Genomic DNA, 56,678 nt, shown 5'->3' with positions numbered 1-56,678 from the left:
ATCGTGCCCGCGGCGCTCGTCTTCACCGTCCTGCTCACGATCCCCCTGCTCACCGGCTTCTTCTACACCTTCACGAACTTCCAGGGATACGGCGACTGGCACTTCGTCGGGCTGACCAACTACAAGAACCTCTTCCAGGACGACATCATCTGGGGCTCGTACCTGTTCACCTTCAAGTACGCGATCGTCGCCTCGGTCCTCACCAACATCATCGCGCTGGGCCTGGCCCTCCTGCTCAACACGCGGCTCAAGGCCCAGAGCCTCTTCCGCGGCGTGTTCTTCGTGCCCTACGTCCTGCCGGTCCTCGTCGTCTCCTACATCTTCAGCTACCTGTTCACGAACAACCTGCCCCAGATCGGGCAGGCGCTGGGCTGGGAGTGGCTGAGCACGTCACTGCTGGCCAACGAGAGCCTCGCATGGCTCGCCATCGTCGTTGTCGGCGTGTGGCAGTCGGTCGCCTACAGCACGATCATCTACCTCGCCGGGCTCCAGACCGTGCCGGAGGAGATCTACGAGGCCTCCGCCCTGGACGGCGCCGGACCCGTGCGCCGCTTGACGTCGATGACGCTGCCGCTCATCATCCCCTACCTCGGCATCAACATGGTCCTGTCCTTCAAGGGCTTCCTCGGGGTCTTCGACCAGATCGTCGCCCTCACCAGCGGCGGCCCCGGCACCGCGACCCAGTCCATCTCCTACCTCATCTTCAAGAACGGCTTCCAGGGCGGCGAGTACGCCTACCAGACGGCGAACGGCATCATCTACTTCCTCATCGTGGTGATTCTGTCCTTCGCCCAGCTGCGCTTCACGCAGAGCCAGGAAAGGGTCTGATCCGCCATGACGATTACCACCTCCGCCCGCCAGGCCGCCTCCCAGATCGGCGCCGGCCCGGCCGCCGCCTACAAGGTCCGCCGCCGCGGCGCCTTCAGGGGCGCCAACTGGTGGACCACGCTGCTCGTCGTCGTCCTCAGCCTCACGATCCTCGTGCCCCTGTACTTCACGGTCGTCACGGCCTTCAAGACACCGGCCGAGCTCGCAGCCTCCGGCTGGGCGCTTCCCGAGCGCTGGAGCATCGACAACTTCGCCGAGGCCTGGGAGATGACCTCCTACCCCCGGCGCGTGCTGACCTCCACGATCATCACCCTCGGCGCCACGGTCTTCACGATCCTGTCGAACTCGATGGTCGCCTACGCGCTCGGGCGCAACATGCACCGGCGCTGGGTCAGGATCATGTACTACTACCTCGTGGCGGCCCTGTTCGTGCCGTTCCCGATCATCATGCTGCCGGTGGTCAGGGAGACCGCCATGCTGCGCCTGGACAACGAGGCCGGCCTCATCCTGCTGTACGTCGTCTACGGCATGGCCTTCAACATCCTCATGTACACCTCGTTCATCAAGTCGATCCCCGAGGAGCTGGAGGAGGCCGCCGCGATCGACGGCGCCTCGCGCTGGGGCATCTTCTGGCGGATCATCTTCCCGCTGCTGTCCCCGATGAACGCCACGGTCGGCATCCTCACCTGCCTGTGGGCCTGGAACGACTTCCTCCTGCCCCTGGTCATCCTCACCGACCAGTCCAAGGCGACGCTGCCGCTGGCCCAGTACGTCTTCCAGGGCCAGTTCAACACGAACTACCCGGTGTCCTTCGCCTCCTACCTCATGGCGATCGCCCCCATGTTCGTCGTCTACGTCCTCGCCCAGCGCTGGGTCATCTCCGGCGTCGTGCGCGGCGCGCAGAAGTGAGCCCGCGCCCGCGGTAACGCGACCCCCTCCCGCCCGACCACCGCCGGCTCGGCGCGCGCCGCGACACCGGCGTCGACCGCCCCGGACCGCCTCGAGGAGAGCCATGAGCCACCCCGCCCTCATCACCAGCCCCCGCCACGTAGGCATGGACGCAGACTGGTGGCGCCACGCCGTCGTCTACCAGATCTACCCCCGGTCCTTCCAGGACACCAATGGCGACGGCGTCGGGGACATCCCCGGGATCACCGAGCGCCTGGACTACCTCGACGCCCTGGGAGTCGACGTCGTCTGGCTCAGCCCCGTCTACCGCTCCCCGCAGGACGACAACGGCTACGACATCTCCGACTACCGCGACATCGACCCGGTCTTCGGCGCGCTGGCCGACCTCGACGCGCTCATCGCAGGCCTGCACTCCCGCGGGATGAGGCTCGTCATGGACCTCGTCGTCAACCACACGAGCGACGAGCACCCCTGGTTCGTCGACTCCCGCAGCGCGGTCGGCTCCGTCAAGCGTGACTGGTACATCTGGCGGCCGCCCCGCCAGGTGCCGGGGCTGGAGCCCGGCCAGCCCGGCACCGAGCCCACCAACTGGGGATCCTTCTTCTCGGGGCCCGCCTGGGAGTGGGACGAGCGCACGGGCGAGTTCTACCTGCACCTGTTCTCGCGCAAGCAGCCGGACCTCAATTGGGAGAACCCCGAGGTGCGCCGCGCCGTCCACGACATGATGACCTGGTGGCTCGACCGCGGCGTCGACGGATTTCGGATGGACGTCATCAACCTCATCTCCAAGACCTATCCGCTGGTCGATGGGGCCCAGGGGCCGGGCGACCTGTTCGGGGACGGATTCTACGCCGTCGCCAATGGGCCGAGGATCCACGAGTTCCTCGCCGAGATGAACCGCGAGGTCCTCGCCCCGCGCCCCGGCCACATCATCACCGTGGGGGAGGCCCCCGGGGCGCGCCTGTCCGACGGGCCCCTCTACACGGGCCCCGATCGGGGCGAGCTCGACATGGTGTTCCAGTTCGAGCACGTGGGGCTCGCCGACGGCCCCGGCGGGAAGTTCGACCCCGTCCCCGTGGACCATGTGGCGCTCAAGGCCAACCTCGCCTCCTGGCAGGACGCCCTCGCCCCGCAGGCCGAACCGGATGGCTCGCTGACGGAGCGCGGCTGGAACTCGAACTACTGGGACAACCACGACCAGCCCCGCGCCGTCTCCCGCTTCGGGGACGACCATCACAGCCTGCGGGCGATGAGCGCCAAGACCCTGGCCTCCATCCTGCACATGCACCGCGGCACGCCCTACATCTACCAGGGCGAGGAGCTGGGCATGACGAGCACCGTCTTCCCGGACATCTCCTCCTTCCGCGACCTGGAGTCCCTCAACCACTACCGGGAGCGCGTGGCCGCGGGGGACGACCCCGCCGTCGTCGTCAACAGCCTGCGCCCGAATTCCCGCGACAACGCCCGCACGCCCGTGCAGTGGGAGCCGGGCCCCGGCGCCGGATTCACCACGGGCACGCCATGGATCCCCATCGCCCCCAACGCCGACGAGGTCAACGCCGCCAGCCAGGTGGGGGTCCCGGGCAGCGTCTTCGAGCACCACCGGGCGCTCATCTCCCTGCGGCACGCAGATCCCGCGATGGCGCTGGGAACCTTCCGGCTCTTCGACGCCACCAGCCCCGACACCTGGATCATCCTGCGCTCGTGGAAGGGCGCCGACGGCGCCGAGCGCCAGCTCCTCCTCCTGGCCGCCTACGGGCGCGCGCCCCTGGACCTCACCGAGGGCGGCGCCCTGCGGGCGCGGCTCGCGGCGGAGGGTCTTGACCTGGGGGAGTGGGCCGACGCCGAGCGCGTGCTCCTCGCCTCCCTGCCCGTGGAGCAGGCCGACGCCCTGGGCCTGGGAGCCCCCGACCGCCTGGAGGCATGGGACTCCCTCATCCTGCGCCGTACCCTCTGATGCGGTGCCGCCCACGTAGCATGAGCGCATGAAGACAGCGCGTCTGACCGAACTGCGACTCACCTGCTTCAAGTCCTTCCGGGACGCTGTTGTGCCCCTGGATGGAATGACCGTGCTGACGGGGAAGAACTCCAGCGGCAAGTCGAATGTTCTTGACGCGCTGGACGTCCTGTCGCGCCTGGCCACGCCGGAGCGCCTGCGGGACAGCCTCGATGGCCGCCACCGCGAGGGCGGGCCAGTGCGAGGCGGGTCGGGAGGCCTGGCGCCGCATGGTGAGAGCTCGTTCACCCTCGGGTGCACGGTTCGCGTGAACGGGGCGGCCGGCGCCGTCGACTACCTCTACGACGTCGAGGTCGAGGTGGAGGAAGAGCCAAGAGTCGTGGCCGAGACGATCAACCTCCGGGGCGGCGACCAGCAGGACTCGACCCCGTTGCTCACGGCCCTCTCCGGCGATGATGAGGAGGAGCTGACGGTCGCGATCGGACCTTTGCCGGCTTTCAAGATCCCGAGGTCCTTTACCATGCTGTCCTTCTTCCCACGCGGTGTCGAGACTATTTCTGATGATCCTCGGAGCGCTGAAGCTGTTGACATCGTTCTTCGGACGCTGCGGAACGCGGTGATCCTGAACGCGGATGTGAGCAGCATGAAGGACTATGTCTCGCAGGGGCGCAGGGAGATCGAGCCGGACATGGCCAACCTGTCGGCCCTCGTGCGTCTCATGAAATCTGAGCTCCCATCGCTGTTCGGCAGGCTTGAGGCGCTTTCCCGGGAAGTCGCGGGCTGTCCTATTGAGGCGCTTGACTTCATCACCGCGGATGACGGTCGGGAAGTCATGCTCGCGCTCAGGGAGTCGGGGACCGCTCGCACAGGTTCCAGGTCGATGAGCGATGGGCTCTTGAGATTCATCGCCATCGCCACCGCGCTCCTCCTCTTCCCGCAGAGCGCTCAGGAAGAGCCTGACGACGACGGGCGGACCCCCGCGGCCCGCGTCGTTGCCATCGAGGAGGTCGAGAACGGCCTGCACCCCTCTCACGCGGCCCGTTTGCTCGAGCTTGTCGAGGAAGCGGGCGCGCAGGCGGGGATCTCCGTCATCATCACCACCCACTCGCCCGCCCTCCTCGACGCTATTGGGGGACGCCATGCCGAAGATGTGCTCGTCTGCCATGACGGGCAGGTGACGCGACTGCCCGACCTTCCCGGCTACGACCGCGCCATGGCGCGGGGAACTCTCGGACGCGTGGTGTCCCAGGGGCTGCTCACCGGTCCTTCCGAGGATGACGGGGCCGACTACTCGGACTTCTTGCGACTCGTTGGAGCCATGTGATGGGGCGGAGAATCTGGTTCATCGACACATCCGTCCTCGACCACATCCTCAAGGTGCCGGGCTGATCGGGACAGGAAGAGCGGGACGATGTCCTTAGCACCCTCAAGGCGAGGACGGAGGACGGGCACCTCTTCCTTCTTCCCATCACTGCTGTCGTTGAGACGGGCAATCACATTTGCCAGGCCGGCGGCGACCGGCGAGCGGCCGCGAAACGACTCGCGGGCGTCCTCGAGATGGTCGTCGAGGGGAGGGCCCCATGGGTGCTCGACGAGGTCCAGTGGGACGGCGCCTTTCTCAAGGCCTTCCTGAAGGGCGATGGAACAGGGGCGTCATGGATTGACCTCGCGGGGAGCAAGACCGTGGGAGGTGGTGATCTCAGCATCCTCGTGGAGCGCCAGCGGTACTGCGAACGGAACGGCAAGTCCATCTGCGAGGTCGGTATTTGGACGTTGGACAAGGGGCTCGCCGCGTTCTCCTGAGCGCTGCCGCCCCCGCCTCGCCAGGGCTCGCCCTGTCCCCGGATGAGCGATTCCGTGGGGAACGGGCCCGGCCCCGGGCGGCTCAGGAGGGACTTGGCCGCGTGATCCGGCAGGCGGCCCAGCACGCCACGAGGAGCGGTGGCAGGATCCAGGCCGGTCCCCGGGTGATCTCCCAGACGAACACCGCTCCGAAGACGGGCGCGCGCTGCGTGACCGCGAGGGTCACCCCCGCGCCCATGAGGGCCGCCGCCGGGATGCTCGGGGACATCCCCGCCAGGCCCAGCCCGACGGCGACCGCGGCCCCGCCGCTGGCCCCCAGGGCGAAGGACGGCGCCAGCAGCCCTCCGGTGGCGCCGGCCCCGAGCGTCGCCCCGGTGAGGAGCGGCTTGAGGACGACGACGCCGAGAAGCGCCGCGAGCGCGGCCGCCGAGGCGGACGAGTCGAGCGCTCCCTGGAAGGCGTCGCGGCCGTTGCCGGGCAGCTCGGGCAGCCACAGGGAGGTCGCGCCCGTCGCCAGGCCGGCGCCGCCGATCGCCAGGGGAAGGCCCCAGGAATCCGGCAGCCGGTGCGCCTTGCACCACGCCCAGGCGCGCGCCGCCAGCCATCCGAGGAGCGCCGCCACCGGGACCGCCAGCAGGCAGGCCAGGAGGGCCTGCGCGGTGAGCGGGGCGGCGGGCATCGCCAGGCTCGCCCGGCCGCCCGAGCCCCACCAGGAGACCGCCGTCGCCAGAGCGCTCAGCGGCACCGCGAGGAGCACGCCGCGCCGCCGCATCCCGGTCAGCATGACGATCTCGACGGCGTAGGCCGCGCCGCCCAGCGGGGCGTTGTACATGGCCGCCAGCCCCGCCCCCGCCGCGGAGGCGACGAGTACCGGCACCCAGTCCCGGTCGACCCGCAGGATCGTGGCCAGGCGCAGGGCGAGAGCCCCCGCCGCCAGCCGCGGGGCCCCCTCGCGCCCCACCGAGTTCCCCGCGCCGACAGTGAGGACCTGCAGGACGGCGTCGCCGAAGGGGCGCAGCACCCCCATGCGGCGCGAGGGCGAGCCGGGGCCGGGAGCGCCGGAGTCGGCGACCACCTCCTCCACGCTCACCACCCCGCCGGTGGAGCGCTCCCACCACCACAGGGCGCCCGCGAGGGCCCCGCCCAAGGCTGGCGCCGCGATACGGCGCCAAGCGGGCGCGGCCGCCACCCGTTGTGGCAGCGAGCCCTCCTCGACTCCGTAGAACAGCCACTCGAAGCCCTCGAGGAGGTGGGCCATGGCGATGCCGATGAGGCCCGCCGCCACGCCCGACAGCACCAGCGCGCAGAGCAGCCCGGCAGCCGTCGGCAGGGCGGGGCGACGCGCGGGCGCAGGGGGAGGGGTGCGGGCGGGGACCATCGCACCGAGGATAGTTCCAGCCAGCGCGCGGACCGGTGACCGACGGCCCTCAGTCCTCGGCGGTGGCCGCGGCGTCCACGGCCTCGCCGAAGTCCGGGATGCCGGTTACGGGCAGCGGGCCGAGGTCCGAGGAGACGAGGTCCAGGGCCGGGCGCATCCCCAGCCACCACTGGTGGCGGGGACGGCGGTTGGCCATGTCCAGGTCATCCTCCATGCGCTCCAGGCGGTGATGGGTGATGCGCCCACCGGTCAGGCCCACGTAGCTGGAGTGGTCCGTGCCCTTCTCGAGCTGGTCGGCGAGCAGGCCCAGGGCGTGCGCGACGAGCTTGGTGGCCATGAGGCGGTCGAAGGCCGTCGGGTCCCCGCCCTGCTGGAGGTGGCCGATGACGGCCTTGCGCACGTCGTACAGGCCCACGCCCTCGGCGGTGAAGATCTTGGCCAGCACATCCGTGGTGTAGCACTCGCTGGCCCGCTCATTGCGGATGAGCAGGTGGAGCTTCCGGCCGTTCTTGAAGGCCTCCACCATCCGCCTGGAGTCCTCCGCCAGGCGCGCCAGCCCGATGCCGACCTCGTGGAGGTAGACGCCCTCGGCGCCCGTGGCCAGGCCGCTCATGAAGGACAGGTACCCGCACTTGCGGCCCATCACCTCCGCCACGAAGCAGCGGTGCGAGGCCGCCGCCGATTGCTTGATCGAGTCCAGGGCGCTGATCGTCGCGTTGAGCGCCGTGTCCGTGCCGATCGACAGCTCGGAGCCTGGCAGGTTGTTGTCGATCGACGCCGGGACGCACAGGATGGGGATCTGGAACGCGGGGTAGCGGCCCTTCTCCGTGACCAGGCGGTGCGCGGCCAGGTAGGCGTTGTAGCCGCCGATGACGAGCAGGGCGTCGATCTCATGCCTCTCGATGGCCCGGCCCAGGGCGTAGAGCTGCTCGACCTCGGGGACCTCCCGGCGCGTGCCGAGCTCGGCCCCGCCGTCGCCGACCCAGCCCTCGACGTCGTCCCAGCTGAGCTCGCGCACCTCGCCGTCCAGCAGGCCCGGGAAACCGCCCGCCACGCCCAGCATGGTGAAGCCGTGGTCCAGGCCGAGGCGGACCGCGGCGCGGGCCGCCGTGTTCATCCCCGGAGCGAGCCCGCCAGCATGGATGATGGCCACCCTCCTGCTGGGGGCGGCCCCGGCGGCGGTGGGCTCGGGGGGAGTGGACATCGTCTCGAAGATCCGCAGCATCTCGCCGAAGCTGCGCCCCCGGGCGGCCACGGCGCCCTCCCAGTCCCCGGCCGCCACCAGGTCCTTGACCGCGCGCGTCGCCTCGACCTGCTCCATCATCGGGACCGAGCGGATGCGGTTATGCCGCTCGACGACGATCACCGGCACCGTCTCCGGGGAGGCCTGAAGGACCTCGCGCGCCGCCTGGCATCCCAGCAGGGTGGACATCCAGCGGTCGTAGGCGCTGGGCTTGCCGCCTCGCTGGACGTGCCCGAGGATCGTCACCCGGGTGTCCTCGCCGAGGCGCTCAGACAGGACCCGCTTGACGTCGTCGGCCGTGATCCGATTGCCGGAGCGGTCAGTGGCCCCCTCCGCGACGACGACCATGGACTCGCGCCGCCCGGCCCGCCGGCCCTTGGCGAGCTTGGCGCACATGTCCTCCTCCCAGCCCTCGGCCGGCGGGATCTCGGGGACGAGCACGTAGTCGCAGCCGCCGGCCACCGCCGCCATGAGCGCCAGGTAGCCGCAGTGGCGGCCCATGACCTCCACCACGAAGGTGCGCTGGTGGGAGGCGGCGGTGGAGGAGATGTCGTCGATGGCCTCCAGGATGCGGTGCAGGGCCGAGTCGGTGCCGATCGTCATGTCCGCGCCGACGAGGTCGTTGTCGATCGAGCCGACGATCCCCGCCACCATGAGCGCCGGGTGCGCCTGGGCGGTCTGGGCGGTGATGCGCCCGGTCTTGGCGAGCTCGGCCACCAGTCCCGGCCAGTTCTCCCGGAACTCGTTGGTGCCGGTGAGAGAGCCGTCCCCACCGATGACGATGAGCCGGTCGATGCCGTGCTCCAGGAGGTTGGCGGCGGCGTCGAGCTGCCCGGAGCGCTCGCGGAACTCCGCGGAGCGGGCAGTGCCGATGATCGTCCCGCCCCGGTGGAGGATCGCGCCCACGGAGTCCCACTCCAAGGGGCGGATGCCCTCGCCGCCGGCGACGGCCCCGGCCCATCCCTCCATGACGGCGTAGGGCTGGGCACCCAGGCGCAGCAGCGCGCGCACTGCGGCCCGCACCGCGGCGTTCATGCCCTGGGCGTCGCCCCCCGAGGTGAGCACCCCGACCCTGATCGGCTCCCCAGTGGGGCCGCTGGGCGCCGCGCCATCGGTCGTATCGCAGGCCTGGGAGGCGGCGGCGTCGATCACCGGCTCCTGGGAGGCTGTGGACGGCGGGTGCGGAGCGGTGTTGCCTGCGGCGGTCATGGGACTCCCTCTCATGCGGTACGGCTGCGACCCGGTCGTGTCCGGTCCAGTCCGGTCGGCCCCTATTGTGTCCCGCACGAGGGGCCTGCGTCACACCGATGACGCGGCGTCCCCGTCATCGGGGCGGGTGCCCGCGGGCCCTCCAAGACTCGCGCGCGATTCTCCACCGCGGCGCCCCACTCCGCGATACCCTCGGACCAGAGCCAACGTGGGCCCGGGGCCGGCCGGTGCCTGACGAGAGCCGACACCCGCGCGAAAGGACACCGCCTCATGGACCTCTATGAGTACCAGGCCCGGGACCTCTTCCGCCGCCATGGCGTCCCCGTCCTGCCCGGCATCATCGCCACCACCCCCGAGGAGGCGCGCGCGGCCGCCCAGGACCTCCTCGACGGCGGGGCCGGGCTGCTCGTCGTCAAGGCCCAGGTCAAGACCGGCGGACGCGGCAAGGCCGGTGGTGTCAAGCTCGCCCGCAGCGCCGAGGAGGCCGCTGAGCGCGCCGCCGGCACCCTCGGCATGGACATCAAGGGCCACGCCGTGCGCTCCGTGCTCATCTCCGAGGGGACCGACATCGCCGAGGAGTACTACTTCGCGATCCTCCTGGACCGCGCCGAGCGCGGTTACCTGGCGATGTGCTCGCGCGAGGGCGGCATGGACATCGAGGCTCTCGCCGCCGAGCGCCCCGAGGCCCTGGCCCGCGTCCCCATCGACCCCCTGACCGGCCTGACCGCCGAGGCCGCGCGACGGATCGTGTCTGCCGCGGGCTTCGAGCCCGGGCGGAGAGCCGACGGCGTCGCCGAGGTCATCGAGCGCCTCTGGGAGGCGCTGGTGGCCGAGGACGCCACCCTCGTGGAGGTCAACCCCCTCGTCCTGGCCGACGACGGGCGGATCATCGCCCTGGACGGCAAAGTCACCCTCGACGACAACGCCCGCTTCCGCCACCCCGATCATGAGGGCCTCATCGACGCCTCCTCCATGGACCCCCTTGAGGCGCGCGCGAAGGAGGCCGGCCTGAACTACGTGCGCCTGAGCGGCGAGGTCGGGGTCCTCGGCAACGGCGCGGGCCTGGTCATGTCCACGCTCGACGTCGTCGCCGGGGCGGGGGAGAGGCACGGGGGCATGCGCCCCGCCAATTTCCTCGACCTGGGTGGCGGCTCCTCCGCCAAGGCCATGGCCGACGCGTTGAGCATCGTGGCCTCTGACGCCCAGGTGCGGGCCATTCTCGTCAACGTCTTCGGGGGCATCACGTCCTGCGACACCGTCGCCGAGGGCATCGTGGCCGCCCACGGGGCGCTCACCGGCCCCGCCAAGCCCATCGTGGTGCGCCTGGACGGCAACAGCGCCGAGCTCGGCCGCCGCATCCTCCGGCAGGCGGGGCTGCCCGGCGTCACCATCGTGGAGACCATGGACGGCGCCGCCGACGCTGTCACCGCCATTGCCGAGCAGGCCGCGCACGGCGAGCTGGAGGGGCGGCAGGCCCCTCCCCCCGCCTCCCCTCCCGCCGCCTCGACCCCCCAGGAGGCCTGAGCCATGAGCGTCTTCCTCACCGAGTCCGACCGCGTCATCGTCCAGGGGATGACCGGATCGGAGGGCCGCAAGCACACCCGCCGCATGCTCTGCGCCGGCACGCGGGTCGTCGCCGGGGTCAACCCCCGCAAAGCGGGCACCGCGGTCGCCTTCGACGTCGAGCCCATCGGGCCGGGCGCCGGGGCCGTGCCCACCGGCGCCGTGGAGGTCCCCGTCCACGGCAGCGTCGCCGAGGCCAGGGCCGCCACAGGCGCCGAGGTCTCCGTGGTCTTCGTGCCCCCCGCCTTCGCCAAGGGTGCCGTCATCGAGGCGGTCGACGCCGGGATCCGCCTCATCGTCGTCATTACCGAGGGCATCCCCGTGGCCGACGCGATCGCCTTCCGCGCCCACGCCGCGGCCCACGGGGCGCGCGTCATCGGCCCCAACTGCCCCGGCATCATCTCGCCCGGCCGCTCCAACGCGGGCATCACCCCGCCGGACATCACCGGCCCGGGCCCCATCGGACTGGTCTCCAAGTCCGGGACCCTCACCTACCAGCTCATGCACGAGCTGCGCGACCTCGGCTTCACCACCTGCATCGGCATCGGGGGCGACCCTGTCATCGGCACCACCCACATCGATGCCCTCGCCGCCTTCGAGGCTGACCCCGACACCGAGCTCATCGTCATGATCGGCGAGATCGGGGGCGACGCCGAGGAGCGCGCCGCCGCCTACATCGCCGAGCGCGTCACCAAGCCGGTGGTCGCCTACGTCGCCGGCTTCACCGCCCCCGAGGGCAGGACCATGGGCCACGCGGGCGCCATCGTCTCCGGCTCCGCGGGCACAGCCGCCGCCAAGAAGGAGGCCCTCGAAGCTGTGGGGGTCACCGTGGGCCGCACCCCGAGCCAGACCGCGGAGCTCGCGCGCCGCATCCACCGCGATCTCGCGGGCGCGCGCGCGTGAGCGCGCCCGCCCGCCGCCGGCCGACGCCGCGCCGACGCCCCGCCCCGCCCGACGACTGGCCCTTCGCGCTGCGCGCGGGGATCGAGGCCGTCCTCCTGGCCTGGTTCCTCGTTGTCGGCGCGACCACCGCCGTCATGATGGCATCGGCCCCGATGAGCGCCGCCACCGCTCTCACCCTGGGCTCCACGATCCGCACGGGCACGGGCCTGTGGGCCCTGGGCCTGGGCGGGCGCCTCGGTGACGCCGGAGGCCCCAGCGGCGCCCTCGGCCTGCCGCTCCTGGGGGTCACCATCCTCCAGGCGCTGCTCCTGCGCTCCTCCGCCCGGCGGGCCCGCCTCTCCGGCCCTGCGGCCGGGGGCGTGGCCGCCGCCTCCGCGGCCCTGACCGGGGCTGTCCTGCTGCTGCTGTCCGCCCCCGGCGGCGGGGCCTGGCCGGCCCTGCCGGGCATCATGGTCCTGGCGACGGCCGTCATCGGCGCCCGCCTCCACTCCCAGGGGCGGGGCATCCCGGCCCTGGAGCGCTGGTGGCGAGGGCGCCCCGACTGGGTGGGCCCCGCGCTGGGCCTGGCCCGCGACTGCTCGATCGGACTGCTCGGCCTGTCCCTCGTCGCCCTCCTGGCGGCCGTCGTCGCCGGGGCGGGGAGGATCTCGCTCCTCCACGACTCCATCGCCGGGGGCGGCCTCATCTCCTCGGCCGGACTCGTCCTCTTCCAGGCCGCCTGGGTCCCCACGGGGCTCATCTGGGCGATGTCCTGGGTGCTCGGCCCCGGCTTCAGCGTGGGGAGCGGCACTCTCTTCGCCCCCAGCGCGATCATCGCCGACACGGTGCCGTCCCTGCCGATCCTCGGCGCCCTCCCCGTCGGCACCTGGGGGCCCGCGCGCCTCCTGCCCTTCCTCATCGTCCTGGGGGCGATCGCCATCGGCTGGCGCCACCGGGGCGAGCTGGCCTCCCTGAGCCTCGGGCCGGCCCTCGCCGCCGCCGCCGGTGGGGCTCTCCTCCTCACCGCCGGGGTGGCCGTCCTGTGCCTGGGCGCCACCGGTCCCATCGGGCCCGCGCGCTTGGCGCACGCCGGCCCGACGACATCCTCCATCATCATCCTGTGCCTGATCGAGGTCGGCCTCGGGCTGCTCGCCGCCACCGTCATGCTCCACCCCTGGACCCACCGGATGACGCGGCGCGGCGTGAGCGCGGCCAGTCAGGCGGCCGGGAGCACGGCCCAGGCCCTGCGTGAGCGGCGCGCCGCTCACGGCGCCCTTGGAGCCCGCAGCCCCCAGGAGGCCGACGGCGCTGCCCCGGGAGATCTGCTGGACGATGAGCCGGAGGGCGCTTCGGATGACCGGTTCCAGGCCGACCCGGCCCTCAGTCCCGAGGGCGTCGGGGGCCCGGGGGAGGAGGGCGCTGGGCCCGCCGCCCTCGTCGTGCTCGTCTCGGGGACGGGCTCGAACCTCGCCGCCCTCATCGAGGCCTGTGAGGACCCCGCCTACGGCGCCGAGGTCGTCGGCGTCGTCGCGGACAAGGAGTGCGCGGGGCTGGAGCGCGCTCGCGCGGCGGGCATCCCCGCCGAGGTCGTGGCCCTGACCGATCACCCGGACCGCGCCGCCTGGGACGAGGCCCTGGCCCGTTCGGTGGGCGGCTACGCCCCGGACCTCGTGGTCTGCGCCGGGTTCATGCGCCTGCTGGGGGAGGCCTTCCTCACCCGCTTCGGCGGGCGCGTCCTCAACACCCACCCCTCGCTTCTGCCCGACTTCCCGGGCGCCCACGCCGTGCGCGACGCCCTGGCAGCCGGGGCCACGCGGGCCGGCGCCACCCTGTTCTGGGTCGACGCCGGCGTGGACACCGGGGAGATCATCGCCCAGGTGGAGGTCCCGGTCCTGGCCGATGACGACGAGGCCGCGCTCACCGAGCGCATCAAGGCCGCTGAGACCCCTCAGCTCGTCGAGCAGATCCACCTGCTCGTCGGCCCCGGGCGCTGAGGAGCCCGGCCCCGCCGGGCCCGTGGGGGCTCCGCGTGCGCGGGCTCATGCGCCGCGTCGTCGCCGATGGGCGGCGACTGCTCTAGGCTGGGCCGCGGCGCGCGTCGTCGGCCCCGGAGGACCACCGGCGGGCCCGTCCCGAGCGCGAGCCCACCAGACCTCCCCGTATTCGACGAAAGGCGCACCGCACAGTGGCTGAGTACATCTATCAGATGATCAAGGCGCGCAAGGCCCATGGAGACAAGGTCATCCTCGACGACGTCACCATGGCCTTCCTCCCCGGCGCCAAGATCGGCATGGTCGGCCCCAACGGCGCCGGCAAGTCCTCGATCCTCAAGATCATGGCGGGCATCGACCAGCCCTCCAACGGAGAGGCGCGGCTCAGCCCCGGCTACAGCGTCGGCATCCTCATGCAGGAGCCGCCCCTCAATGAGGACAAGACCGTCCTGGGCAACGTCGAGGAGGGTGTGGCCGAGATCAAGGGCAAGCTCGACCGCTTCAACGAGATCTCTGCGGCGATGGCGGACCCGGACGCCGACTTCGACGCCCTCATGGAGGAGATGGGCAAGCTCCAGACGGAGATCGACGCCGCGAACGCCTGGGACCTCGACTCCCAGCTCGAGCAGGCCATGGACGCCCTGCGCTGCCCGCCGCCGGACGCCGAGGTCAAGCACCTCTCCGGTGGCGAGCGCCGCCGCGTCGCCCTGTGCAAGCTCCTCCTGGAGGCGCCCGACCTGCTCCTCCTCGACGAGCCCACCAACCACCTCGACGCCGAGTCCGTCCTGTGGCTGGAGCAGCACCTGAGCACCTACAAGGGTGCCGTCATCGCGGTCACCCACGACCGCTACTTCCTCGACCACGTCGCCCAGTGGATCGCGGAGGTCGACCGCGGGCACCTCTACCCCTACGAGGGCAACTACTCCACCTACCTGGAGACCAAGGAGAAGCGCCTGGAGGTCCAGGGCAAGAAGGACGCCAAGCTCGCCAAGCGCCTCAAGGAGGAGCTGGAGTGGGTGCGCTCCTCCGCCAAGGGCCGCCAGGCCAAGTCCAAGGCCCGCCTGGCCCGCTACGAGGAGATGGCCGCCGAGGCCGAGCGCACCCGCAAGCTCGACTTCGAGGAGATCCAGATCCCGCCGGGCCCGCGCCTGGGCAACCAGGTCCTCGAGGCCAGCCACCTGAGCAAGGGCTTCGACGGCCGCACCCTCATCGACGACCTGTCCTTCACCCTGCCGCGCAACGGCATCGTGGGCATCGTGGGTCCTAACGGCGTCGGCAAGACCACGCTGTTCAAGACCATCGTGGGGCTGGAGGAGCTCGACGGCGGCAGCCTCAAGATCGGTCAGACCGTCAAGCTGTCCTACGTGGACCAGTCCCGTGCCGGCATCGACCCGTCCAAGACCCTCTGGGAGGTCGTCTCCGACGGACTGGACTACATCCAGGTCGGGGGCGTGGAGATGCCGTCCCGCGCGTACGTCGCCTCCTTCGGCTTCAAGGGCGCGGACCAGCAGAAGCCCGCGGGCGTGCTCTCCGGTGGCGAGCGCAACCGCCTCAATCTGGCGCTGACCCTCAAGCAGGGCGGCAACCTCATCCTCCTGGACGAGCCCACGAACGACCTCGACGTCGAGACCCTGGGCTCGCTGGAGAACGCGCTGCTGGAGTTCCCCGGCTGCGCCGTCGTCATCACCCACGACCGCTGGTTCCTCGACCGCGTCGCCACCCACATCCTCGCCTGGGAGGGTGACGCGGAGAACCCGGCCAAGTGGTACTGGTTCGAGGGGAACTTCGCCTCCTACGAGGAGAACAAGGTCGCGCGCCTGGGCGCCGAGGCCGCCCGCCCCCACCGAGTCACCTACCGCAAGCTCACACGCGATTGAGCCGAGCGACGCCGAGCTTGCTCGAGTGTCCGAGGCGATTGAGCGTGTTGGAGGCCGTAGGCCGAATACGGGTGATTGAGCCGAGCGATGCCGAGCTTGCTCGGGTGTCCGAGGCTCAGGCGTCGAAGCGGACGGCCCAGTCGCCGCTGCCGCGCGAGGTAGCCGTGGGCATGCGGATCATGCCCTCCTGGGCGATCGTGGAGACCAGGCGGCCGGCGGAGTCGAAGACCTCGGCCCGCGCCGCCGCGCGCCCGCCCTGCGAGGTGGGGGAGTCCTGGACGAACAGCAGCCAGTCCGAGGCATCGACATCCCGGTGGAACCACTGGGCGTGGTCGAGCGTGGCCAGGCTCATCCCCTCGCTGCGCCAGCTCAGCCCCTGGCTGCGCAGCGCCGGCTCCAGCATCACCTGGTCGCACACGTAGGTCAGCAGCGCCCGGTGCACCGTCTGCGAGGCCTCGGCAGGGATGCGTCCGCGCGAGCGCAGCCAGAGGCGCTGCCGGTTGGTGACCTCGGCGCCCGGGCCGAGGTAGATGTTCCCCTCCACATGGCGGATGTCGAAGGAAGCGGTGCGCCCGAGGAACTTGGCCGCCGGGTCGTCGAGCGTCCGGAAGATCTCCAGGGCGCTCACCAGCTCCTCGGGACCGGGGACCGACGGCGCGGCGACCTGGGCCTGCGAGCCCTCCTGATCGATCTGGAAGGAGGCGACCATGGCCAGGATCGCCCGGCCTGCCTGAAAGGCGGTGGTGCGGCGCTGGGAGAAGGAGCGCCCGTCGTGGAGCCGCTCCACCCGGTAGACCACGGGCCGCTTGGGGTCTCCGCCCCGCATGAAGTACGCGTGGAGCGAGTGCGGAAGGCGCGGTTCCAGGGCCTCATCGGCCGCCTCCGGAAGGGTGGCGGCGGCCGATGAGGCCCTGGGCGATGACCTGCCCGCCGTAGATGCGCCCGGAGAGGTGGGGGAGGGAGTCGCCGAGGAACGAGTCGGTCCCGTCGCCCTCCGCCAGTGCCAGGATGCGGGTGAGGGAGCCGAGTGGCTCCTCGCTGGCGGAGGGGACGGGATACGGCGTCGTCACAGGCCGAGCTCCTCCAGGACCGGCAGCTTGGCGCGCACGGCCGCGCGCGCGTCCTCGGCGGTGGCCGAGTCGATGGCGAGGCGCGCCAGCTCCTGGCACTCCTCGAAGGTCACCGACTTCATGACGGCGTCCACGTCCGCCAGGGCGCGTGCGGTCATCGACAGGCTCGCCACGCCGAGGCCCACGAGGACGGTGGCCAGGGCCGGGTCCGCCGCGGCCTCGCCGCACACGCCCACCGGGCGCCCGTGCGGGGCCGCGCCGTCGCAGGCCTGCTTGATGAGCCTCAGCACGGCCGGCTGCCAGGCGGTGGACAGATCCGCCAGGGAGGACAGGAGGCGGTCCGCCGCCATGACGTACTGGGTGAGGTCATTGGTGCCCACCGAGGCGAAGTCGGCGTGCTCGAAGAGCTTGTCCGCCATGAGGGCGGCCGAGGGGACCTCGATCATCATGCCGGCCGTCTTGAGGCCGTAGGAGCGCGCCTTGTCCGTGAAGGCCTTGGCCTCCTCGGCGGTGGAGATCATGGGGGCCATGACCCACACCTTGGCGTCCGTGGCGGCCTCGGCCTTGGCCAGCGCCTCGAGCTGGTGCTCCAGCACGTCGGGGTCGCGGCGGGTGGTCCGGTAGGCGCGCACGCCGAGGGCGGGGTTGGCCTCCGTCGCGTCGGTGAGGAAGGGCAGGGGCTTGTCGGCGCCCGCGTCCAGGGTCCGCACGACGACCTTCTTGCCGGGGAAGGCGGCCAGGACGCCGGTGTAGGCCTCCACCTGCGCCTCGATGGTGGGCTCCTCGGGCTGGTCGAGGAAGCAGAACTCCGTGCGGAACAGGCCCACGCCCATGGCACCGGCCTCGGCGGCGCTGCGGGCGCCGGCGGCGTCGCCCACGTTGGCGAGCAGCTGGACCTCCCGGCCGTCCTTCGTGGCGCCGTCGCCGTTGAAGACGCGCACCCGGCTGGCGAGCTCCTTGGCCCGGCGCAGCGCGGCCTCGTCGGGGTTGAGCGTGATGACGCCCTTCGTGCCGTCCACCAGGACGATGTCCCCATCGTGGAGCTGGTCGACGACCTCGGCTCCGGTGCCCACGATGGCGGGCATGCCCAGGGCTCGGGCGAGGATCGCCGTGTGCGAGGTGGGGCCGCCCTCGGAGGTGACGAAGGCGACGACCTTCTCCGGGTCCAGCAGGGCGGTGTCCGCCGGCGCCAGGTCCTCGGCCACGAGGATGAAGGGCTCGGGCAGCACCGGGATGCCGGGCATGGGGGAGTCGGTCAGGACGGCGACGATGCGGTCGCGCACGTCGGCGACATCGCGCGTGCGCTCGGCCATGTAGCCGCCGAGCGACTCGAGCATCGAGGCGAGGGTGCCGGCGGCCTCCCAGACCGCCCGCTCGGGCACGAGCCTGCGCTCGCGGACCATGGCCTGCGCGGAGGAGGTGAGGGTGGGGTCGGCGGCCATCTGCGCCGTCGTCTCCAGGAGGGTGCGCCCCTCGCCCTTGGCCTGGGCGGCGGAGAAGCTCCAGGCCCTTCTTGACGGTCTGAGCCGCAGCCTCGATCCGCTCGCACTCCTTGTCGAGGTCGCGGGAGGCGTCGACCAGGGCGAGCTCGGGCTTGGGGATGCCCGGCGCCATGCGGGCGACAGGCCCGGCGACGAGGCCGGGGCTCACGCCGATACCGGACAGGGAAGTGGGAGATGCGTCGGACAGCGCCATGAGTTCTCCTCGTCAGTGATGGAGGCGGTCGTAGGGCCCATTGTGCACGCCCGGGGGCGTTTTCGGGAGGGGAACCGGAGTGTGGATCACGATTGGCACACGACTCCGCCCATGAGGGGGGCGGCGCTCCCATGGTGGTGATGGCAGACACATGATGGCGAGCCGTGCGCGGCGGCGCCGGATGAGCCTGAATAATAGATGTCGGATCACTCTCGCTCAGGGAGTGCGGGCCGCGCATGAAGGCGAGTGAAGGAGTAGCGATGAGCACGACAGCGGAGCGGATTGTCGCGGGCCTCGGGGGCAGCGACAACATCATGGTCCTCGAGCCCTGCATCACCCGGCTCAGGGTCGAGGTCGTCGACCAGGGGAAGGTCGATGAGGAGGCCCTGAGGGCCACGGGCGCCTTCGGCGTGGTCCGCTCCGGCTCCGTCGTGCAGGTCGTCGTCGGTCCGACGGCGGACGCCCTCGCCGACGAGATCGCGTCGCTCTGAGGCCCCTCCCGTTCGGCGCCCCTCGTCCCGCCCTGCGGGCGCGACTCGCCGACGGGCGGCTTTGGCGCTCCGGCCCAGACTGTGCAAGGCTTGCAGCAACACGCGGACCCCATCCTGTTCCTACGACCGCGGCTGACTATGACGTCACCTCGGCGGGAGGGCCCGTACCCGATCCATCCCGAGCGCGACGGCATCGCACGAGCGCTCCCGGCGTGAGAGCGCTCACGAGAACAGGCGGCACTGCCCATGACTGAGTCGACCCCCGTTGGAATCGCCTCCGACGAGCCCGCGGGCGAGGACCTCAAGCGCCTCGCGGAGATGCACGGCGTCTCCACCGAGTACTGGGACTACCACGGCAATCGCGCCGCCCCCGGCCGCGCCACCCTCGTGGCGGTCCTCGCCGCCCTCGGTGTCGCGGCCGCGACCGACGCCCAGATCGAGGCGTCCCTGGCCGACGCCGAGCTCGCCCCCTGGAGGCGCATCCTCCCCCCGACCGTCGTGCGCCGCCAGGGATGGGAGGCCCCCGTGGCCCTCCACGTCCCCGACGGCGCCGCGGTCACCGTGCGCGTCGAGCTTGAGTCCGGGGGCTCCGTCGAGTTGGAGCAGGCCGAGGACTGGGAGCGCCCCCGGGAGGTCGACGGCCTCCTCACAGGCCGCGCCTCCTTCCGCATCCCCGGGGACCTGCCGCTGGGCTGGCACACCCTCGTGGCTGAGATCGAGGCCGTCGAGGACCGCCCCGCCACCACCGCCACAGCGGCGCTGGCCATGACCCCGGACCATCTCGAACTCCCCGCGAGCCTGGGCGAGCGCGGCTGGGGCGTCATGGCGCAGCTCTACTCGGCGCGCTCGGCCGACTCCTGGGGCATCGGGGACGCGGACGACCTGACCGAGCTCGCCTCCTTCTTCGGCGACGAGGGCGCGGACTTCCTGCTCATCAACCCCCTGCACGCGGCCGAGCCCTCAGGGGAGATGACGCCGTCGCCCTACCTCCCGGTCACCCGGCGCTTCGTCAACCCGATCTACATCCGTCCCGAGGCCATCCCGGAGATGACCCGGCTTTCCGGGCCGCGCCGCTCGCTCATCCAGTGGTCTCTGGAGGAGCTCGCCGCGACCAACCGCACCGTCGACCCGATCAACCGGGACTCGATCTGGCAGCTCAAGCGTGACGCCCTCGAGGTCGTCTTCTCCGCCGGGCGCTCGCGCTCCCGGCGCCGGGACTTCGAGCGCTTCCGCGCCGAGGCCGGCGAGGGCCTGGAGCGCTTCGCCCTGTGGTGCGCGCTCACTGAGAAGCACGGTGAGATGGCTGGCTGGCCCGAGAGCCTCAAGGACCCCTCCTCGGCCATCGTGGCCGAGGAGGCCCGCGCCCTGACCGACCGCATCGACTTCTACGCCTGGCTCCAGTGGATCGTCGACGAGCAGCTCGCGCGGGCCCAGGAGCAGGCCAAGGCCTCCGGCATGGCGCTGGGGATCATGGACGACCTGGCCGTGGGCGTCCACGCCCGGGGGGCGGACGTCTGGTCCGAGCCCGAGGCCTTCGCCCCCGGCATCGAGGTGGGCGCCCCGCCGGACATGTACAACCAGCTGGGGCAGAACTGGTCCCAGCCGCCGTGGAGCCCCGTCTACCTGGCCGAGACCGCCTTCCAGCCACTGCGGGACATGGTGCGCACCGTCCTGCGCCATGCCGGCGCGCTGCGCGTCGACCACATCATCGGCCTGTTCCGCCTGTGGTGGATCCCCAAGGGCATGGGCGCCGCCTCGGGCGCCTACGTGCGCTACGACCACGAGGCGATGGTCGGCGTGGTCCTCCTGGAGGCCTACCGCGCCGGCGCCGTCATCATCGGCGAGGACCTGGGCACAGTGGAGCCCTGGGCCCGCGACTACCTCGCCGGCCGGGGAGTGCTGGGTACCTCCGTGCTCTGGTTCGAGAAGCAGGGCGATGGCTGGCCGCTCCAGCCGCAGGACTACCGGCGCCTGGCGCTGTCCACCGTCAACACTCACGACCTGCCGCCCACCGCGGGCTACCTCGCCGATGAGCACGTCGCCCTGCGCGAGCGCCTCGGCCTGCTGGCGGACCCGGTCGAGCAGGTGCGCGCCGAGGCGGCCATGGAGCGCGACCGGATGATCGAGCGCCTGCGCGAGCACCGCCTGCTGGGCGCCAACCCCTCCGAGCGTGAGATCGTCGAGGCCCTCCACCGGTACATCGCGCGCACTCCCTCGGCTCTCATCGGCGTCGCCCTCGTGGACTGCGTCGGCGAGCGCAGGACGCAGAACCAGCCGGGCACGGACCAGGAGTACCCGAATTGGAGGATCCCCCTGGCGGACAGCTCGGGCGAGCCGGTCCTCATCGAGGACCTACCGGGCAACGCGCGGTTGGCGAGCCTCTTCCAGTCGATCCGCCAGGAGATGGGCCAGCGCCGCACGCCCCGGGACTGATCGCCGTGAGCGCGGGGCGGGGCCCCGGCCGCACGCCCCGGGACCCCGCCCCGCTGGTTCCTGGGGGCCCCGACCGCCCGCTTAGGACCAGGCGATGAGCGCGTCCCCGGGGGTGACGGTGGTGCCGGGGGCGGCGAGGACGAGGTCGGCCTCGTCGGCGTCGAGGGCGACGATCGGGACGACCGGGTTGAACCCATCCCCTTCGACCCGCGCCGGGCTCCAGGTGATGATCGGGTCGCCCGCGCGGACCTCCTCCCCCTCCTCCCGATGGATGGTGAATCCCCTGCCCTCCAGGCCCACGGTGTCCAGGCCCAGATGGACGAGCACGCTGCGGGATCCGTCGGCGGCGATGACGAAGGCGTGCGGGTGGATCTTGGCCACGCGCCCGGGGATCGGCGCCAGCGCGACGGCCTCCCCGGGCGCGCGGGGAGGATCGACGGCGAGCCCCGGTCCGATCAGCCGGCCGGAGAAGACCGGGTCCGGGACATCCTCGAGGGCGACGACGGTCCCGGAGAGGGGGGAGAGGACCTCCAGGGTCATCGGAGGTCCTCGATCTGCTCGTAGAGCGCGTCCGCGGCGGGCCCGATGACGACCTGAACGACGTCGCCGACGGTGATGACGCCGTGGGCGCCGGCGGCCCTGAGCGCGGCCTCGTCGACGGCGGAGACGCTCTCCAGCTCGCAGCGCAGCCGGGTGATGCAGGGCTCGATCTCGACGATGTTGTCGAAGCTGCCGAGGGCCTCGACGATCTGGCGTGCCTGGGACATGGTTGCTCCTCCTGGATGCGGTGGACACGGCTGCGGTGGGCGGCCGGAGATAGGGGCTGATGCGAACAGTACCGTCCATTGAGAGCGTTATCACTCCTCCCTCATCGGAGGGGGCGCCGCCCACCCGATGGCGCGCGCCCGCGGGGCCCGGGCGCGCGGGCGCGACAGCGCGGGATCACCCCGCGTCGTGGGTGGCGCCGGTGTTGTCGGGCCAGAGCCTGGCGGCGATCCCGGCCGCGAGGTCGTCGGCGCTGGGGCCGACGACCACCTGGACCACCCTGCCCGCGGCGGTCGCGCCGTGCGCGCCCACCGCGCGCACGGCATCGCGGTCCACCACCCGCGGATCGCGCACCTCGATCCGTACACGGGTGGTGCACGGCTCCAGGGCGTCGATGTTCTCGGCCCCGCCGAGGGCGCTGAGGAGGGCGTCCATGTCGAGGGGGCGGGGGCTCATGAGGCGCTCCTGGTTCGCAGGGCGGAGGGGCGTGAGGCCGCGGGATGAGGGGCCGCGACGGGGACCCACAGGGTGTAGCGGTCAGCTCGGTACAGCGAGCGGGAGTAGTCCACCGCGACGTCGTCGTGGAAGGCGCGGCGGGTGATGTCGAGGGCCGGCGCGCCCTCGGGCACGCCCAGGAGGATCGCCTCCTCCGAGGAGACGACGTGCCCTTGGATGACGTCCTCGCCCCATGTCGGTTCCAGACCGGCCTCCCCCAGGCGCTGGTAGACGGAGAAGTCGAGCGCTCCTTCGAGGAGGCTGGGCAGCAGGGAGGCGGCCAGCCAGTTCTCCTCGATCGCCATCGGGGTGGAGTCCGCTGTGCGCAGGCGCCTCAAGTGGTAGACGTCGTCCCCCGCGGGGATCTCGAGAGCCTGGGCCACCTGAGGGGTGGCCCGCGTGATCTCGGCGGTCAGGAAGACGGATCCCGGCTCCATGCCGCGCCGGCGCATCTCATCGGTGAAGGAGGCCAGGCGCAGCTGGAGGTCGAGCTTGGGCTGGGACACGAAGGTCCCCCGGCCCTGATGGCGCTCCAGGGCGCCGTCGACGACGAGGGTGTCGATCGCCTGGCGCACCGTCATCCGGGACACGGAGAAGGTCTCGCACAACTCCCTCTCGGAGGGGATGGGCGAGCCCGGTTCGAGGCCGTCGGCGATGAGGGCGAGGAGGTGGTCCCTCACGACGACGTACTTGGCGGGCGCGCGGGGGGCTGAGCGGGCGCGGCGGCTCGGTGGGGATGATGAGGTGGTCATGGCGCTCTCGGGAACGGGGCCAGGGGCGGTCCCATTGTGCCCTGCCTCGTTCAGACGACGTGCGCCTTTGGGCAGGCGAGAGCCATGAGGGGCCGTGAGGGGCCACGGCCCCTCACGGCTCAGGCCGCCGACTGCGCCGCCTGGGCGCGGGCCACCCGGCGGGCGTCGTCGAGGTTCTCCGTCACGATCCGGCGCAGCGCGGCCGGGGCGTCAGCGTGGGCGTCCAGCCAGCCCTCGAGCGCCCCGATCGGGTCGGCGCCCGGAAGGCCGACGGTCGCGCAGGACCACAGCCCCTCCAGCAGGGCCTCGGCCATGTGGAAGGTCCGCGATGACCAGACGGGCTCGATGGCGGCCACGTACTCCTCGATGAAGGGCGCCATGAGCTCGGGGGCGCGCTCAACGCGGCCGAAGCCGGCCAGCGCCTGGCGCTGCGTCTCATTGGGCATTGAGGAGTCCTCCACGAGCGCCCGCCATGCCGCCCCCTTCGCCTCGGCGGTGGGGATCGAGGCGCGGGCGCCCGCCGCCCGCTCGCGGCCCGTCGTCGTGCGGTCGCGGGCCTCCTCCGCGGCGATCTCGGCCTCGCCAGCGCGGCCGGCCGCCACCAGGCCGGTGAGAGCTTCCCAGCGCATATCGGCGTCCACCGCAAGTCCCGGCAGGGCGGCGGAGCCATCGAGCCAGCCGGCGACGGCGTCGATCTGCTCCTCGCTCACGGCGTGGGCGGCCACGGCGCGCACGAGCTGGAGCTGGCGGTCGCTGCCCGGCTCGGCGCCGCGGGCCAGGGCCAGCAGGGCCCCGGCTGCCTCGGGGGCGGCCTCGCGTCGCGCCGCGGGGGGCAGGTAGAGGGCGAGGCAGGTGCCGATCCGCGCCAGGAGCCCCTGGACCACGCTCGAGTGGGACTCCACCGTCAGCGCCTCCAGGGCGGCGTGGAGGTAGCGGGAGGCGGGCAGCTCACCGTCGCGCACCATGTCCCAGGCCGAGGCCAGGACCAGCGAGCGCGCCAGCGAGTCAGTGAAGTCGCCGATCCCCTCCAGCGCGGCCGACAGGGAGGCCTCGTCGAGGCGGTGCTTGGCGTAGGTGAGGTCGTCGTCGTTGACGAGCAGGACCTCGGGGCGCGGCAGGCCGACCAGGCCCGGCACCGGCGTGCGCGCGCCGGCGACGTCCAGCTCGACGCGCTCGACCCGCGTCAGCGCGCCGGAGTCGTCATGGCTGTAGGCGCCGATCGCCAGGCGGTGCGGGCGAAGCGTCGCCGGTGAGTCCTCCGGGACCTCCTGGACGACGGTGGCGGAGGCGATGCGGCCCGCCTCATCCGTGGTGGTCTCCAAGCGCAGGGCCGTCACCCCGGCCTCCTGGAGCCACACCCGTGTCCAGGCTGCGAGATCCCGCCCGGAGACCGCCTCGAGCTCGCTCAGCAGGTCGGCCAGCGTCGCGTTGCCGAAGGCGTGCGCCTCCAGGTAGCGGGCGATCCCCGCGAAGAACCGCTCGCGGCCCACATAGGCCACGAGGGCGGTGAGCACCGAGGCGCCCTTGGCGTAGGTGATGCCGTCGAAGTTCACCTCGACGTCGTGAAGGTCCCTGATCTCGGCGGCGATCGGGTGGGTGGAGGAGAGTTGGTCCTGGTTGTAGGCCCACGCCTTCTCCAGGGTCTGGAAGGTGGTCCAGGCGTCGGTGAAGCGCGTCGTCTCGGCCGTGGCCAGGGTGGAGGTGTACTCGGCGAAGGACTCGTTGAGCCACAGGTCGTTCCACCACTCCATGGTCACCAGGTCCCCGAACCACATGTGGGCCAGCTCGTGGAGGATCGTCACCGCGCGGCGCTCGACGCGGGCCTCCACCGGGCGGGAGCGGAAGACGTAGTCGTCCCGGTGGGTGACGATTCCCGCGTTCTCCATGGCGCCGGCGTTGAACTCGGGCACGAAGACCTGATCGTACTTGGGGAAGGCGTAGGGCGTGCCGAATAGCTCCTCGTAGAACGCGAAGCCGCCCTTGGTCAGCGCGAGGACCTCGTCGGCGTCGAGGTGCTCCGCCAGAGAGGCGCGGCAGTAGACGCCCAGCGGCACCACGCGGCCGTCGTCGGCGCGGTACTCATCGGTGGCCCCCACGTACGGCCCGGCGACGATCGCCGTGATGTAGGAGCTCATGCGCTCGCTCGGCGCGAAGGAGAAGACCCGCGCCCCGGCCCCCGTGGGGCTCGGCGCGGGGGTGGGGGAGTTGGAGAAGACGGTCCAGCCATCGGGCACCGTGACGGTGAAGGTGAAGGAGGCCTTGAGATCGGGCTGCTCGAAGACCGCGAAGACGCGCCGGGAATCGGGCACCTCGAACTGCGTGTAGAGGTAGGTGGCGCCGTCGGCGGGGTCGGTGAAGCGGTGCAGGCCCTCACCGGTGCGCATGTAGGCGCAGTCGGCGACGACGACGAGCTCGTTGGACTCCGCCAGCCCCTCCAGGGCGATCCGGGAGTCCGCGACGACCGCGGCCGGATCGAGGGCGGTCCCATTGAGGCGGACCTCGCGCACCCGGGGGGCGATGAGGTCGATGAAGGTCGAGGCGCCCGGCGTCGCGGAGAACCGCGCGGTGGTCACCGATCGGAAGGTCGCCTGGTCGGGGTCTGCCGCCCCGGACAGGTCCAGGACGACGTCGTAGCTCTCGGTGGTCACGAGCGAGGCGCGCTCGCGGGCCTCATCGCGGGTCAGGTTGATTCCGGGCATCTGCGCTCCTGTCATCGTGGCGGGGCTCGCGCGCCCCGCGGGGCTTCGCCCGATCCTCTCACTGCCGCGCCGGCGCCGCCCCCTCATGCGCGGCGCGTGAACAGCGCTGGGGCGTCAGGGCGAGCAGGTGCCGGGCGCGTAGCCCTGGGCCGAGAGTGCGGCGTAGGTGTCCCGCGTGGGCAGCGCGATGAAGCTGTCGCCCTGGGTGGGGGCGGGGACGGTGGTGACCTCCAGCCCCTGCGGCTCCTGGGAGGGCGCGCCGCCGGCCAGGTCCCAGCCGAGCCGGGCGAGGTCGATCAGCCCGGTGCCCTCGTCGGTGGTGAGGGCACCGGCCACGGTGCGCGCCAGGGAGCGCGCGCCCCACGGGGTGGAGGCCTCCTGCGCGAGGGCGGTCATGAGGGCGCTCATGACGAGGCCGGTGGACTCGCTGCGGCGCTGGGCTCCCTCGGCGTCGCTCAGGGCGGTCCACTGCCCGTCGCGCAGGATCTGCGGGTGGCGGGAGCGCACGAGCGCCAGGGCGTCGATCCCGCTGAGGGTGTGGGTGCCGGCGGTGGGGATGTCGAGCCCGGCCTTCTCGTCGCGGACGGGCTCGGGGATGTCGAGCGTGAGCCCGCCGACGGCGTCGACGACGCTCGCGAAGCCGGCCATGTCGACGGCCACCAGGTGCGTGGTGGGCACGCCCAGGGCGGAGCACAGCAGGTCGACGGTGGTCTGCGGGCCCTTGAGGTAGGAGGTGGCCAGGCGCTCGTGGCGGGGCCCGCCCGCGGGCAGGGTGAGGTCGCGGGGCAGGACGGTCGCGCGCGGGGCGCCGGGGCCCGGTTGGAGGAGGACGACGACGTCGGCCCGGGCGCCGGCCCTGTCCTCGGAGGCGTCCCCGTAGCGGTCCGGCCCGCCCGGCACGCTGAGCCGGGAGTCGGTGCCGATGATGAGCCAGGTCTCGCCCTCGTAGGGGACGGTGGCGTCGCCCGCGGCCAGGGCGCTCGCGCGGTGGGGCATCGTGACGGGCACGTGCCTGATGCGGTGGGCGAGGAGTCCCAGGTCGCCGAGCGCCAGGGTGAGGACGAGCACGAGGCCGACGATGAGGGGGGTCAGGGCGCGGTGAGCGCGCGCGAAACGGCCCGCCCGGGCCCCGAGAGCGGTGAGCGCTCTCGGGGCCCGGGCGGGCGCGCGGTCAGGGGCGGCGGGTGAACTGCTCACTCGACCGGCCCGGTGGGGCGTCAGGCGCGACGACGACGGGCCGCCAGGAGCAGGCCGCCAGCGGTGGCGAGGCTGCCGCCGATGATGATGAAGGTCATCGCGTCAGCGCCGGTGTTGGCCAGGCCCTCCTTCGCGGGGGCGGCCGCGTTCTGCGCCGCGGCGGGGCCGGCGGGGGCGGCGGCGTTCTGCGCCGCGGCGTCGTTGGCGGAGCCCTCGTGCTGGCCGCCGCCCTGGCTCTCGTAGGAGAACACGCCGCCGGAGACGGTCACCTTGTACTCGAGCGTGCCGCCCTCGCCGTAGCGGGAGCCCTTGACGACGGCGTTGTAGGAGCCGTCGGGGACGCCGGCGGGAGCCGGGAAGGAGGCGGCGACGTTGCCGTCGGCGTCGACCTTCATCTCGGCCAGGGTGGCCACGACGTCGTCGTTGTCGTTCCTGAGGGTCAGCGTGACGGTCTCACCTGGGGTGAAGCCGGATCCGGTGAACTTGAAGCTCTGGGCGCCGGTGCTGTCCTCGGACAGGGTCAGCGTGCCCTCGGCCTTGGTGGCGTCCAGGATGAGGCGGCGGGCGATGGTCTCGCCATCGTGCTTGTCGTACGGGATGCACTCGGCCACGATGGCCCAGGGCTCGGTGGTCGGGGCGATGCCGACCTGCTTGATGGCGTCGGCCAGGTCGATGGTGCCGGACCAGTCGCTGGTGCCGGGCTTGACGGCGATGTCGATGGGCCTCGCGGTCTTGAGGTTGTCGATCGAGTCGCCCTGGCCGAGGGCCACCAGGACTCGGGCGGGGTTGTCAGCGGTGCTGACGCAGCCGGTGCCGCTGACGGGGAAGGCGGTGCTGGCGGGGTCAGCGGTGCTGGCGATGTCGTTGCTGAAGGCGAAGTCGGACTCGGCGGCGGTCGCGGTGGTGGTGACGGCGCCGGCAGCGAGAACGGCTGCGGCGGTGATGGCGAAGGGGCGTCCAAGACGCATCTGTGTCCTCCTTGAGGTCGGGGTGCACCATGGGGCGCTTGGGGACGGTCCCGATCCTGCCCTGATCTGCTCGCGTTCGCAAGGGAGCGTCATCCGTGTGGCGAGGCCGCTCCGACTCCTGGTGAGCCCACGCGCCCCAACCACCACATCAGCCCCGACGGGTCCCGCGGAGGGGTGGGGCGGCGCCGGGCGCGCCAATGCCCGGAACGGCGCTCATCGGCGGAGCTCAGCCGACTCCCGGGGATCGCGGTGCCCGTGGAGCGCGGCGGGGGCGGTGGGGAGCCCTCCCCGCCACCCCCGCCCACGAGCCCCGGTCTCACCAAATGGATACGCGCTGCTCCGGGTCGAGCCACATGCCATCGCCGGGGACCACGTCGAAGGCCTCGTAGAAGGCGTCGACATTGCTGGCGATCCCGTTGCAGCGGAACTCGGCCGGCGAGTGCGGGTCGATCGTCAGCAGCAGCTCGGCGTAGTCGTCGCGGTTCTTCGAGCGCCAGATCCTCGCCCACGAGTAGAAGAAGCGCTGCAGGCCCGTCAGGCCGTCGATGACGGGCGCCCCCTCGAAGCCCTCGATGCCGACGCGGGCCAGGGCCAGGCGGTAGGCCTTCAGGGCGATGCCCAGGCCCCCGAGGTCGCCGATGTTCTCCCCGATCGTCAGGGCGCCGTTGACATGGGGGATGTCGTCGGCGGGAGTGCCGGCCTCCTCGTGCTTGGCGGCGACGGCGGCCGGGGTGAGGGCGTCGTACTGGGAGATGAGCGCGGAGGTGCGCGCGGAGAAGGCCTGACGGTCCTCGGGAGTCCACCAGTCGGCGACCTTCCCCGTGCCGTCGAAGGTCGAGCCCTGGTCGTCGAAGCCATGACCTATCTCATGTCCGATGACGGCGCCGATGCCCGCGTAGTTGACGGCGTCGTCGGCCCCGGAGTCGAAGAACGGGGGCTGGAGGATCGCGGCAGGGAAGACGATCTCGTTCATCGCCGGGTTGTAGTAGGCGTTGACGGTCTGTGGCGTCATGTGCCACTCAGTGCGGTCGATCGGCTCGCCCAGCTTGCGCAGGGCCCGGGCGCGCTCGTACGCCTCCACCGAGCGGACGGAGGCCAGCAGGTCCCCGGGGGTGATGTCGACGGCGGAGTAGTCCCGCCAGGCGTCCGGGTACCCGATCTTGGGGGTGAACTGGTCGAGCTTGGCCAGGGCGCGCTCGCGGGTGGCCGGGCCCATCCACTCCAGGGAGGAGATGGAGTCCCGGTAGGCCTCGATGAGGTCGGCCACGAGCCGCTCCATGGCGGCCTTGTGCTCGGGCGGGAAGCGCTCGGCCACGTAGATCTCGCCCAGGGCCTCCCCGAGGCTCGACTCGACCAGGCCCACGCCGCGCTTCCAGCGCGGCCGCAGCTCATCGGTGCCCTGCAGGGTCCTGCCGTAGAAGTCGAAGCTGGCGCTGACGAAGTCGCTGGACAGCAGCGTGGCCCGGCTCTGGACGATATGCCAGCAGGCCCAGGCCCGTAGGTCCTCCAAGGGGGCGGAGTCCCAGCAGCCGGCCATGTGGGCGAGGTAGTCGGGCTGGTTGACGATCGTCTCGTCCAGGTAGGCGGTCCCCTCCACCCCCGCCGCGGCGGCGGCCGCCCGCGCGCCCTTGCGCCAGGCCTCCCAGGGGAAGGCCGGGGAGGAGCCCACGATCTGCCCCCAGGTCATCGGGTTGTTCGTCTTGTCGATATCCCGGCAGGCCATGCGGTCCCAGTGGCCCTCGGCCAGGGACGTCTCGAGGGCCATGATCCGCTCGGCCAGGTCCTGCGCGCCCGCCCCGAGGCGCTCGGGCAGCCCGGCGAGCCCGAGCATCCTGGACACGTGCGCGACATAGGCGGAGCGCAGGGGCTCGCGGCCCTCCTCGCGGTAGTAGGCCTCATCAGGCAGGCCGAGGCCGGCCTGGTCCATCCAGGTGGTGTAGCGGTCCGGATCATTGATGTCGTTGTAGACGCCGGCGTCGATGGGCCCTGTGAAGTGCGCTCCCGCCCCCAGGGCCCGAGCGAGCGCCTCCTTGGTGGGGGCCTCCAGGACGGGGGAGAAGCTCGGGGGCCAGGGGCCGCGCGCCCAGGGCCTCGATGCGCTCCTCGTCCATGAAGGTCGCGAACAGGGCCCCGATCTTGCCCGCGGGCGTGGCGGGGCGGGGCCGGGCCGCCTCCTCGCTCGCGGCCGCGTCGCGCAGGATCTCGTGGCAGGCCTCCTCGGCGGCGTCGCGAAGGAGCGTGAAGGAGCCCGTGCCCGGGCGGTCGGCGGGGATCTCGGCGGTGGCGAGCCAGGAGCCGTTGGCGTACCGGAACAGGTCGTCCTGCGGGCGTAGCCCGGCGTCGACGGCGTCGAGCTCGAGGACTCCCGCGCGGACACGGCCGGCATCGGGTGATTCAGGGGCGCTGGCTGTGCTGCCTGTGGTGGTCATGCGCTCAACCTAACCCGGGGGCCATCCCCTTTCGCACATCTGTGGGCCGGCGGGGGTGGGCGCGCGCCGCGGAGCTGGGGCAGAATCGCCCCATGCGCATCCATATCGCCACGGACCATGCCGCCTACGAGACCAAAGAGGCCCTCGTCAGTCACCTCCAGGATGCCGGCCATGTGGTCATCGACCACGGCGCCTTCTCCTACGACCCTGACGACGACTACCCCGCCTTCTGCCTGGCGGCGGCCCAGGCCGTCGTCGACGAGCCCGGCAGCCTCGGAGTGGTGCTGGGCGGCAGCGGGAACGGCGAGCAGATGGCCGCCAACCTCGTCGACGGCGCGCGCTGCGCCCTGGCCTGGAACCTGGAGACGGCGCGCCTGACCCGCGCCCACAATGACGCGAACATGGTGAGCGTGGGCGGGCGCATGCACTCGCTGGACGAGGCCCTGGCGATCGTCGACGCCTTCATCGCCGAGCCCTTCAGCGGGGCGGCGCGCCACCAGCGCCGTATCGACCAGCTGGCCGCCTATGAGGCGGCGCGCCACGGTCGCGCCTGAGGCGAGCGCGGGGCGCGTCATTCACCGAGACGATGAGAGGGGAGCGGCGATGAGGATCGTGCTCGCACCGGACTCCTTCAAGGAGAGCATGACGGCCCTCCAGGCCGCCAGGGCCATGGACGAGGGCGTGCGCGACGCCGTCCCCGGGGCCCGCACCGTCCTGATGCCCATGTCCGATGGCGGGGAGGGCTTCGTCGACGCGGTCGCTGCGTCCTGGGGCCCCGACATGGTCCGCGCGCCCAGCGTCGACGCCCTCGGGCGGCCCATCGAGGCCGTCTACGGCCTGGCCGGCGACCGCGCCGTCATGGACGTCGCCAACTGCGCCGGGCTGGAGCGAGTCGCCCCGGGTGAGCGGGACGTCCTGCGCTCCAGCACGCGCGGCCTGGGAATGCTCATGGCGCGCGCGCTGGCGGGCGGCGCCCGCACCCTCGTCATCGGCCTGGGTGGATCGGCGACGAACGACGGCGGGCTCGGCATGCTCACCGAGCTCGGCGCCCGCCTCCTCGACGCCTCGGGCGAGCCGGTCGGTCCTGAGCCGGCGCGGATGGGGAGCATCGAGGGCGTCGATCTCGCGGGCCTGTCCGCGGCCGCCCGCGAGGCGACCATCCTCGTGGCCTGCGACGTCACCAACCCGCTGACCGGGCCGAATGGCGCGACGGCGGTGTTCGGGCCCCAGAAGGGCGTCAGCGCCGACATGGTGGGGGTCCTCGACGCCCGCCTCGCCCGCATCGCCGAGCTGCACCGGCGCGCGGGCCGAGGCGGCGGAGCCGGGGGCCGGGGCGGCCGGAGGGCTCGGCTTCGCGCTTCTCGCCTTCCTCGGCGCGCGCATGCGCCCCGGCGTCGAGCTCGTCGCCGAGGCCATCGGGCTGCGCGACGCGATCGCGCGGGCCGACCTCGTCCTGACCGGGGAGGGCTCCGTCGACGAGCAGACCCTCAACGGCAAGACGCCCGCGGGCGTGGCCCGCATGGCCCAGGAGGAGGGCGTGCCGTGCGTCGTCCTCGCAGGACGGATCAAGCCCGGCGCGGAGGTTCTCCTCGACCACGGCGCGCGCGACCTCGTCAAGATCGGGGCCCCCGATGAACCGCTGGCCCAAGCCCTGGCCCGGGGCCCGCAGAACATGCGCGAGGCCGTTGCCGGCTACCTGCGGGACCGTCTCTGACGCCCCATCCCCCACGGCGGCGCGCTGGCGCGGGCCGCGCACGGGTACCGTCGGCCCATGCCCGAAGGACACACGATCCACCGACTCGCCGCCGCGCTCACCGAGCTCTATGGCGGGCAGGAGCTGAGAGCCTCCTCCCCCCAAGGGCGCTTCGCCGCCGGGGCCGCCCTCCTCGACGGCCAGGTCCTCCTGGAGGCGCAGGCCCATGGCAAGCACCTCTTCGCCGCCTTCGCGCCCCGCGCCGATGCGCCCGTGGGCGACAGCGCCGTCGCGTGGCTGCGCGTCCACCTGGGGCTGTACGGCTCATGGACCTTCGACGGCGACTCCCGCTTCATCGCCCCGCACGCCATCGGGGCGCCGCGGCGGAAAGTGGGGGAGCGCGGGGAGCACGCCCTGCGCGGCGGCGGCGGCTCGGCGCTGGCGGGCCTGGCGGGAGGCGCCGAGGACGCGGATGGCGGTGCGGGCTACGGGGCCGGCGCGCCCGGCGCCCGGCCCGGGGCGTGGGTGCCGCCCGAGCCGCGCGGCGCCGTCCGGCTGCGCCTGCTCGGCGAGCACGGGGTGGCGGACCTGACCGGGCCGAGCGCCTGCGAGGTGCTCGACTCCGAGGGCGTGGCGGCGGTCCGCCGTCGCCTCGGCCCCGACCCGCTTCGCGCTGACGGGGAGCGGGAGGTCTTCGTGGCCTCGGCCCGGGCGCGCCGCAAGGCGATCGGCGAGCTGCTCATGGATCAGTCGGTGCTGGCCGGCGCGGGCAACATCTACCGCGCCGAGGCGCTTTTCCGCTGTGGCATCAGCCCCTTCAGGGCGGGTAACCGGGTGAGCCCGGCACGCCTGAGGGCGGTGTGGGACGATCTGGTCCCCCTCATGGAGTACGGAGTGGCCACGGGGTTCATCACGACCGTCGACCTCGACGACGTCCCCTCGCCGCTGCCCGAGGATGATCCGGAGGCCGCCCGCTGGTACGTGTATCACCGCTCCGGGCGCCCCTGCCTGCGCTGCGGGACGCCGATCGCGGAGCGGGAGGTCGCCGGGCGCCGTCTCTTCTGGTGCCCGGCCTGCCAGCGCGCCTGACGCCGCTCCGCCCTCTCTTCCCGGGCGGCCGGCTGGCTGATGGGCGGCCCGGCGACTGGCCCCGCGGCCTCGGCGCGCGGGGCGGGCGCCGGTCAGATGTAGATGGTGGGATCGGTCATGAGCTCGGGATCGACCTTGGGGTCGCGCACGCGGCTGGGCACGCCGACCGCGACATGCCCCTGGGGGACGTTCTTGATGAGCACCGCGTTGGCGCCGATCTTCGCGCCGTCCTCCACGGTGACAGGCCCCAGCACCTTCGCGCCGGCCCCGATCTGCACGTTGTTGCCGATCGTGGGGTGGCGCTTCCCGGGGTTCATGGAGACCCCGCCGAGCGTGACCCCGTGGTACATGAGGACGTCGTCGCCCACCTCCGCGGTCTCGCCGATGACGACCCCCATGCCGTGGTCGATGAACAAGCGCTCGCCGATCTTGGCGGCGGGGTGGATCTCGATGCCGGTGAGATTGCGGGCGGCCTGGGACAGGGCGCGGGCGGCGAAGCGGTGCCCGGCGTTCCACAGCCGGTGAGCGGCCCGGTAGGCCCACACGGCGTGAACGCCGGGGTAGAGGAGGGCGACCTCGGCGCTCGTCCGGGCGGCCGGGTCCTGGCGCCGCGCGGTGGCGAGGTCCTCCTTGGCCTGCGCCAGTAGGGAGCGGTGGCTGTGGGGCATGACTCTCCTCGGTCGGTGGGGCGCTCTGATCGGGCGCGGGGAGCGGCTCGCGCCGGCGCCTCACGCCCCAACGCCGACGGCGGTGATCCTGTTCCCGGGACCACCGCCGTCGGCCTGAGGCGAGTCCTCAGGCGCCGTGGGCTGGCTGGCGGCTCAGTTGAGGTACTCGGAGTACAGCGGCGTGGAGAGGTAGCGCTCGCCGGTGTCGGGCAGGACGGTGACGATCGTCTTGCCCTCCAGCTCCGGGCGCTGGGAGAGCAGGTCGGCGCCCGCCAGGGCGGCGCCGGAGGAGATGCCCACGAGCAGGCCCTCCTCGCGCGCGGCGCGGCGGGCGTAGGCCAGGGCGTCGTCGGAGGAGACGTGCAGGAGCTCGTCCCAGATCCCCTGGTCGAGGACCTCCGGGACGATGTTCGCGCCCAGGCCCTGGATCTTGTGCGGGTTCCAGTCGCCCTCCTGGAGGAAGGGGGACTCGGCGGGCTCGATGCCGAAGACCTTGACGTCCGGCAGCTCCTTGCGCAGCACGGTGCCCACGCCGGTGAGCGTGCCGCCGGTGCCGATGCCCGCGACGAAGACGTCGAACTTGCCGCCGGTGGCCTCGATGATCTCGCGGGCGGTGGTCTCGCGGTGGACCTTGGGGTTGGCCGGGTTGGTGAACTGGGAGGCCAGGATCGAGTTCGGGGTGGCGGCCTGGATCTCGGCGGCACGCTTGGCGGCCCCGGCCACGCCGCCCTCGGTGGTCAGGACCAGCTCGGCGCCGAAGGCGCGCATGAGGGCGCGGCGCTCCTTGGAGAAGGTCTCCGGCATCGTGATGATGACCTTGTAGCCCAGGGCGGCCCCGACCATGGACAGGCCGACGCCGGTGTTGCCGCTCGTGGCCTCGATGATGGTCCCGCCGGGCTTGAGCTGCCCGGAGGCCTCGGCCGCGCGCACGATCGACAGGGCGATGCGGTCCTTGACGCTGCTGGCGGGCTCGAAGGCCTCGACCTTGGCCAGGACCGTGGCGGGGCCGGAGATGACGCGGTTGATGCGGACCAGCGGGGTCCCGCCGACGAGGTCGGTGACGTTCTCGGCGATGGGGGATGGGTGGGACATGGGTTCTCCTTGAGGTGTGAGTGGTGTTCCGGGCCCACCGCGCTGGCGCGCCCGGGGGCGTCCGGGAGGCGGAGGGCGTGAGGAGTGACGGGGCGGTTCGCGGCCGCGGTGGTGCAGGGGTGGTCGGGGGCCTGCGGTCCCGGAGCGCCGGGCATGCGCGCAGCGACGCGCGCACGTCTTGAGGAGCCTGGCGCTCTATCGACACAGGCTGCAGGAGGCGGACATCTCACGCATGAGGCACGTGGCCGGCACGGGCGTCATGGGGGTCCTCCTCTCGCGATCGGCGCCGCGACTGGGAAATACGAGCGGGCGCTATGGGGCAGACCATAGTGCCGCCCCGGTGGGGGACGTCAAGTGGCTCGGATGGTGAGCGGGCCCGATCCGCCGTCAGCGGAGGGGGGAAGCCCCGGGCCCCGCTCAGGCGGGTGGCCGGAGAGGCGATTCGACCAGCCGCGTGCCGACCGGGGCCGGCTTGGCGCCGCCCGCGGTGAGCGAGGCGATGAGATCGTCGGGGGAAGGGCCGCCGACCGGCGTGGACAGGAGGACGACGGCGTCGCTCGCCCCCCATGACGTGCCCTCCACCGCCAGCGCGCCGCTGGCCGCTCCCGCGGCGCGCAGCTCGGCCTCCAGGTGGCCGGCCCGCGCCACCGGCACCCGCACCTCCCACAGGGCCCGCTCGCTGATGCTCACGCGCGCGGCGGCGGCGAGGGCCTGGGAGGCGGCCTCGGAGTAGGCGCGCACGAGACCGCCGGTTCCCAGAAGGGTCCCCCCGAAGTAGCGGGTGACGACGACGGCCGCCCCGGTCAGCCCGCTGCCCCGCAGGACCTCCAGGATCGGCTGGCCGGCCGTGCCCGAGGGCTCGCCGTCGTCGCTGGAGCGCTCGATCGCGGGCGAGCCCGGGGCGGCGCCCGGCTGGGGGACGATGAAGGCGGAGCAGTGGTGGCGGGCGTCGGGGTAGCGGGAGCGGACGCGGGCGATGAAGGAGCGGGCGGCGTCCTCGTCGTCGGCCCGCTCGGCGCGCGCCAGGAAGTGGGATCGCCTGACCTCCAGGTCCGTCTCGGGCTGCTCGCCCGGCGCGAGCGTCAGCCGACAGGGCGCGGCGCCGCCGGCGGAGGTGGGGGAGGCGGGCTTGGGGCGGTCGGCGGGCATGGCGGTATCGTCGCATGGCGCCCCGGCGATCGCCGGGCCGGTGGCGGGCTCGCGGTGGAGCGCCGTGGAAGGGCTGTGGAGCGGCGGCGTAGGGGTGACGGGACCGATGTCACAGCCGTGGGCGCCGTCGCCAACTGGAAGCGGCTCGTGCTGACTGGTTATGGTGTCCCCTGGTCCTGTTTGCCGGGATCGGAAGATCCCAAGGAGACTTTGAGAGGAGCGGGCCCATGGCAGTGCCGAAGCGGAAGATGTCCCGCAGCAACACCCGCAACCGCCGCTCGCAGTGGAAGGCCGAGCTCCCCCAGCTCGACACCATCAAGGTGAACGGCCGTGAGATCAGCGTGCCCCGTCGTCTGGTGAAGGCCTACAAGACCGGTCTTCTCGAGCACTGACGCGCTCGGCGCGGATGGCAGCGCCATCCGCCTTCTGCGGGTGTAGCTCAATGGTAGAGCCTCTGCCTTCCAAGCAGATTGCGCGGGTTCGATTCCCGTCACCCGCTCGATGAGGCCAGCGGGGCGCCCTCCACGGAGGGCCGCCCCGCTGCCGCATCCTCGGGCTGTAGCGCAGCTTGGTAGCGCGCCTGCTTTGGGGGCAGGAGATCGCGGGTTCAAATCCCGCCAGCCCGACTCACATGCCGCCCCGCGCCGTTCTCGCGCGGGGCGCGGTCGTTGGCCCACGGGGCGCCTCCGACCCGTCACCCAACCTTGAGCGAGTTGGACTCAACTTCTCGGAATAGGTGTCCGTGCACTCCTGTTGTCACGGGTGTCAGCGGTCAAGGACCCGGCCGGAGGCCCTCAGCGGCCCAGGGCCGGCCCGAGGCCGCACGAGCTGTCAGACGACAACCGTGAGCTACCGCAGGAGGAACATCATGGCTCGCACCCTCAACCCCTTCCAGGACATGGACCGTCTCTTCACGGACCTCACCCGCGGACCCGCCGCCGTCGGCATGCCGATGGACCTGTTCCGCGAGGGCGACACCTTCTACGCGGAGATCGACCTGCCCGGAGTCGACCCCGCCAGCGTGGACGTCGACGTCGATGACCGCACCCTCACCGTGCGCGCGGAGCGCAAGCCCACCACGGGCGAGGGGGAGCGCTCCTGGCTGACCCGTGAGCGCCCGACGGGGACCTTCGCCCGCCAGCTCACGCTGGGCAGCCGAGTGGCCCTCGATCGCATCGAGGCCGAGTACTCCGACGGCGTGCTCCGCCTGACCATCCCCATGGCGGAGGACGCCAAGCCCCGCAAGATCAGCGTCGCCCACCGCGAGGCCTCGAAGGTCATCGAGGCCTGAGCGGGGAGCGATCCGTCGGGCCCGGTCGGGCCCCTGACTGATGGTGGGCCGCGCCCCCGTGGGGCGCGGCCCACGCCTACGCGCATCGCCGAGGGGGCCCGGCCTGCGGGTGAATGACCGAGCAGGTCCTCACCCCACCTGGTCGGTGCTAAGTTGAGGCGGGCATCTCGCCCTACCCCTCCGCCTGCGTCAGGAGCCCTGTCATGGCCACTGAGACCGAGCGCCAGTCTGTTATCGCCACCGCCCACCGCCGCTACGCGACCAAGGCCTTCGACCCCGACCGCCGCGTCTCACCGGAGGACCTGCGCGCGATCCTGGAGGCCGGCCGCCTGGCTCCCTCGTCCTTCGGGTACGAGCCGTGGAAGTTCCTGGTGGTGCGAGACGAGGAGCTGCGCGCCGAGCTCGCGCTCCTGGCTTGGGGCGCCCGCGCCGTCCTGCGCGGCGGGGCAGAGCTCGTCATCATCCTGTTCAAGAGGGGCGTGGTCCACGACAGCCCCCACGCGGCGCATATCGTCACCGACGTCCTCGGCGTCGACTTCGACCCCGACTCAGGGCTGTCCCAGATGTTCAAGGGCTTCCAGGAGCAGATGCTCGGCCTGTCCTCGCCCGAGGACGTCGACCACTGGGCCCAGCGGCAGACCTATATCGCGCTGGCCAACATGCTGTCGGCTGCCGCCGCCCTCGACATCGACTCCGTGCCCGTCGAGGGCTTCGCCGTATCCGCCGTCACCGACCTGCTCGCGGCCCGCGGCCTCGTCGATCCCGCCGAGTGGGGGGTGTCGGTGATGGCGGGCTTCGGGTACCGGGCCGAGGAGATCCGCCCCAAGCGTCGCCGCGAGTACGACGAGGTCGTCCAGGTCATCGGCTGAGCCGTGGGCCTGGCTGGTGAGATAAGCGGCGGGGGGCCGGTGAGTGGCGCAGGTCCGCGCAGTCGCTCCTGGGGCGCGTGCGCGGTAAGCGCCACCGGGTGCGAGAATGAGCGCTCGGAGAGCACCGTGACGCGAACCGAGGCACCGCATGGACACGAACGAGACAGCGACCGATCCCGACCCGGCTGAGGGCGGCGACGTCCTGGCGGCCGAGCCCCAGCCCGAGTGGGCGCTCGTCGAGGTCCTGCCCGGGCTGATGCTCGCCTACGGCGGGATCGACTTGGAGGCTCTCGGCACCCAGGTGCTTGACATCGATGTCTCGACCGCGCCCGACCTGACGGGCGTGGCCGATCTGACGGGCGTCGCCGCCGGTGCCCTCACCGGGGCGAACCTCCTCGCGCAGGGAGCGCAATCGGCGCTGAGCGCTCGCGGGCTCGTGAGGCTGGCGCCTGAGACGATCCAGGCGCTGAGGACCGCTCATCCCGTCGTCTCCGGCGGGTGGAACCTCGGGACGCTGGTCGGCCAGTCAGGACGCCTAGTGCATTCCGTCCGGTGGCTGCCCGCTGCCGGCGCGCAGGCGGCGACGGTCCTGGCGGGTCTGGAGCCGGCTGTGGCACTCGCCGCGATCAGCCTCCAGGCCTCCGCCCTCGCCTCGACGGCACAACGGATTGAGAGCAAGATTGACGCCCTTCGCGCCGGCCTGGAGGCGCAGAACCGATCCGACCTTGCGCAACTTCTCCGAGAGGTGCGCGCAACGTACGAGGAGATCGACCGGTGCGGGGTTGATGACGCCGAGACGCGCAAGAGGATCGACGCGCTTGTCCATGGTCGTGACCTCGGGAAAATGTACGAGCGATACCTCGATAATGCTCGGACACACAACAAACAGAGCGTGCAGAGCGTCGCGGCACTGCTCAACGAACGAGGTCGGATCGTCTCCGACGTTGGTGCGCTCATCGCGATCTGGCGGGCGTGCGATCTCATTGACGTCCTGTATATTGGCTCCCTCGCTGCGGCAGGCGCGGGGGAGAAGGTGCTCCTCTCCAGAGTCGAGGAGAGGAAAGATAATGTAGTCCGGCGTCATGAAGAGGTAACGTTGGCCGTCTCCTCCCTCCGGTCGCAGGCCCATCTTCTCCTCATTAAGGAGGGCAACCAGGGCCCTATCGGGGAGGCCATGAAGCGCTTCGAGGGAGCCGTCAAGTGGGGCGCCCAGAAACTGCCCTTTGGAGTCGGAGGGGGTGGTGACGCACCAACGCTCGGTGAGGCCGTGAACATGATCGACAAGGCCATCGCCTCCTTCGACGACCCGCGCCTGGCCGCTCCGGAGGAGGTGCACCCTGAGGTGCCGGGCCCTGAGACGAAGGATGACGAGGCCGGCGCGACGCCGAGGGTGCGCGAGGCGCTGCGGTGGCTGCTGCCGACGGGCGAGCGTGTCCTCGCCCTGGTGGAGGTCGTCGGCCAGAACGCGGATCACCTCGTCGTCACCACGAGCCGGTGGGGGCTCGTCACGCTTGATGGCCTGCTGGAGACCGGGCTCGACGCGCTCAGGCTCCTGGCGGACATGCGTTACGTCGTCGACGCCAGGGGTGAGGACTCCGGAGCCGTGCACATCGTGACGCGAACCACTGTCGATGCCGTCGCCTTTACCAAGGCCGAGGACGGCAGTGCGCGCAGCGCCGTCGACCGCACGCTCTGCCTGCTGCGCACCGCGATGAACCTGCCCGACGACGAGCGCGAGCACGACCCGCTCCTGAGCCCGCTGCGGCCGGCTCGTGCTGCGCTGCCCCCGGTGGGCTTGCAGGGTGAGGTCGGGGCAGGCGCGGGATTGTGACAGGCAAGACGATCTCACCCGCTTGATGTACATCTTCGCCTCTTCTGTTCATAATGGGCGTTATGAACGATGTGAGCATCACTGAGGCACGCAGCCGGCTCGCCGACGTCATCGACGATGCCCGTGTGCGCCACACCCCGGTGTTCCTCACGCGCCGGGGACGTCGAGTTGCTGCGGTCATCGATGCGCAGGACCTTGAACGCCTGACGCAGGCGGCGGAGGACCTCGCGGACATCGAGGCCGCGCAGGCTGCCCGCGCCGAGATCGCTGAGAATGGAGCTGTTCCCTGGGATGAGGTCAAGGCGGAGCTCGGGCTCGCATGACCTACCGGATCGAGCTCAGCCCTGCGGCGCTACGTCAGCTGCGCAAGCTGGACGGACGAGCGCGGCGTCGGGTCCAAGCGGCTGTGGAGCTGCTCGCGCAGGAACCTCGCCCGGTTGACGCGAAGAAGCTGGTCTGTGGGAGCGGTGAGTGGCGCGTACGCACGGGTGACTACCGGATCGTCTATGAGATCGACGACGGGGTGCTAGTGGTCCTCGTGCTCGCCGTCGGCCACCGCCGTGAGGTCTACCGTCGAAGGTGACGGCGGGTGCTCGCTCTCGCAGAGGGGAGCGCGCGCTCGGAGCGGTTGTGGCGGGCAGAATGGGCGCAGTCGCTCATGCGCGGGTCAACAGTCAGTCGTCGTACCAGTGCGAGTGATCTCGGTCGGCAGCGATAAGTATATATTCGATATTCGGCCTCCTGAATGTTATGAGCGTAGGCAGGTCACCCACTGTGTTGCTGGCAAGAACTTCCGTGACGGCCTCATTCAGGAAGAACGCTCCCGCGAGCGCGTCACAACTCGGGCACCCATGGCTCAGGTAGGATCCGCCCCTCTTGGAGTGGCGGGTCTTGATCGTGTGCGTCAGAGGTGATCCAGAGATGATGAGGCACTCTCGGAGGTAGGCGAGTTGTAGTCCGGATACCGTTCGGATGACGGAGTAGATATCGGTGTGCCCATCGACGTGGATAAGCGCCGGAATCCAGGTTCTTAAATGGCATCGCCAGCACTGCCACTCGATGCCGCGCGCGACAAGTGGTATCTGCTCGTGCGTGAATTCACTGAGTAGCACGCGGGCGGTATTGGTCAGGTCGCCCATAGATTTCCTTCCGTGAATGGTAGGTGAATAGCCCGCCTTGGCCTGGTGCGTCCAGGGCTGTCACCTGCCGGTCGCCGGTGCCAGCCCTAGCGCTTGCGGAGCTCATGACGATTCTCCGGGTCTGCCTGGTTGCCCGCTTCGGGCAGGTTGGCTCCCATGGTGTTCCAGGGGTGTGACACGAATTCGAGGCCGACCGAATCGGTTCCGGGGCCGCTTGATGAGACGTGTCCCGTGTACTGGCACGCTGCACCGGCTCATCGGTGCAGACTCTGCGTATGAGCGTCAGTTCCCGTTCTTCCGCCCATCGCCTGCGGCTGCTCGACTACTGGTGGCTGCTGGAGCTGTTCAGCCCGCAGCAGGTTCCCAAGCGCACCAGGCCCGCAGCACCAGGGGACTGGTCCCAGGTCATCGAGTGGATGCCGGGCCAGCCGTTGCCCTGGGAGACGCTCGTCCCTGTGGTGAGTGATGGTAAGAGGTTCGTGTGGAGGCACACCCTCTACCTCGGGGTCTACGACCTTGAGAACGCCTACCAGTACCTGCACCGCGCCTTCACCAACGACCGCGACGCCTTCGATGAGCGGCCTGGCGGGATTAGCGCCTGCGCGGGTGTGCAGGTCGATGGGGACGGGCAGCTTGTGCCCGGGTCGGCGGTGCTGTCCACCTCCCTGTGGGCTGTCGCCAGACTCGCCGCACGATCGCAGAGGCCGAGCTCGTCGTGGATCACTGAGTTCGACGCCGCTGCACACCGCTTCGCCGAGATGGCTGACTGTGGCGAGGCGTCACCGTCCGCGCTCACCGCTGTCGCCCACCGCGTGTCGGGGATCGATGCCGTGGACGAGCTCGCGAGCGAGCGCGTGGTCATCAAGTCTGACCGTGTGCGCGATCGTGAGGCCGGGCAGGTGGACACGGATTTCCTCAACAGCTTCTTCCTCAGTGATCTCGCAACCGTGCGCGAGGACATCAGGGCCGGACGGTGCCCGGTGGCGCTGGCCTCCTACCTCACCGAGTCCGGGCCCCACGGCTCGGCACCGGCCGCCGACGCGAGGACCGACGTCATGAAGGACGACGACGACGTCAACGCAGGGGTGGGAGCACACAGGATTCCCGCGGGCCGATGGTCCTCAGCACCGCAGCACACGCTTGCTCTCAGACAGCAGCTCGCCGTCAACCAGGCCCTGGATGACCTCGCCCCGACGCACGGCCTCATGGGGGTCAACGGCCCTCCGGGGACGGGAAAGACGACCATGCTGCGCGACATCGTGGCGGGCAACGTCGTCGAGCGGGCCAGGCGCCTGGCTGCACTGGAGCGTGCGGAGGACGCCTTTGTCGGGCAACCACTGCGGTGGATTGCGGGTAAGTACGAGCGTGTCGTGCACAGACTGCGTGAGGAGCTGACCGGTTTCGAGATGGTGGTGGCGTCGGCGAACAACAAGGCTGTGGAGAACGTCAGTGCCGAGATTCCCGGTGCTGGCGCGATCGATGAGCGGTGGCGGGGCCGCACTGACTACTTCTCAGATATCGCGTCGGCGCTCCTGACGGCCAGCGCAAACGGCGGCGAGGATGATGACGGAGGACCTTAGTCCCCGGGTGCTCGTCGCCGTAGCGGTGGTAACCCCGCCTGGGGGCTCGTGGCGGCACGCCTGGGAAACAAAAGTAATCGGGAGACATTCCGTAGCGAGTTCTGGTTCGACAAGACCGATCCGCGGACGAAGAAGCGCCGGCCCGGCACCGCCCCGCGCATGCAGTCACGGCTCGAGGACTGGACGAATGGAGCGGCGCACCCGACCTGGCAGCAGGCACGCGCCTCGTTCCGGAACGCTGAGCAGCGTGTGGCCGCGCTCGTGGAGATGCGGCGCGAGGCCCAAGCCTGCCACGAACACCTCGAGCAGCTTCGCGATGATCAGGTTCGGGCCGATGGCGAGGTGCACCGCCTGAGCAGTCTCCTGGCTCAGGCCACTGAGGCACTGCGTGGGTGCGAGCAGGCGGTGAGCGAGGCCAGGGTGCAGCGTGACACGGCTGCTCAGGCCCGTCATCGGCACGTGGAGACCCGTCCCGGTCTTGTTGAGATGCTGCTGACCCTGGGGCGTGCGACCCGCGAGTGGCGCAGCGCCCTCGCCCCACTCGAACAGCTCCTGCGAGACGCCGAGGAGACCGAGCAGGACCTTCGGGAGCAGGTTGGGCACCTGAGCGGGCGGGAGCAGGCTCTGCGGCGCGAGATGCTGGGCGCCCAGGATGTCGCCGAGCGGCTGCGTCGCAAAGGCCGGGAGCTAAACGCCCGGTTGGCGGAGCACCGTGAGCGACTGGGGCAGGCGTATCCAGGCCCACAGTGGGCTGGGGCGCAGCGTGAGCTGCGCGCTCCGTGGCTCGACGCCGAGCTCGACGAGGCCAGGTCGGCGCTGTTCCTCGCGGCGCTGCGCCTGCACGAGGACTTCCTGGCGAACACCGCCGGTACGATGCTGAAGAGCCTGCGTGCTGCGGTCGACGTCGTCAGTGGTCAAGCTCCGAGCGAGCTGCCGGAGGAGACGGTTCGTGCCGCCTGGCAGACCCTCTTCCTCGTCATCCCGGTGGTCTCAACGACCTTTGCCTCCTATGACCGCATGTTCGCGGCGCTCGGCCCGGAGAGCCTCGGCTGGCTGCTCATCGACGAGGCGGGCCAGGCGGCCCCGCAGTACGCCGTCGGAGCGATCTGGCGCTCGAAGCGCGTGGTGGCCGTCGGCGACCCCCTTCAGCTCGAGCCGGTGGTGACGATGCCGCGCAAGGCAATGCTTGACATCGCTGCCGCCTACGGTGTGGATCCGTCGTGGATCCCACCGCGGGCGTCGGTGCAGACGCTCACCGACAGGGTCTCCCGCTTTGGGACAACTCTCCACCAGGGCGAGCACCCCGTGTGGGTCAGTTCCCCGTTGACCGTGCACCGGCGGTGTGATGAGCCCATGTTCGGCCTGTGCAACAGCATCGCCTACGACGGCATCATGATCAGTGGGGTTGGGTCTCGCGCGAGCCTGGACGATCTCTTCGACGGCCCTGACGGTCCTCGTGTACCACCCAGCCAATGGATTGATGTCCCTGCTGACAAGCCAGGATCACACGCCCAGCCCAACCAGGTCAGGAAGCTGCGTAGGCTCATCACCGACCTTGGGCGTCGGCAGGTTAGCCCGTCGCGGATCATCGCGGTGTCCCCGTTCCGTCAGATGGCCGGTGAGCTGAAAGCGCTCAAGCGCGAGTTCCCGGGGCTTGACGGCGGCACGATCCACACCGCGCAGGGCAGGGAGGCCGACGTCGTCTTCCTCGTCCTGGGAGGCGATCCCGCTCGACCGGGGGCCAAGGCGTGGGCGGCGCAGACGGTCAACCTCGTCAATGTCGCCGCGAGCCGCGCGAAGCGACGGCTGTACGTCATCGGCGACCGGGCCGCCTGGGCGCAGCACAACTACTTCGCCCAGCTGTCGGCTGTGCTGTCAGAGAGCGAGGGAGAAGCGGTCAGGACGCCCAGGTGAGGCTCTCCTTGCCCGCGCCTGTAAACAGTTAGTGGAACTGATCGCCGCCGTATATTCGCCGAGCTCGTTGAGTCACTCGGCGATTTAGTGCGCCTACGTGGCCGTGGGATGGTGACGGGTGAGGCCCTGGGTTGTGGTTCTCTTATGGCGGAGCCGGCTGATCGCGCAGCAGATCGCACGAGCGTAAGTGGACGTCAGGGCGGAGTGGGGTCATCCGAGGAGGTTTTCCGGAGTTCTGGAGGGTTAGGAGCAGTGCGTGAGTGGCCCCTACTGGAGTGTCTCTGGACGAGGCTGGCGCCCGGGGGCGTGGCTCATCGTGGGGTTCAGGTCGATCTGGTGGAGCGTAAGGTACTCGCCTATGAGTGCAGCGCGGTCCTTCTTTGCTGAGGCGGCATCTTGCGTTCGGGAGACCATGTGCGCCGATGCTGCAGTCGCTCCTCAGGGCTCGGCTGGGGTACGGTAAGGCGAGGCTACCTGTTTGTCACGTCTCTGATGCCGGCTGAGGGATGGATGGGAGGATCTGCTGGTCTTCAAGCAGGAAGTGCCCGGGATGGTTGAGGGGTGTGGGTCACGGAGTGAAGTCTTGATACTTTTGTGGCGCCGTGATTCCGCAGGCCAACAGGTCGTTGCCCTGAAGAATCGGCTCAATCTGCTCCCCGAGCCAGTCCTCACAGTAGCTGTTGGATGCGAGTAGGAGATGGATGAGTGAAAGTGTCTTATATGCGGATCGATCGTTAAACGTGCGATACCGCTTCTTTAAGTGGGCGGCTACCTTCCCTGTGAGCGGCGGCGCTTCAAGGCAGGAGTGGTTCCAGATTCTCGCCGAGTGTGCGCACCAGTTGCGCAGGTAGACGAGCGACTTCACCTGTGACGCGATCTGGGAGTGGCCCGTATGGATACGATCCGCCACGATGTCGCGCACCGTGTTGGACCCACTCGCCTCCAAGCAGCGCGACAGTGTACCGAAAGAACAGGCCTGGACGGCGACCCATGCCGGTGTCTGCGCGTATGCCTCTGGCTTGTACTCCCCTCGCTCATTACGTTCTGAGTTGTCACGGTAGCGGCTGACAAAGGCCTCTTTGCTGCGATTGAGGTCGCGTAGGAGAGCCTCTTGCGCTGTCGGTCCGGAGGATCGTGAGGGTGGAGGCGTGAAGGCGGCCTTGTCGGTCAGCAGCGCGTATGGTGAAATGACTTCGCTGAAGGTGTCAGCGAACTGGGCGCGAAGAAGGGGCTCTATGCGTCGAAGCGCAACCATCGTCACGTCCGCTAAACGCGCTTCTGCCTCGTGGACCGCGCAGATGTCCATGAATGATGCTCCGCCGACGAATGTGTTGTCGCCATATTCGGGGTTTTTCTGCCAGTAGCGCAGATATTCGGATAGTCGGTAGTAGCCGATATGCTGGAGGAGGCGCTTGGCTTGCTCGGGATCTCCGACTGTCAGCCCTCGTTGTTTCAAGAGCGCGAGATGGTTCTCGTAACTGAGCCACTTTACCCATATGGGTCTCCTTTGAGACAAAAAGGCCCCGGCCATTTGAGCATGCCTCGCAAGGAGGTCAGAGGCCGGCCGGGGGTCGATTGCTTTTAATGTAGCTTCTCGCGGAGCGGCAGGGACCAGGATCGAGGGATGAGATGTAGTGATTTGCCTCACGGGCGCCATGGTTCTCGTCCCGGCCATGGTTGTGGTCCTCAGACGGCATGGCGCTGCTCTCATCCTCACGTGACACGTGCGCGGGTTGCTCGGTAAGAACTGTCGATGTGGGCCGTCATCATGGCGTTCGCCGCTCCGACGGCGCCCTTCCCGCGAGGCCTTCCAGCAGCGGGCTCCTCCTGCCGCTCCAGGAGATGGCGAGCTGGTCGCGGGCGCGGGTGGCGGCCACGTACAGCAGGGAGCGCTCGCGCAGGAGGGCGTCGGCATAGTCGGCGTCCGGGTACTGCTGGTCGCGCAGCGCACGGGGGATCGAGGCCTCTGAGACATCGAAGAGCAGCACCTTGCGGAACTCCAGGCCCCTGGAGCGGTGCATGGTCATCACCACCGGGCGTCCCCGGCCCATCGACTCCTTATCCACCGGGCGCGCGTCGACGCCCCGCTCGGCCAGGTCCGTGACAACCGCGTCGCGCTGATAGCGGTCGCGAACGAGGATCGCGATGGTCTCAGCCCCGGCTCCGGCGGTTGCGCCCGCCTCGCGCCGCTCGCCGTCCTCCGTGAGCCAACCGCGAAGCAGTTGCGCCGCGAGGTCGAGTTCCGCGGCTCGGGACTCTGCGGGCAGCAGGACCGGCTCGGGCCCGGATCGCGGTGAGACGTACCGGTGCTCCTCGGCGTGCCCCTCCATGTCCTCATACGAGCCGGCGTCGAGGATCTCGAAAGCGGCGCGCAGGTTCTGGCGGGTCGTGCGGTAGTTGCGGGTCAGTCGCCGTGACCTGCCCCGGATATTGATCCCGTAGTGGCTCAGCGTGATCTTCTTCCCGTAGATCCGCTGGTGGGAGTCCTCGGCCAGGAAGAGGTCGTCCGGTCCAGGCTCGACGAGCGCGCGCAGGAGCAGCAGGTGCGCCGGGCTGAGGTCTTGGGCCTCGTCAACGAGCACATGGTCAAAGGGCCGCGCCATGCCCCGCGCCGCCTCGTGGTCGAGCCAGGCGGCGGCGAGGGCGAGCTGCTCGGCGAAGGAGGTGACGTCCAGCTCCGCGCTGCGGTCCCGGTAGCGCTCCATGGCCGCCCACACCTCAGCGCGCTTCCGACGATCAAGCGCCACGCCCCTGCCCGGACGGCGCACGCGCAGGTAGTCCCGGAGGGTCTCCACGTGCTGCGGCAGCACGACGAGCTCGTACTCGGAGGCGAGGAAGTCCGCCGACCGGAGGCCGGCGGGCAATCCCTCGCCCGTCAATGCGAGGACGTCACCCCACAAGTCGTTCCTAGCGTGAGCGAGGACTCGGGCTCTGCGCCGGCCCAGAACGCGCTCGGCGACATCCGCAATGCCCTCCCCGGCCCGCTGGAGGATGGCCCGGGCCACCCTGTCCAGGCCGGAGACGAGCACACCCGGCTTACCGACCCGCTCCGCGAATGCGAGGCCCGGGGCGAGCTGCGCGAGCTGCCGGCTCAGGTCGTCAGCGAGGTTGCGCGTGAAAGTGGTCAGGAGGATGCGCGTCTCGCCCGATCGTTGGCTCCCGTGCTCGCGCCCAGCAGCGTGAGAGCGAGCCAATCCCCGCTTCATTCCGGTCATTCGCCCGGCCAGGGCGGCCGTCCGGTGCACGGTGACAACGGTTTTGCCCGTCCCCGCCCCGCCGGAGATCCGCATCGGGCCGTTGGAACGCTGCTCCACCAGGTGGCGCTGCTGGGGGTGGAGGAAGAGCTGCCATTGCGCGAAGGTGAGGCCCTCGATGGCGCGGCGCAGGTCCTCATCGGTCTCCAGCCACGTGAAATCAGCGCGAGATGCCCTGCGGCGCAGGCCCTCGATGACCTCGGCGTCAGTGGGCTCAGCGGTGACATCCCGCGGGAGGAGGAGCTCGAAGTCCTCACGCACGCCCTCGATGCTCGTCCCCGTGGCCAGCGCCAGCAGAGCCTCGCCCTGCCAGGAAGGGGAGGCGGTGGCCGCCAGGTCGAGCAGCTCGGACTCGCGGCTGGCGGCGAGCGCCGCGGCGGCAAGGCGGATGTCGATGCCCAACTCGTCGCGCAGGGACTCCACCGTCAGACCATCCGGCCACACCGGACGATCGTCACGCGTTGCCACGACGACGCCGGGCATCGCCGTTGTGGTCCCAGATGCCGATCCCCCACTCTCAGCCCCGGGCCGCGCGGGGACCGAGATCACGGGGGCCCCGGAATCGGCCTCCATGCGACGGCGCGCCTCGGCATTGCCGGCCTCGAGGCGCGCGGCCTCGCGGGCGATCTCCTGAGCCTCACGCCGGGCGGCGTCCAGTCGCTGGCGAGCATCGCGTCGAGCCCGATCAACAGCATGTTCGTCCTGGCCGGCGGCGTCACGGACATCGGAGATCTGAGCAGCGCCGTTGTACGGGTTGATGCCGACCGTCACAGTCCTGGCGATCTCGATGGCCTTGTCATGCGGCCAGATCCCGTGGATGACGTAGACGGGCTCGCCGCCGCCATCGAGCTCGAAGAGCACAGCCCGGTAGAAATCGGTGACTCGGGCGGTGCGCACCCTGCGGTCCGCCGACTCCCGGATGGGCTCCACATGGAGACCGGCGCTCGTGGTCCCAGCGGAGAACTTGGTGATGAAGGGACCGATCTTCGAGCGCAGGGACGGATCCTTGTGAGTGGCGTCCTTGGCCTTGTCGCTGGGCCACACGATGACGGGCATATCAGCGTCCTTTCAGAAGCGAGCGGATCTCGTTGGCGGTGACGGCAGCATCATGCCCCACCCTCACGACCCGCCAATCGGCCGCGGTCAGGGCGGCGACCTCATCGTCGTGGGCATCGACGACGACGGCGACGCGCTCGTCCGGCCATGACAGATCGGTCATGACGCCGTCGGCCTCCTCCTGGCCCTCCCGCCCGAAGCGCACACCGGCCGCCGCGAGATGGGGGAGGAGCGTGAGGACCTGCGGGGCGGCGAGATCCCGGTCGACGCCGTCCCAGCCGAGAGCCGTCATCGCCGAGGCGCCGGAACCCGGTCCGCCGGTGACGGCAGCGCGATCACGCAGTTCGTCGAGGGCGAGGGACGTCGTCGTGATCGTCACGGGGGCACCGGATAGAGGAAGGACGTTGCCCAGGCGCAGCCAGGTCAGCCAGGCATCCCGGTGCTCGGGCGAGGCCAGTGCCTCCTCCGAGTCATCGATGACGAGCGCCATACCGGTCGTGCTCGTGCTGCTGAGCTGGATCGCCAGGGCCAGGTGCGGTCCGTAGAAGACTGATCCTGAGACTGTGGTCGTGGGGGCGAGAGGGGAGGGCAGGGCCTGGGAGGGCAGGAGCGCGTGGACCGCCTCCCAGGTCGGATCCGCTTCCGGGCGCGCGGCCGCCGCGTAGCTGAGCGTGGCGTCGCCGAAGAAGGCGCTGCGCCCGGCGGCGCCGTGGAGGAGCGGCACCCCGACCGAGGCGGCGAGGGCGGACAGCGCAGTGGACCAGGCGCCAACGCCGCTGTCATCATCACGCAGCATGGCTGCCAGCAGAGCCATGGGCCCGCCGCGCCAGGCCTCGATCGCCTCGTCGGTGACGGCCGCGGCGCGGGCTGCGACCAGGTGGCCGTTCTTCAAGGCAGTAGCCGTCTCCTCGCCGAGCCACCGCGGGTTCCACGCGCCATCGAGATCCTCCTTGGCCACGGAGATGACCCGGTAGCCGTGGGCGCGCAGATCGGCGCGTTTGACGGCGTCATCGGCGAGGCGATTGCTCTGGCGGCTCGCGTGGTACCTCAGCCCGTCGGTGTAGATGGCGATGGGGGCGCGCCCGCTGACGTGCAGCGCGGTGAAGTCGGGACGAGTGCGCCCCACGTCCAGCTGAGGCCGCAGCCGCCAGCGACCGCCATCGACCTCGAGGGCCGGCGCCCCGGAGGCGTCGCCGATGACGCGCACGCTCATCCGGGTCGAGAGCAGCTCCTTGAGCTCGGTGCGGAAGCGCGCCTCCAGGGGGCTCTCGCCGGAACCGGCACGCACGGGCTCTTCGGTCACCGTCCACCGGGGCGCGGTCGGGGCGAGGTCGCCGGCCGTCTCATCGGCCTGAAGGCCGAGGATGAGGCGCAGGGCGTGCAGGGCGGAGGCGCGGGAGATCTCCCCGGGGGCGTCCCTCATCGGGTAGGGAAGCAGGCAGTGGTGGCACATGTCCTTGCCCTCAGCCGCGCAAGGGCAGGTCTCCAGGCGCTGGGCGGTGCGCGTCAGCAGCGCCCAGATGGCGGCGGGATCCTCGAAATCGGTGAGGTAGCCGGTTCCGCCGGGCACGAGGTCGTGCACGAGCAGGGCCATGCGCGTCTCCCCGGGGGAGCCATGGGGGACGGGGTAGGGCGCGGAGATCACGCCCAGGTGGTCGGGCGCACCGCCGGTGGCGATCTCCAGCCCGAGCATGAGGGCGCTGGCCAGGGATGCCACTCCGATCGGATCAGAGGCGAACTCCTGGGGAAGGATGAGCGCGATCGCCTCGGTGACGAGGTCGCGCATGAGGTCGATCTGGATGACGTGCTCGCGCGGATCGGTGCGGTGCGCGCACCAGGCGCGATGCTCTCCCGGAGAGGAGGCCCCGGTGCTGGAGTCGAGCTTGCCGCAGGCCTCGCACAACCGGAAGCCGCGAGCGCGCACCGGGGCCCCACCGATCTGGTCGACGGTCTGACCGGGGAGGGTCCGGCCCCTGTTGAGCCAGCGCAGGCTCAGTCCCCGGAACCGGCTGAGGCCGAATCCGGTGGCGTCCACCCTCCACTGCCGTTGGGCGCGCGTGGGGTCGAGATCGGCCAGAGGGAGGACCTCGAAGCGCGTGGAAGCCCGCTCGTCCCGGGTGTCGCCGATCCGGGCATCGTCCCGGGCGACGTCGGCGAACACGCGGGTCAGGCGCAGGACGCGCCGAGCCCGCCCGACGTCGGCGATGCTCGTGTCCCCGCAGCGCGGGCACTGGCTCGGGGCGCAGGGCGGCGCACCGGAGGGGGCGTCGTCCTGGATGTAGCCGCAGGAGGCACAGGTCAGCCACCAGTGCGCCTGCGCGGCCAGGTCTAAGGAGTCCACCCCGTCGATGCGCATCTCCATGCCGTGGGTGTAGAAGGCGGCGCCGGGGGCGAAGCTCGTGCAGGGCATGGGTGGAGGCGCGGTCGAGGTCGTAGGGCTCGGTGGTGAACTCGTCGGTCTCCGGGTCGCGCCAGGACACGCGGGCGGAGAGCCGGACGGTGTCGTCGATGAGGGCGTAGTTGGGCAGGACGCCGTGGCGCTCCAGGGCGGCGATCCAGGGCTCGTTCTCCAGGTCGATGAGTCGGGCGGTGATGGCCTTGCGAGCGCTCTCAGCGGCCCGCCAGGCGCGCTTGTCCTCCTCAGTGGCGTTGGGACGGTCCTTGGCGGCGATGAGCTCAGGCAGGGCCGCCTTGATCTGCTCATCCTGGTGCCGGAGCTGCTCCGCCTCAGCGCGGTGCTCCTCGGCGGCGCACTCGATCATGAGGCGGGGGCCGGCCCCGCCGTCGCCGGATGCCCAGGCGGCCAGCCGCTTCAGGGCCGGGGCGCGGTCGGCGAACGTCGCGGTGAATGCTGCGGCGAGCGGGGCGCCGTCGCGGGCGATCCGCTCGGTGACGGCGGCGAGGAAGGTGCCCTGACCGCGCGTGTCGAAGACGGTTCGGGCATCGGCCCGGCCCCTGCCTCCACCCGGGACAGCGGGGTGGCCCTCACGGGTGAGAGTGTCGATGACATAGGCGAGGAACTGGCGGCGCAGGATCGCCTCGGCGCCCAGATAGGTGGACGGCGGGGCGACGGCGCCGTCGAGCAGCCGGGCGGGGTCCTCCAGGAGGCGGATCTGATTGGGGCGCCCGCGAACGTAGGCCAGTGCGAGGGCGGAGCCGCTGCGGCGGCCAGCGCGACCGACCCTCTGCACGTAGGAGGCGACCGTGTCCGGCAGGGAGCCGAGCATGACGGTGGACAGGTCCCCGATGTCGATGCCCATCTCCAGAGTGGGGGTGGCCACGAGGACGTTGGGGTCTCCGGGTTGCTGGGTGGGGCGCTTGAACCCTTGCTCGACGGCGGCCCGCTTGTCGGCATCGAGCAGGGAGGTGTGCTCGTGGGCGTCCACCCGCCGCACGTGGGTGGCCGTGTACATGCCACGGTAGAAGCTGTCAGCGGGGTGCCGGGTGGCGGCCAGGCGCCCGGGGCAGCGGGCGACCAGGCAAGGGGCGCCGGCGAGCTGACCGACGGTGGCGCGCGCGGCGGGAAGCTGGCTGCGGCAGGTGTCGCACACGAGGAGGAGCTCCTCCTCGCTTCCGTCCGGCAACGGGGTGAGGAGCACCCGGTGAGCGGGGATGCCGTAGACGGTGCCGCCGGAAGTGGTGCGGGTGGTTGACAGGACGTCGGCCTCGGCGAGACGGGCGAGCAGCAGGGCGGCGAGGCGCGCCGCGTGGGATCCTGTGACGCCCAGGCACGCGCGGGCCCAGGTGGCGTACCAGGACTTCGGGGAGACGACCGGTGTGAAAGCCGAGTGGCGGGTATTGATATTCCCCTTGACCTGCGGGAAAGAGGGTGCGGAGCGTCCGGCGGGGAAGGCGGGCTGCCCCTGGTCGCGACGGCGTTTGTACCAGATCCACAGGCGCCTGCCGTCCTCCTCCTTGTAGCGCCTCAGCCACTCGTGATCGATGGCGCCGTCGCGGCGCATGCGCTCCACCGTCCCGCGCACCCAGGCGAGCAGGTCGGCCTCGGTGAGGGGGCCCAGGCCGGGCAGGGCGTCGGGCGCGCCGTCTCCACTGAGAGCCGCTCGGGCGATCCGGATCAGGTCCGCGCTCTGACCGGCGTCCACGTGGACGGCCAGGGATCCGGTGGCCTCCAGGGTGCGGCCGTAGGTGGACTGGAGGCCGACCTCCAAGGCGATGTCGAACAGGACGACGGCGCACGTGGACGGCTGCCTTGCGGCGCTCGCTCATCGTGGCATCGGGTTTCCAGTAGGGCTTGAACCGCGGATGCTCGGCGAGGGCGGCGGGGACCAGTCGGTAACGGTCGAAGGCGTCGTTCGCCGCGGCGTCGAGGGTGGCATCGGCCCAGTCCTCGAGGGAGGTCTCGGCGCTGAGGGCGCCGCGCAGCGCGGAGCGCAGGCTCATGGTGTGGGAGCGCTGGTCGACGAAGCCGGCCCGGTGGGCGGCATCCTGGACGGAGTCGGTGAAGATGAGGGCGCGCTTGTCGGCGTCGTCGAGGGCGTCGTCGCCGAAGAGGGTGGTCAGGCTGACGGAAAGGAGGGTGGCGACGGCGGAGCCGAGGAATCGGATGGCGTCCGTGGCCCCGCAGGAGGGGCAGACGTCGTGGGTCGTGTCCTCGGCGATGGCGCGCTCGTCGCCGGTGAGGACGAGGACGGGCAGGTAGCGGCCCTCGCGGGCCTCCAGAGAGCCCTCCTCGGGGATGCGGGTGAGCAGCTCGCGGTCGGCAACGGAGTACCAACGAAGCCCGGGGTGGTGGCGGGCCGGATCCGGCTCACCGGCCTCGACCCTGCGACGGATGTCGGCCTCCTCACCGGGGGCGGCGAGCAGCGCGCGAAAGCGGGTGTCGCCGAGGAGGCGGTCGCGGCGTACCTCGCTCTGGTCGACCTTCTCCCCCTGACCAGTGGGGGCGAGGCTGATACCCCAACCGGAGCGGCCGCAGGAGCGGCAGTAGAGGGCGGGTCGGGCGGGGACATCCTGGGATGACTGATCGGCGGAGTCGGACCAGCGGAAGGCTGGGCGGGCATCGAGGAGGCGGTCCACGCGGGTGACCTCGCGGATCCACAGGGTGACCTCGACGCCGACGGCGCCGCGGTCGGGGGCGCCGTCAAGCCCCGCCCGGATGGTGGAGAGCGCGGCGAGGAGCGCGGCCAGGGCCTGGCGGCCGATGGTGGGGTCGATCAACTGGGCGGGGGAGAGGATGGAGGTGGCAAGCCCGGCCAAGGGAGTGGCGCGGTCGGCCAGGCGGATGAGGTCGACGACGTCGGGGTGAGCCTGGATGGCGTGGGCGAGATCGGGGGCGGTGAGGCCCGCGGTGTGGTCGGCGGGACGGTCGTCCTGCGGCGGGTAGAGGATGGAGGCGATATCGGCGAGGATGCGCTCGGGGGTGGTGACGGGCCTGCGGGCGAAGTCGGCCAGGTCGGTGAGGTCGGCGGGGGACAGCGCGGCGAGGCGGCGGGCCTTCAGGCCGAGGACGGTGGTGGCCTCCCGGTGGGGCTCGGCCCAGGCGTCGAGGCTGGCACGGGTCTCGGTGATGACGGCGTTGGCGGGTAGGTCGGCGCCGAAGACGTCGCGGGCGAAGGCGAGCATGCGGGTGGGGTCCCCGCTGTCGCCTAGGGTGGCGGAGGTGGCCACGGGGCAGACGGGGCCCAGGGGAGCTCTCGTAGTCGACCTGGCGGGGGTCGTCGTCGGCCAGGTGGGCGCGCAGGGTCAGGCCCAGGCGGCGCAGGAGCATGGCGACATCGGTTCCCTGGGCGCCGTCATAGGTGTGGAACTCGTCGAGGACAAGATAGGTGAGGGAGGAGGCGGACGCGCTCCACAGGGCCCGGTCCTCCGGGTGCAGGAGGAGCTGGTCGAGCATCTTGTAGTTAGTCAGCAGGATGTCCGGCGGGTTGTCGCGGATGACGTAACGGTCGGTGATGAGGGAGGAGGGGGTGACGCGCGCGGTCGGGGCGGCGGAGGCGTCGCCGGTGTAGAGGGCGGCGCGGATGCCGGTGAGAGAGGAGTCGGAGGTGAGGAGGCGGGCGAGGCGACCGGCCTGGTCGGAGGCCAGGGCGTTCATGGGATAGAGGATGAGGGCCTTGAGCCCGGTGACGCCTTCGGCCCGGGCGTGCAGGACGTGGTCGAGGACGGGGTGGAGGAAGGCCTCGGTCTTGCCGGAGCCGGTGCCCGTGGTGATGAGGGTGGGCTGGGGGCGGTGGTCGTTCTTGGTGGTGAGGCGCTGGTAGGCCTCTTCCTGGTGGCGGTAGGGCGTGAGCCCGGGGTCCCAGTCGAGGGCGTCGGAGCGCTCGCTCGCGGGCACGTAGGGCAGGCGGAGCCGGACGAAGGGGCCGACGAAGACGCCGTCCTGCTCGTTCTGAAGGAAGTCGGCGAGGGCGCGCCGGGGCTCGGCGTCTGTCAGCGCGAAGGTCGTTGACAGGTAGTCGACGACGGCGGTGCGGATGCGCTCGGCCTGGAGGCTGGGGAGCAGGAGGGGCATGGTGCTGTGATGAAGGGCGAAGAAGCGGTGGCTGGTCTGGGCCTGTGGGCCTGAGGCGAGGCTAGCGCAGCGCGGCGGCACGTGCTGCGCTTTTGCTTGGAAGGAGTGCAGCAGGCAAGGCGCCTCGGGCGCCGAGCCTGCTCGCATCGTTGACGTGCCGCAGTTATCTCAACTAATATTAGCGCATAGAGATTCGACTCGACGCTTGCAAGCGCGGGGTTGAATCTGCTGGCATGGAGTATGTTGAGCGGACTGCAATACGCAGATTCTCCCTTGGGGATGATGTTGATATGCTTACCGGGCCAGTCGAGGACGGTGAGCCGCATGGCAACGCTGTCGAGCAACGTTCGCTCGATCTGTGGGCCCTCGCAAGCGACGCCTTTGAGAGAAGGATGCGAGCGCTAAGCGAGAACGAGGCTTCGAGCTTCGGCGCCGGATACATTGGGAAGATTGGAGACGAGCGTTGAATAACTGGACTCGAGTACTATCGCTCATTTGGTCAACGGCTCGTGGCGGAGTAGTTGGCATACTCGTCTCGACCGCAATCGAGGCTCTCGTGCCCGCCACCCAGGTTGTGCTTCTAGGTCTGACAGTCAACGCCGTTCTCAACGCTGAAGATGCTGCAGACCTCCTCATCTACCCGTTGCTGTTCGGGGTCGTCGCGTGTCTTAGCCTGCTCGTCACTACCTTGCAGGGCTACTGCCAGGCTTCGCTTGAGCAAAAGGTGTCCAACGCCTTCAACCTGAAGTTGATGGAGAAGGCAGGGGAACTGAGCCTTCCGGACTTTGAGGATCCCCAGGTATACAACATGCTCCAACTCGCTGCGCGTGAGGCAACCAGCCGCCCGTATCAATTGTTCTCGCAGTTGGTGGCCACAGTGTCGGGTGGAATATCGCTTGTGACGGTCACTGGAGTTATCATCAGTTGGAACCCGCTGGTTGCATTGC

43 protein-coding genes, 2 tRNA genes and 4 pseudogenes (2 of these 49 only partly in view) are annotated in these 56,678 nt (G+C 71.1%); 28 read left to right on the top strand and 21 right to left on the bottom strand.

All coding sequences use genetic code 11. From position 1 onward, the window contains the following. From ABXS69_RS08710 to ABXS69_RS08690, 5 genes are all read left to right on the top strand, one after another. Positions 1 to 828, top strand: partial view of a sugar ABC transporter permease gene (locus ABXS69_RS08710; protein ID WP_366180286.1) — the 3' portion only. The gene continues 102 nt to the left of window position 1, outside the view; the window shows 828 of its 930 coding nt (coding positions 103–930); the start codon falls outside the window, past its left edge; the stop codon is at positions 826 to 828. 6 nt (positions 829 to 834) lie between these two features. Continuing rightward, positions 835 to 1,737, top strand: a complete 903-nt coding sequence (locus ABXS69_RS08705; RefSeq protein ID WP_366180285.1) for a carbohydrate ABC transporter permease — start codon at positions 835 to 837, stop codon at positions 1,735 to 1,737. A 103-nt stretch (positions 1,738 to 1,840) separates the two neighbouring features. Continuing rightward, positions 1,841 to 3,694: an alpha-glucosidase gene (locus ABXS69_RS08700; RefSeq protein WP_366180284.1), complete on the top strand. Its 1,854-nt coding sequence runs from the start codon at positions 1,841 to 1,843 to the stop codon at positions 3,692 to 3,694. Between the two features lie 28 nt (positions 3,695 to 3,722). After that, on the top strand, positions 3,723 to 5,018 hold the full coding sequence (locus ABXS69_RS08695) for an ATP-binding protein (RefSeq protein WP_366180283.1): 1,296 nt from the start codon (positions 3,723 to 3,725) through the stop codon (positions 5,016 to 5,018). Between the two features lie 260 nt (positions 5,019 to 5,278). Continuing rightward, on the top strand, positions 5,279 to 5,497 hold the full coding sequence (locus tag ABXS69_RS08690) for a hypothetical protein (protein ID WP_366180282.1): 219 nt from the start codon (positions 5,279 to 5,281) through the stop codon (positions 5,495 to 5,497). An 82-nt stretch (positions 5,498 to 5,579) separates the two neighbouring features. Here ABXS69_RS08690 and ABXS69_RS08685 read toward each other — a convergent pair whose 3' ends face one another. Continuing rightward, a complete protein-coding gene (locus ABXS69_RS08685; RefSeq protein WP_366180281.1) occupies positions 5,580 to 6,875 on the bottom strand; it encodes a chloride channel protein in 1,296 nt (431 codons plus the stop codon). A gap of 49 nt (positions 6,876 to 6,924) precedes the next feature. After that, positions 6,925 to 9,327, bottom strand: coding sequence for a 6-phosphofructokinase (locus ABXS69_RS08680; protein WP_366180280.1), 2,403 nt, complete (start codon positions 9,325 to 9,327; stop codon positions 6,925 to 6,927). 270 nt (positions 9,328 to 9,597) lie between these two features. Between ABXS69_RS08680 and sucC the strand changes: the two genes are divergently transcribed. From sucC to ettA, 4 genes are all read left to right on the top strand, one after another. After that, positions 9,598 to 10,851 (top strand): ADP-forming succinate--CoA ligase subunit beta, encoded by a 1,254-nt coding sequence (gene sucC / locus ABXS69_RS08675; RefSeq protein ID WP_366180279.1) that lies wholly within the window; start codon positions 9,598 to 9,600, stop codon positions 10,849 to 10,851. Between the two features lie 3 nt (positions 10,852 to 10,854). Continuing rightward, complete coding sequence (gene sucD / locus ABXS69_RS08670) at positions 10,855 to 11,793, top strand: succinate--CoA ligase subunit alpha (RefSeq protein WP_366180278.1); 939 nt, start codon at positions 10,855 to 10,857, stop codon at positions 11,791 to 11,793. Beyond that, positions 11,790 to 13,766, top strand: coding sequence for a phosphoribosylglycinamide formyltransferase (gene purN / locus ABXS69_RS08665; protein ID WP_366180277.1), 1,977 nt, complete (start codon positions 11,790 to 11,792; stop codon positions 13,764 to 13,766). Before sucD ends, purN begins: the two co-directional genes overlap by 4 nt. A gap of 191 nt (positions 13,767 to 13,957) precedes the next feature. After that, positions 13,958 to 15,640: an energy-dependent translational throttle protein EttA gene (gene ettA / locus ABXS69_RS08660; protein ID WP_366180276.1), complete on the top strand. Its 1,683-nt coding sequence runs from the start codon at positions 13,958 to 13,960 to the stop codon at positions 15,638 to 15,640. 115 nt (positions 15,641 to 15,755) lie between these two features. On the opposite strand, the pseudogene ABXS69_RS08655 reads toward ettA, so the two are convergent. Together ABXS69_RS08655 and ptsP are read right to left on the bottom strand one after the other, a co-directional pair. Next, positions 15,756 to 16,710 (bottom strand): annotated as a pseudogene (locus tag ABXS69_RS08655) (acyl-CoA thioesterase domain-containing protein). Further along, positions 16,707 to 18,405: pseudogene (gene ptsP, locus ABXS69_RS08650) on the bottom strand (phosphoenolpyruvate--protein phosphotransferase). Before ptsP ends, ABXS69_RS08655 begins: the two co-directional pseudogenes overlap by 4 nt. Before the next feature lie 236 nt (positions 18,406 to 18,641). Here ptsP and ABXS69_RS08645 point away from each other — a divergent pair. Beyond that, positions 18,642 to 18,896, top strand: coding sequence for a glucose PTS transporter subunit EIIB (locus ABXS69_RS08645; RefSeq protein WP_159524166.1), 255 nt, complete (start codon positions 18,642 to 18,644; stop codon positions 18,894 to 18,896). A gap of 246 nt (positions 18,897 to 19,142) precedes the next feature. After that, a complete protein-coding gene (malQ, locus tag ABXS69_RS08640) occupies positions 19,143 to 21,329 on the top strand; it encodes a 4-alpha-glucanotransferase (protein ID WP_366180275.1) in 2,187 nt (728 codons plus the stop codon). A gap of 81 nt (positions 21,330 to 21,410) precedes the next feature. On the opposite strand, the gene ABXS69_RS08635 is transcribed toward malQ, so the two are convergent. From ABXS69_RS08635 to ABXS69_RS08600, 8 genes and pseudogenes are all read right to left on the bottom strand, one after another. Continuing rightward, positions 21,411 to 21,869, bottom strand: a complete 459-nt coding sequence (locus ABXS69_RS08635; RefSeq protein WP_366180274.1) for a PTS glucose transporter subunit IIA — start codon at positions 21,867 to 21,869, stop codon at positions 21,411 to 21,413. Beyond that, positions 21,866 to 22,096 (bottom strand): PTS glucose/sucrose transporter subunit IIB, encoded by a 231-nt coding sequence (locus ABXS69_RS08630; RefSeq protein WP_366180273.1) that lies wholly within the window; start codon positions 22,094 to 22,096, stop codon positions 21,866 to 21,868. Before ABXS69_RS08630 ends, ABXS69_RS08635 begins: the two co-directional genes overlap by 4 nt. A gap of 175 nt (positions 22,097 to 22,271) precedes the next feature. Next, positions 22,272 to 22,550, bottom strand: coding sequence for a PTS transporter subunit EIIB (locus ABXS69_RS08625; RefSeq protein ID WP_366180272.1), 279 nt, complete (start codon positions 22,548 to 22,550; stop codon positions 22,272 to 22,274). After that, positions 22,547 to 23,341, bottom strand: a complete 795-nt coding sequence (locus tag ABXS69_RS08620) for a GntR family transcriptional regulator (protein WP_366180271.1) — start codon at positions 23,339 to 23,341, stop codon at positions 22,547 to 22,549. The genes ABXS69_RS08625 and ABXS69_RS08620 overlap by 4 nt, the downstream gene beginning before the upstream one ends. Before the next feature lie 119 nt (positions 23,342 to 23,460). Then, a complete protein-coding gene (gene pepN / locus ABXS69_RS08615; protein WP_366180270.1) occupies positions 23,461 to 26,040 on the bottom strand; it encodes an aminopeptidase N in 2,580 nt (859 codons plus the stop codon). A 114-nt stretch (positions 26,041 to 26,154) separates the two neighbouring features. Continuing rightward, entirely contained in the window at positions 26,155 to 27,237 is a 1,083-nt protein-coding gene (locus tag ABXS69_RS08610) for an LCP family protein (RefSeq protein ID WP_366180269.1), read from the bottom strand. A gap of 20 nt (positions 27,238 to 27,257) precedes the next feature. Then, entirely contained in the window at positions 27,258 to 28,205 is a 948-nt protein-coding gene (locus ABXS69_RS08605; RefSeq protein WP_366180268.1) for an LPXTG cell wall anchor domain-containing protein, read from the bottom strand. 316 nt (positions 28,206 to 28,521) lie between these two features. Further along, positions 28,522 to 30,634: pseudogene (locus tag ABXS69_RS08600) on the bottom strand (M13-type metalloendopeptidase). 92 nt (positions 30,635 to 30,726) lie between these two features. Between ABXS69_RS08600 and ABXS69_RS08595 the strand changes: the two are divergent. From ABXS69_RS08595 to ABXS69_RS08580, 4 genes and pseudogenes are all read left to right on the top strand, one after another. Continuing rightward, entirely contained in the window at positions 30,727 to 31,188 is a 462-nt protein-coding gene (locus ABXS69_RS08595; RefSeq protein WP_366180266.1) for a ribose-5-phosphate isomerase, read from the top strand. Next, positions 31,160 to 31,903 (top strand): annotated as a pseudogene (locus ABXS69_RS08590) (glycerate kinase); the annotation flags it as partial. The gene ABXS69_RS08595 and the pseudogene ABXS69_RS08590, both read left to right, overlap by 29 nt. Then, positions 31,836 to 32,348, top strand: a complete 513-nt coding sequence (locus tag ABXS69_RS08585) for a glycerate kinase (RefSeq protein WP_366181580.1) — start codon at positions 31,836 to 31,838, stop codon at positions 32,346 to 32,348. The pseudogene ABXS69_RS08590 and the gene ABXS69_RS08585, both read left to right, overlap by 68 nt. A gap of 57 nt (positions 32,349 to 32,405) precedes the next feature. Beyond that, positions 32,406 to 33,416 carry a zinc finger domain-containing protein gene (locus tag ABXS69_RS08580; protein ID WP_366180265.1) on the top strand — a complete coding sequence of 337 codons (1,011 nt, stop codon included), beginning with the start codon at positions 32,406 to 32,408 and terminating at the stop codon, positions 33,414 to 33,416. Between the two features lie 92 nt (positions 33,417 to 33,508). Here ABXS69_RS08580 and epsC read toward each other — a convergent pair whose 3' ends face one another. The 3 genes from epsC to ABXS69_RS08565 form a co-directional block, all read right to left on the bottom strand. Continuing rightward, entirely contained in the window at positions 33,509 to 34,084 is a 576-nt protein-coding gene (gene epsC / locus ABXS69_RS08575) for a serine O-acetyltransferase EpsC (RefSeq protein WP_366180264.1), read from the bottom strand. Positions 34,085 to 34,237: 153 nt separating this feature from the next. Further along, positions 34,238 to 35,176, bottom strand: a complete 939-nt coding sequence (cysK, locus tag ABXS69_RS08570; protein ID WP_366180263.1) for a cysteine synthase A — start codon at positions 35,174 to 35,176, stop codon at positions 34,238 to 34,240. A 417-nt stretch (positions 35,177 to 35,593) separates the two neighbouring features. Next, on the bottom strand, positions 35,594 to 36,325 hold the full coding sequence (locus ABXS69_RS08565) for a YigZ family protein (protein WP_366180262.1): 732 nt from the start codon (positions 36,323 to 36,325) through the stop codon (positions 35,594 to 35,596). Between the two features lie 227 nt (positions 36,326 to 36,552). On the opposite strand from ABXS69_RS08565, the gene rpmF reads away from it, so the two are divergent. The 8 genes from rpmF (at position 36,553) to ABXS69_RS08525 (ending at position 40,899) form a co-directional block, all read left to right on the top strand. After that, positions 36,553 to 36,717 (top strand): 50S ribosomal protein L32, encoded by a 165-nt coding sequence (gene rpmF / locus ABXS69_RS08560; RefSeq protein ID WP_073451189.1) that lies wholly within the window; start codon positions 36,553 to 36,555, stop codon positions 36,715 to 36,717. Between the two features lie 36 nt (positions 36,718 to 36,753). After that, positions 36,754 to 36,824: transfer RNA gene (locus ABXS69_RS08555), tRNA-Gly, on the top strand. Positions 36,825 to 36,877: 53 nt separating this feature from the next. After that, positions 36,878 to 36,951: transfer RNA gene (locus ABXS69_RS08550), tRNA-Pro, on the top strand. A gap of 242 nt (positions 36,952 to 37,193) precedes the next feature. After that, positions 37,194 to 37,616: an Hsp20/alpha crystallin family protein gene (locus ABXS69_RS08545; protein ID WP_366180261.1), complete on the top strand. Its 423-nt coding sequence runs from the start codon at positions 37,194 to 37,196 to the stop codon at positions 37,614 to 37,616. 203 nt (positions 37,617 to 37,819) lie between these two features. Continuing rightward, positions 37,820 to 38,485 carry an NAD(P)H-dependent oxidoreductase gene (locus ABXS69_RS08540; RefSeq protein WP_366180260.1) on the top strand — a complete coding sequence of 222 codons (666 nt, stop codon included), beginning with the start codon at positions 37,820 to 37,822 and terminating at the stop codon, positions 38,483 to 38,485. A gap of 148 nt (positions 38,486 to 38,633) precedes the next feature. After that, complete coding sequence (locus ABXS69_RS08535) at positions 38,634 to 40,316, top strand: hypothetical protein (protein ID WP_366180259.1); 1,683 nt, start codon at positions 38,634 to 38,636, stop codon at positions 40,314 to 40,316. Positions 40,317 to 40,378: 62 nt separating this feature from the next. After that, a complete protein-coding gene (locus tag ABXS69_RS08530) occupies positions 40,379 to 40,639 on the top strand; it encodes a type II toxin-antitoxin system Phd/YefM family antitoxin (protein WP_366180258.1) in 261 nt (86 codons plus the stop codon). Then, entirely contained in the window at positions 40,636 to 40,899 is a 264-nt protein-coding gene (locus ABXS69_RS08525; RefSeq protein WP_366180257.1) for a type II toxin-antitoxin system RelE/ParE family toxin, read from the top strand. The genes ABXS69_RS08530 and ABXS69_RS08525 overlap by 4 nt, the downstream gene beginning before the upstream one ends. Before the next feature lie 91 nt (positions 40,900 to 40,990). On the opposite strand, the gene ABXS69_RS08520 is transcribed toward ABXS69_RS08525, so the two are convergent. Then, positions 40,991 to 41,455, bottom strand: a complete 465-nt coding sequence (locus ABXS69_RS08520; protein WP_366180256.1) for a hypothetical protein — start codon at positions 41,453 to 41,455, stop codon at positions 40,991 to 40,993. A 275-nt stretch (positions 41,456 to 41,730) separates the two neighbouring features. Between ABXS69_RS08520 and ABXS69_RS08515 the strand changes: the two genes are divergently transcribed. Both ABXS69_RS08515 and ABXS69_RS08510 read left to right on the top strand, forming a co-directional pair. Continuing rightward, complete coding sequence (locus ABXS69_RS08515; protein WP_366180255.1) at positions 41,731 to 43,035, top strand: hypothetical protein; 1,305 nt, start codon at positions 41,731 to 41,733, stop codon at positions 43,033 to 43,035. A gap of 48 nt (positions 43,036 to 43,083) precedes the next feature. Next, positions 43,084 to 44,949 carry an AAA domain-containing protein gene (locus ABXS69_RS08510; protein WP_366180254.1) on the top strand — a complete coding sequence of 622 codons (1,866 nt, stop codon included), beginning with the start codon at positions 43,084 to 43,086 and terminating at the stop codon, positions 44,947 to 44,949. A 568-nt stretch (positions 44,950 to 45,517) separates the two neighbouring features. Here the strand turns inward: ABXS69_RS08510 and ABXS69_RS08505 are convergent. From ABXS69_RS08505 to ABXS69_RS08490, 4 genes are all read right to left on the bottom strand, one after another. Beyond that, on the bottom strand, positions 45,518 to 46,480 hold the full coding sequence (locus ABXS69_RS08505) for an Abi family protein (protein ID WP_366180253.1): 963 nt from the start codon (positions 46,478 to 46,480) through the stop codon (positions 45,518 to 45,520). A 235-nt stretch (positions 46,481 to 46,715) separates the two neighbouring features. Further along, positions 46,716 to 49,259, bottom strand: a complete 2,544-nt coding sequence (locus tag ABXS69_RS08500) for a UvrD-helicase domain-containing protein (RefSeq protein WP_366180252.1) — start codon at positions 49,257 to 49,259, stop codon at positions 46,716 to 46,718. Between the two features lies 1 nt (position 49,260). Then, positions 49,261 to 51,045: a DUF1998 domain-containing protein gene (locus ABXS69_RS08495; RefSeq protein WP_366180251.1), complete on the bottom strand. Its 1,785-nt coding sequence runs from the start codon at positions 51,043 to 51,045 to the stop codon at positions 49,261 to 49,263. Further along, positions 50,987 to 53,428, bottom strand: a complete 2,442-nt coding sequence (locus ABXS69_RS08490) for a helicase-related protein (protein WP_366180250.1) — start codon at positions 53,426 to 53,428, stop codon at positions 50,987 to 50,989. Before ABXS69_RS08490 ends, ABXS69_RS08495 begins: the two co-directional genes overlap by 59 nt. A 4-nt stretch (positions 53,429 to 53,432) precedes the next feature. Between ABXS69_RS08490 and ABXS69_RS08485 the strand changes: the two genes are divergently transcribed. Then, complete coding sequence (locus ABXS69_RS08485; RefSeq protein WP_366180249.1) at positions 53,433 to 54,239, top strand: hypothetical protein; 807 nt, start codon at positions 53,433 to 53,435, stop codon at positions 54,237 to 54,239. A 121-nt stretch (positions 54,240 to 54,360) separates the two neighbouring features. On the opposite strand, the gene ABXS69_RS08480 is transcribed toward ABXS69_RS08485, so the two are convergent. After that, positions 54,361 to 55,731, bottom strand: a complete 1,371-nt coding sequence (locus tag ABXS69_RS08480; protein ID WP_366180248.1) for a DEAD/DEAH box helicase — start codon at positions 55,729 to 55,731, stop codon at positions 54,361 to 54,363. 233 nt (positions 55,732 to 55,964) lie between these two features. Between ABXS69_RS08480 and ABXS69_RS08475 the strand changes: the two genes are divergently transcribed. Both ABXS69_RS08475 and ABXS69_RS08470 read left to right on the top strand, forming a co-directional pair. Beyond that, complete coding sequence (locus ABXS69_RS08475; protein ID WP_366180247.1) at positions 55,965 to 56,198, top strand: hypothetical protein; 234 nt, start codon at positions 55,965 to 55,967, stop codon at positions 56,196 to 56,198. Continuing rightward, a protein-coding gene (locus ABXS69_RS08470) for an ABC transporter ATP-binding protein (protein ID WP_366180246.1) crosses the window boundary here: on the top strand, positions 56,195 to 56,678 show its 5' end (the start). 1,292 nt of this gene lie beyond the right edge of the window; the window shows 484 of its 1,776 coding nt (coding positions 1–484); it begins with the start codon at positions 56,195 to 56,197; its stop codon lies off the right edge, out of view. The genes ABXS69_RS08475 and ABXS69_RS08470 overlap by 4 nt, the downstream gene beginning before the upstream one ends.

Origin of the sequence: Actinomyces timonensis, from assembly GCF_040702965.1 — a bacterium.
Lineage (GTDB): Bacteria > Actinomycetota > Actinomycetes > Actinomycetales > Actinomycetaceae > Actinomyces > Actinomyces timonensis_A.
Note: the sequence above shows the minus strand (reverse complement) of the source record. Positions and strands in the feature narration are given on the sequence as shown.

Bases quoted from the DNA above. Each gene is read 5' to 3' on its own strand.
- ABXS69_RS08705 (WP_366180285.1), top strand. From the start codon at position 835: ATGACGATTACCACCTCCGCCCGCCAGGCCGCCTCCCAGATCGGCGCC.
- ABXS69_RS08700 (WP_366180284.1), top strand. From the start codon at position 1,841: ATGAGCCACCCCGCCCTCATCACCAGCCCCCGCCACGTAGGCATGGAC.
- ABXS69_RS08695 (WP_366180283.1), top strand. From the start codon at position 3,723: ATGAAGACAGCGCGTCTGACCGAACTGCGACTCACCTGCTTCAAGTCC.
- ABXS69_RS08685 (WP_366180281.1), bottom strand. From the start codon at position 6,875: ATGGTCCCCGCCCGCACCCCTCCCCCTGCGCCCGCGCGTCGCCCCGCC.
- ABXS69_RS08680 (WP_366180280.1), bottom strand. From the start codon at position 9,327: ATGACCGCCGCAGGCAACACCGCTCCGCACCCGCCGTCCACAGCCTCC.
- sucC (WP_366180279.1), top strand. From the start codon at position 9,598: ATGGACCTCTATGAGTACCAGGCCCGGGACCTCTTCCGCCGCCATGGC.
- sucD (WP_366180278.1), top strand. From the start codon at position 10,855: ATGAGCGTCTTCCTCACCGAGTCCGACCGCGTCATCGTCCAGGGGATG.
- ABXS69_RS08645 (WP_159524166.1), top strand. From the start codon at position 18,642: ATGAAGGCGAGTGAAGGAGTAGCGATGAGCACGACAGCGGAGCGGATT.
- malQ (WP_366180275.1), top strand. From the start codon at position 19,143: ATGACTGAGTCGACCCCCGTTGGAATCGCCTCCGACGAGCCCGCGGGC.
- ABXS69_RS08635 (WP_366180274.1), bottom strand. From the start codon at position 21,869: ATGACCCTGGAGGTCCTCTCCCCCCTCTCCGGGACCGTCGTCGCCCTC.
- ABXS69_RS08630 (WP_366180273.1), bottom strand. From the start codon at position 22,096: ATGTCCCAGGCACGCCAGATCGTCGAGGCCCTCGGCAGCTTCGACAAC.
- ABXS69_RS08625 (WP_366180272.1), bottom strand. From the start codon at position 22,550: ATGAGCCCCCGCCCCCTCGACATGGACGCCCTCCTCAGCGCCCTCGGC.
- ABXS69_RS08620 (WP_366180271.1), bottom strand. From the start codon at position 23,341: ATGACCACCTCATCATCCCCACCGAGCCGCCGCGCCCGCTCAGCCCCC.
- pepN (WP_366180270.1), bottom strand. From the start codon at position 26,040: ATGCCCGGAATCAACCTGACCCGCGATGAGGCCCGCGAGCGCGCCTCG.
- ABXS69_RS08605 (WP_366180268.1), bottom strand. From the start codon at position 28,205: ATGCGTCTTGGACGCCCCTTCGCCATCACCGCCGCAGCCGTTCTCGCT.
- ABXS69_RS08595 (WP_366180266.1), top strand. From the start codon at position 30,727: ATGCGCATCCATATCGCCACGGACCATGCCGCCTACGAGACCAAAGAG.
- ABXS69_RS08585 (WP_366181580.1), top strand. From the start codon at position 31,836: ATGGCGCGACGGCGGTGTTCGGGCCCCAGAAGGGCGTCAGCGCCGACA.
- ABXS69_RS08580 (WP_366180265.1), top strand. From the start codon at position 32,406: ATGCCCGAAGGACACACGATCCACCGACTCGCCGCCGCGCTCACCGAG.
- epsC (WP_366180264.1), bottom strand. From the start codon at position 34,084: ATGCCCCACAGCCACCGCTCCCTACTGGCGCAGGCCAAGGAGGACCTC.
- cysK (WP_366180263.1), bottom strand. From the start codon at position 35,176: ATGTCCCACCCATCCCCCATCGCCGAGAACGTCACCGACCTCGTCGGC.
- ABXS69_RS08565 (WP_366180262.1), bottom strand. From the start codon at position 36,325: ATGCCCGCCGACCGCCCCAAGCCCGCCTCCCCCACCTCCGCCGGCGGC.
- rpmF (WP_073451189.1), top strand. From the start codon at position 36,553: ATGGCAGTGCCGAAGCGGAAGATGTCCCGCAGCAACACCCGCAACCGC.
- ABXS69_RS08545 (WP_366180261.1), top strand. From the start codon at position 37,194: ATGGCTCGCACCCTCAACCCCTTCCAGGACATGGACCGTCTCTTCACG.
- ABXS69_RS08540 (WP_366180260.1), top strand. From the start codon at position 37,820: ATGGCCACTGAGACCGAGCGCCAGTCTGTTATCGCCACCGCCCACCGC.
- ABXS69_RS08535 (WP_366180259.1), top strand. From the start codon at position 38,634: ATGGACACGAACGAGACAGCGACCGATCCCGACCCGGCTGAGGGCGGC.
- ABXS69_RS08530 (WP_366180258.1), top strand. From the start codon at position 40,379: ATGAACGATGTGAGCATCACTGAGGCACGCAGCCGGCTCGCCGACGTC.
- ABXS69_RS08525 (WP_366180257.1), top strand. From the start codon at position 40,636: ATGACCTACCGGATCGAGCTCAGCCCTGCGGCGCTACGTCAGCTGCGC.
- ABXS69_RS08520 (WP_366180256.1), bottom strand. From the start codon at position 41,455: ATGGGCGACCTGACCAATACCGCCCGCGTGCTACTCAGTGAATTCACG.
- ABXS69_RS08515 (WP_366180255.1), top strand. From the start codon at position 41,731: ATGAGCGTCAGTTCCCGTTCTTCCGCCCATCGCCTGCGGCTGCTCGAC.
- ABXS69_RS08505 (WP_366180253.1), bottom strand. From the start codon at position 46,480: ATGGCCGGGGCCTTTTTGTCTCAAAGGAGACCCATATGGGTAAAGTGG.
- ABXS69_RS08500 (WP_366180252.1), bottom strand. From the start codon at position 49,259: ATGCCCGTCATCGTGTGGCCCAGCGACAAGGCCAAGGACGCCACTCAC.
- ABXS69_RS08495 (WP_366180251.1), bottom strand. From the start codon at position 51,045: ATGCGCGACCTCGTCACCGAGGCGATCGCGCTCATCCTTCCCCAGGAG.
- ABXS69_RS08485 (WP_366180249.1), top strand. From the start codon at position 53,433: ATGTCGAACAGGACGACGGCGCACGTGGACGGCTGCCTTGCGGCGCTC.
- ABXS69_RS08480 (WP_366180248.1), bottom strand. From the start codon at position 55,731: ATGCCCCTCCTGCTCCCCAGCCTCCAGGCCGAGCGCATCCGCACCGCC.
- ABXS69_RS08475 (WP_366180247.1), top strand. From the start codon at position 55,965: ATGGAGTATGTTGAGCGGACTGCAATACGCAGATTCTCCCTTGGGGAT.